55 protein-coding genes and 1 rRNA gene (1 of these 56 running past the window's edge) are annotated in these 55,595 nt (G+C 71.6%); 39 read left to right on the top strand and 17 right to left on the bottom strand.

What is annotated here, in order from left to right; translation table 11 throughout:
• The 3 genes in view from ACZ4E1_RS15660 to ACZ4E1_RS15650 are tightly spaced (at most 54 nt apart) and all read right to left on the bottom strand, a layout consistent with a single transcriptional unit that may run on beyond the window.
• On the bottom strand, positions 1–851 hold the 5' portion of the coding sequence (locus tag ACZ4E1_RS15660; RefSeq protein ID WP_467539654.1) for a hypothetical protein. The gene continues 346 nt to the left of window position 1, outside the view; 851 of the gene's 1,197 nt are visible here — the first part of the coding sequence; its start codon is at positions 849–851; its stop codon lies off the left edge, out of view.
• A 5-nt stretch (positions 852–856) separates the two neighbouring features.
• On the bottom strand, positions 857–1,111 hold the full coding sequence (locus ACZ4E1_RS15655; RefSeq protein ID WP_467539653.1) for a MoaD/ThiS family protein: 255 nt from the start codon (positions 1,109–1,111) through the stop codon (positions 857–859).
• Between the two features lie 54 nt (positions 1,112–1,165).
• Complete coding sequence (locus tag ACZ4E1_RS15650; RefSeq protein ID WP_467539652.1) at positions 1,166–1,999, bottom strand: alpha/beta hydrolase; 834 nt, start codon at positions 1,997–1,999, stop codon at positions 1,166–1,168.
• 255 nt (positions 2,000–2,254) lie between these two features.
• Here ACZ4E1_RS15650 and ACZ4E1_RS15645 point away from each other — a divergent pair, with 255 nt between their 5' ends.
• From ACZ4E1_RS15645 to ACZ4E1_RS15620, 6 genes are all read left to right on the top strand, one after another.
• The gene (locus ACZ4E1_RS15645) at positions 2,255–3,019 is read left to right on the top strand and encodes a response regulator transcription factor (RefSeq protein WP_467539651.1); all 765 of its coding nucleotides are present in this window, start codon (positions 2,255–2,257) and stop codon (positions 3,017–3,019) included.
• A 52-nt stretch (positions 3,020–3,071) separates the two neighbouring features.
• Complete coding sequence (locus ACZ4E1_RS15640; RefSeq protein WP_467539650.1) at positions 3,072–4,094, top strand: LacI family DNA-binding transcriptional regulator; 1,023 nt, start codon at positions 3,072–3,074, stop codon at positions 4,092–4,094.
• Positions 4,095–4,204: 110 nt separating this feature from the next.
• Positions 4,205–5,212 carry a S1C family serine protease gene (locus ACZ4E1_RS15635; protein WP_467539649.1) on the top strand — a complete coding sequence of 336 codons (1,008 nt, stop codon included), beginning with the start codon at positions 4,205–4,207 and terminating at the stop codon, positions 5,210–5,212.
• A 31-nt stretch (positions 5,213–5,243) separates the two neighbouring features.
• Positions 5,244–5,447: a hypothetical protein gene (locus ACZ4E1_RS15630; RefSeq protein ID WP_467539648.1), complete on the top strand. Its 204-nt coding sequence runs from the start codon at positions 5,244–5,246 to the stop codon at positions 5,445–5,447.
• A gap of 45 nt (positions 5,448–5,492) precedes the next feature.
• Entirely contained in the window at positions 5,493–6,224 is a 732-nt protein-coding gene (locus ACZ4E1_RS15625; protein WP_467539647.1) for a response regulator transcription factor, read from the top strand.
• The gene (locus ACZ4E1_RS15620; protein ID WP_467539646.1) at positions 6,221–7,642 is read left to right on the top strand and encodes a sensor histidine kinase; all 1,422 of its coding nucleotides are present in this window, start codon (positions 6,221–6,223) and stop codon (positions 7,640–7,642) included. Before ACZ4E1_RS15625 ends, ACZ4E1_RS15620 begins: the two co-directional genes overlap by 4 nt.
• 4 nt (positions 7,643–7,646) lie before the next feature.
• Here ACZ4E1_RS15620 and ACZ4E1_RS15615 read toward each other — a convergent pair whose 3' ends face one another.
• Together ACZ4E1_RS15615 and ACZ4E1_RS15610 are read right to left on the bottom strand one after the other, a co-directional pair.
• A complete protein-coding gene (locus ACZ4E1_RS15615; RefSeq protein WP_467539645.1) occupies positions 7,647–8,942 on the bottom strand; it encodes an LmeA family phospholipid-binding protein in 1,296 nt (431 codons plus the stop codon).
• A gap of 118 nt (positions 8,943–9,060) precedes the next feature.
• The gene (locus ACZ4E1_RS15610; protein WP_467539644.1) at positions 9,061–10,872 is read right to left on the bottom strand and encodes a bifunctional metallophosphatase/5'-nucleotidase; all 1,812 of its coding nucleotides are present in this window, start codon (positions 10,870–10,872) and stop codon (positions 9,061–9,063) included.
• Positions 10,873–11,025: 153 nt separating this feature from the next.
• On the opposite strand from ACZ4E1_RS15610, the gene mshD reads away from it, so the two are divergent.
• The 12 genes from mshD (at position 11,026) to pstB (ending at position 23,728) form a co-directional block, all read left to right on the top strand.
• Positions 11,026–11,961 (top strand): mycothiol synthase, encoded by a 936-nt coding sequence (mshD, locus tag ACZ4E1_RS15605; RefSeq protein ID WP_467539643.1) that lies wholly within the window; start codon positions 11,026–11,028, stop codon positions 11,959–11,961.
• A 117-nt stretch (positions 11,962–12,078) separates the two neighbouring features.
• The gene (locus tag ACZ4E1_RS15600; RefSeq protein WP_467539642.1) at positions 12,079–12,555 is read left to right on the top strand and encodes a GntR family transcriptional regulator; all 477 of its coding nucleotides are present in this window, start codon (positions 12,079–12,081) and stop codon (positions 12,553–12,555) included.
• Positions 12,552–13,454 (top strand): ABC transporter ATP-binding protein, encoded by a 903-nt coding sequence (locus tag ACZ4E1_RS15595; protein WP_467539641.1) that lies wholly within the window; start codon positions 12,552–12,554, stop codon positions 13,452–13,454. The genes ACZ4E1_RS15600 and ACZ4E1_RS15595 overlap by 4 nt, the downstream gene beginning before the upstream one ends.
• Positions 13,451–14,434, top strand: coding sequence for a hypothetical protein (locus ACZ4E1_RS15590; protein ID WP_467539640.1), 984 nt, complete (start codon positions 13,451–13,453; stop codon positions 14,432–14,434). Before ACZ4E1_RS15595 ends, ACZ4E1_RS15590 begins: the two co-directional genes overlap by 4 nt.
• Positions 14,431–15,384: an ABC transporter permease gene (locus tag ACZ4E1_RS15585; RefSeq protein WP_467539639.1), complete on the top strand. Its 954-nt coding sequence runs from the start codon at positions 14,431–14,433 to the stop codon at positions 15,382–15,384. The genes ACZ4E1_RS15590 and ACZ4E1_RS15585 overlap by 4 nt, the downstream gene beginning before the upstream one ends.
• 283 nt (positions 15,385–15,667) lie before the next feature.
• Positions 15,668–18,016: an RNA degradosome polyphosphate kinase gene (locus tag ACZ4E1_RS15580; RefSeq protein WP_467539638.1), complete on the top strand. Its 2,349-nt coding sequence runs from the start codon at positions 15,668–15,670 to the stop codon at positions 18,014–18,016.
• Positions 17,997–18,965 (top strand): CHAD domain-containing protein, encoded by a 969-nt coding sequence (locus tag ACZ4E1_RS15575; protein WP_467539637.1) that lies wholly within the window; start codon positions 17,997–17,999, stop codon positions 18,963–18,965. Before ACZ4E1_RS15580 ends, ACZ4E1_RS15575 begins: the two co-directional genes overlap by 20 nt.
• Entirely contained in the window at positions 18,962–19,393 is a 432-nt protein-coding gene (locus ACZ4E1_RS15570) for an NUDIX hydrolase (RefSeq protein WP_467539636.1), read from the top strand. Before ACZ4E1_RS15575 ends, ACZ4E1_RS15570 begins: the two co-directional genes overlap by 4 nt.
• Before the next feature lie 197 nt (positions 19,394–19,590).
• Entirely contained in the window at positions 19,591–20,718 is a 1,128-nt protein-coding gene (gene pstS, locus ACZ4E1_RS15565; protein ID WP_467539635.1) for a phosphate ABC transporter substrate-binding protein PstS, read from the top strand.
• A 112-nt stretch (positions 20,719–20,830) separates the two neighbouring features.
• Positions 20,831–21,838, top strand: coding sequence for a phosphate ABC transporter permease subunit PstC (pstC, locus tag ACZ4E1_RS15560; protein WP_467539634.1), 1,008 nt, complete (start codon positions 20,831–20,833; stop codon positions 21,836–21,838).
• A complete protein-coding gene (gene pstA / locus ACZ4E1_RS15555; protein ID WP_467539633.1) occupies positions 21,835–22,899 on the top strand; it encodes a phosphate ABC transporter permease PstA in 1,065 nt (354 codons plus the stop codon). Before pstC ends, pstA begins: the two co-directional genes overlap by 4 nt.
• 52 nt (positions 22,900–22,951) lie before the next feature.
• Positions 22,952–23,728 carry a phosphate ABC transporter ATP-binding protein PstB gene (pstB, locus tag ACZ4E1_RS15550; RefSeq protein ID WP_399130601.1) on the top strand — a complete coding sequence of 259 codons (777 nt, stop codon included), beginning with the start codon at positions 22,952–22,954 and terminating at the stop codon, positions 23,726–23,728.
• A 267-nt stretch (positions 23,729–23,995) separates the two neighbouring features.
• Here the strand turns inward: pstB and ACZ4E1_RS15545 are convergent, their stop codons facing one another.
• Both ACZ4E1_RS15545 and ACZ4E1_RS15540 read right to left on the bottom strand, forming a co-directional pair.
• Positions 23,996–24,994 carry an inorganic phosphate transporter gene (locus tag ACZ4E1_RS15545; protein WP_467539632.1) on the bottom strand — a complete coding sequence of 333 codons (999 nt, stop codon included), beginning with the start codon at positions 24,992–24,994 and terminating at the stop codon, positions 23,996–23,998.
• 9 nt (positions 24,995–25,003) lie between these two features.
• Positions 25,004–25,624 carry a DUF47 domain-containing protein gene (locus ACZ4E1_RS15540; protein ID WP_111665497.1) on the bottom strand — a complete coding sequence of 207 codons (621 nt, stop codon included), beginning with the start codon at positions 25,622–25,624 and terminating at the stop codon, positions 25,004–25,006.
• Positions 25,625–25,851: 227 nt separating this feature from the next.
• On the opposite strand from ACZ4E1_RS15540, the gene ACZ4E1_RS15535 reads away from it, so the two are divergent.
• Entirely contained in the window at positions 25,852–26,205 is a 354-nt protein-coding gene (locus ACZ4E1_RS15535; RefSeq protein WP_467539631.1) for a metal-sensitive transcriptional regulator, read from the top strand.
• 24 nt (positions 26,206–26,229) lie between these two features.
• Here ACZ4E1_RS15535 and ACZ4E1_RS15530 read toward each other — a convergent pair whose 3' ends face one another.
• Positions 26,230–26,418, bottom strand: a complete 189-nt coding sequence (locus ACZ4E1_RS15530) for a hypothetical protein (RefSeq protein ID WP_467539959.1) — start codon at positions 26,416–26,418, stop codon at positions 26,230–26,232.
• 127 nt (positions 26,419–26,545) lie between these two features.
• Entirely contained in the window at positions 26,546–27,391 is an 846-nt protein-coding gene (locus ACZ4E1_RS15525; protein ID WP_467539630.1) for an SCO4651 family lipoprotein, read from the bottom strand.
• A 118-nt stretch (positions 27,392–27,509) separates the two neighbouring features.
• Between ACZ4E1_RS15525 and ACZ4E1_RS15520 the strand changes: the two genes are divergently transcribed.
• Both ACZ4E1_RS15520 and ACZ4E1_RS15515 read left to right on the top strand, forming a co-directional pair.
• On the top strand, positions 27,510–27,677 hold the full coding sequence (locus tag ACZ4E1_RS15520) for a hypothetical protein (protein ID WP_467539629.1): 168 nt from the start codon (positions 27,510–27,512) through the stop codon (positions 27,675–27,677).
• Between the two features lie 92 nt (positions 27,678–27,769).
• A complete protein-coding gene (locus tag ACZ4E1_RS15515; protein WP_467539628.1) occupies positions 27,770–29,335 on the top strand; it encodes an FAD-binding oxidoreductase in 1,566 nt (521 codons plus the stop codon).
• Between the two features lie 15 nt (positions 29,336–29,350).
• Here ACZ4E1_RS15515 and ACZ4E1_RS15510 read toward each other — a convergent pair whose 3' ends face one another.
• Together ACZ4E1_RS15510 and ACZ4E1_RS15505 are read right to left on the bottom strand one after the other, a co-directional pair.
• Positions 29,351–30,064 carry a phosphatase PAP2 family protein gene (locus ACZ4E1_RS15510; RefSeq protein WP_467539627.1) on the bottom strand — a complete coding sequence of 238 codons (714 nt, stop codon included), beginning with the start codon at positions 30,062–30,064 and terminating at the stop codon, positions 29,351–29,353.
• Between the two features lie 229 nt (positions 30,065–30,293).
• On the bottom strand, positions 30,294–31,304 hold the full coding sequence (locus ACZ4E1_RS15505) for a C40 family peptidase (RefSeq protein ID WP_467539958.1): 1,011 nt from the start codon (positions 31,302–31,304) through the stop codon (positions 30,294–30,296).
• A 157-nt stretch (positions 31,305–31,461) separates the two neighbouring features.
• Here ACZ4E1_RS15505 and ACZ4E1_RS15500 point away from each other — a divergent pair, with 157 nt between their 5' ends.
• Entirely contained in the window at positions 31,462–34,074 is a 2,613-nt protein-coding gene (locus tag ACZ4E1_RS15500) for an MDR family MFS transporter (protein ID WP_467539626.1), read from the top strand.
• 40 nt (positions 34,075–34,114) lie between these two features.
• Here the strand turns inward: ACZ4E1_RS15500 and ACZ4E1_RS15495 are convergent, their stop codons facing one another.
• Positions 34,115–34,726 carry a DUF4822 domain-containing protein gene (locus ACZ4E1_RS15495; protein WP_467539625.1) on the bottom strand — a complete coding sequence of 204 codons (612 nt, stop codon included), beginning with the start codon at positions 34,724–34,726 and terminating at the stop codon, positions 34,115–34,117.
• Between the two features lie 106 nt (positions 34,727–34,832).
• On the bottom strand, positions 34,833–35,699 hold the full coding sequence (locus ACZ4E1_RS15490; protein ID WP_467539624.1) for an SDR family NAD(P)-dependent oxidoreductase: 867 nt from the start codon (positions 35,697–35,699) through the stop codon (positions 34,833–34,835).
• Between the two features lie 380 nt (positions 35,700–36,079).
• Here ACZ4E1_RS15490 and ACZ4E1_RS15485 point away from each other — a divergent pair, with 380 nt between their 5' ends.
• The 3 genes from ACZ4E1_RS15485 (at position 36,080) to ACZ4E1_RS15475 (ending at position 37,518) form a co-directional block, all read left to right on the top strand.
• Positions 36,080–36,304, top strand: a complete 225-nt coding sequence (locus tag ACZ4E1_RS15485; RefSeq protein WP_467539623.1) for a hypothetical protein — start codon at positions 36,080–36,082, stop codon at positions 36,302–36,304.
• Between the two features lie 38 nt (positions 36,305–36,342).
• On the top strand, positions 36,343–36,660 hold the full coding sequence (locus tag ACZ4E1_RS15480) for a hypothetical protein (RefSeq protein WP_467539622.1): 318 nt from the start codon (positions 36,343–36,345) through the stop codon (positions 36,658–36,660).
• 159 nt (positions 36,661–36,819) lie between these two features.
• On the top strand, positions 36,820–37,518 hold the full coding sequence (locus ACZ4E1_RS15475; protein ID WP_467539621.1) for a hypothetical protein: 699 nt from the start codon (positions 36,820–36,822) through the stop codon (positions 37,516–37,518).
• On the opposite strand, the gene ACZ4E1_RS15470 is transcribed toward ACZ4E1_RS15475, so the two are convergent.
• On the bottom strand, positions 37,466–38,380 hold the full coding sequence (locus ACZ4E1_RS15470; RefSeq protein ID WP_467539620.1) for a hypothetical protein: 915 nt from the start codon (positions 38,378–38,380) through the stop codon (positions 37,466–37,468). The genes ACZ4E1_RS15475 and ACZ4E1_RS15470 overlap by 53 nt on opposite strands.
• A 190-nt stretch (positions 38,381–38,570) precedes the next feature.
• Here ACZ4E1_RS15470 and ACZ4E1_RS15465 point away from each other — a divergent pair, with 190 nt between their 5' ends.
• From ACZ4E1_RS15465 to ACZ4E1_RS15430, 8 genes are all read left to right on the top strand, one after another.
• Entirely contained in the window at positions 38,571–39,143 is a 573-nt protein-coding gene (locus ACZ4E1_RS15465; protein ID WP_467539619.1) for a hypothetical protein, read from the top strand.
• Positions 39,144–39,246: 103 nt separating this feature from the next.
• Entirely contained in the window at positions 39,247–40,617 is a 1,371-nt protein-coding gene (locus ACZ4E1_RS15460) for a M1 family metallopeptidase (RefSeq protein WP_467539618.1), read from the top strand.
• Between the two features lie 245 nt (positions 40,618–40,862).
• Entirely contained in the window at positions 40,863–41,171 is a 309-nt protein-coding gene (locus ACZ4E1_RS15455) for a hypothetical protein (RefSeq protein ID WP_188337772.1), read from the top strand.
• Positions 41,172–41,397: 226 nt separating this feature from the next.
• Positions 41,398–42,213, top strand: a complete 816-nt coding sequence (locus ACZ4E1_RS15450; RefSeq protein WP_467539957.1) for a DUF8175 domain-containg protein — start codon at positions 41,398–41,400, stop codon at positions 42,211–42,213.
• Positions 42,203–43,525 (top strand): energy-coupling factor transporter transmembrane component T family protein, encoded by a 1,323-nt coding sequence (locus ACZ4E1_RS15445; protein ID WP_467539617.1) that lies wholly within the window; start codon positions 42,203–42,205, stop codon positions 43,523–43,525. Before ACZ4E1_RS15450 ends, ACZ4E1_RS15445 begins: the two co-directional genes overlap by 11 nt.
• Positions 43,522–45,081 (top strand): SCO6880 family protein, encoded by a 1,560-nt coding sequence (locus ACZ4E1_RS15440; RefSeq protein ID WP_467539616.1) that lies wholly within the window; start codon positions 43,522–43,524, stop codon positions 45,079–45,081. The genes ACZ4E1_RS15445 and ACZ4E1_RS15440 overlap by 4 nt, the downstream gene beginning before the upstream one ends.
• A 27-nt stretch (positions 45,082–45,108) precedes the next feature.
• A complete protein-coding gene (locus ACZ4E1_RS15435) occupies positions 45,109–46,524 on the top strand; it encodes an ATP-binding protein (protein ID WP_467539615.1) in 1,416 nt (471 codons plus the stop codon).
• Between the two features lie 2 nt (positions 46,525–46,526).
• Positions 46,527–48,107, top strand: a complete 1,581-nt coding sequence (locus ACZ4E1_RS15430) for a type IV secretory system conjugative DNA transfer family protein (protein WP_467539614.1) — start codon at positions 46,527–46,529, stop codon at positions 48,105–48,107.
• A gap of 47 nt (positions 48,108–48,154) precedes the next feature.
• Here the strand turns inward: ACZ4E1_RS15430 and ACZ4E1_RS15425 are convergent, their stop codons facing one another.
• Entirely contained in the window at positions 48,155–48,802 is a 648-nt protein-coding gene (locus ACZ4E1_RS15425; protein WP_467539613.1) for a TetR/AcrR family transcriptional regulator, read from the bottom strand.
• 90 nt (positions 48,803–48,892) lie between these two features.
• On the opposite strand from ACZ4E1_RS15425, the gene ACZ4E1_RS15420 reads away from it, so the two are divergent.
• Positions 48,893–50,434 (top strand): MFS transporter, encoded by a 1,542-nt coding sequence (locus tag ACZ4E1_RS15420; RefSeq protein ID WP_467539612.1) that lies wholly within the window; start codon positions 48,893–48,895, stop codon positions 50,432–50,434.
• Positions 50,435–50,463: 29 nt separating this feature from the next.
• Positions 50,464–51,060, top strand: coding sequence for an NADPH-dependent FMN reductase (locus ACZ4E1_RS15415; RefSeq protein WP_467539611.1), 597 nt, complete (start codon positions 50,464–50,466; stop codon positions 51,058–51,060).
• Between the two features lie 6 nt (positions 51,061–51,066).
• Here the strand turns inward: ACZ4E1_RS15415 and ACZ4E1_RS15410 are convergent, their stop codons facing one another.
• Positions 51,067–51,618, bottom strand: coding sequence for a GNAT family N-acetyltransferase (locus ACZ4E1_RS15410; protein ID WP_467539610.1), 552 nt, complete (start codon positions 51,616–51,618; stop codon positions 51,067–51,069).
• Between the two features lie 106 nt (positions 51,619–51,724).
• On the opposite strand from ACZ4E1_RS15410, the gene ACZ4E1_RS15405 reads away from it, so the two are divergent.
• From ACZ4E1_RS15405 to ACZ4E1_RS15390, 4 genes are read left to right on the top strand one after another with little or no spacing between them, the layout of a single operon-like run.
• Positions 51,725–52,657: an ABC transporter ATP-binding protein gene (locus ACZ4E1_RS15405; RefSeq protein ID WP_467539609.1), complete on the top strand. Its 933-nt coding sequence runs from the start codon at positions 51,725–51,727 to the stop codon at positions 52,655–52,657.
• Positions 52,654–53,424 (top strand): ABC transporter permease, encoded by a 771-nt coding sequence (locus ACZ4E1_RS15400; protein ID WP_467539608.1) that lies wholly within the window; start codon positions 52,654–52,656, stop codon positions 53,422–53,424. Before ACZ4E1_RS15405 ends, ACZ4E1_RS15400 begins: the two co-directional genes overlap by 4 nt.
• 49 nt (positions 53,425–53,473) lie before the next feature.
• Positions 53,474–54,721 (top strand): sensor histidine kinase, encoded by a 1,248-nt coding sequence (locus tag ACZ4E1_RS15395; protein WP_467539607.1) that lies wholly within the window; start codon positions 53,474–53,476, stop codon positions 54,719–54,721.
• Entirely contained in the window at positions 54,718–55,395 is a 678-nt protein-coding gene (locus ACZ4E1_RS15390; protein WP_467539606.1) for a response regulator, read from the top strand. The genes ACZ4E1_RS15395 and ACZ4E1_RS15390 overlap by 4 nt, the downstream gene beginning before the upstream one ends.
• Before the next feature lie 105 nt (positions 55,396–55,500).
• On the opposite strand, the gene rrf is transcribed toward ACZ4E1_RS15390, so the two are convergent.
• Positions 55,501–55,595 (bottom strand): 5S ribosomal RNA (gene rrf / locus ACZ4E1_RS15385); the annotation flags it as partial.

Genomic DNA, 55,595 nt, shown 5'->3' with positions numbered 1-55,595 from the left:
GCGAGGGCCGCCGAGACGACGGTCGCCATCAGGCCGTACATCCGCTCGTCCGGGTCGGCGTGCGAGCGGAGCTGGAGGACGAGGGTGAGCAGGACCCAGACGCCGAGGGTGCCGAGGATGGCGGCCGGCCCGTGCTCCCGTCCTGCCGCGAGGAGCGCGATGTCGGCGACGACGCCGCCGAGGAAGGCGAGGGCGATGCCCTGCCGGGCGGGCCACATGCCGTTCAGCCGGAACCAGCCGGCGGCCGTGACGGCCTGGAGGATCAGGAGCGGCACGAGCAGCGCGTACGGGCCGACGGCGGCGCCGCCCGCGAGCAGCAGGCCGAGCGCGGCGGTGAGTCCGGCGGGCTGCATGCCGGGCTCGATGACCGGCGAGCGGCCCTCGGCGCGGGCGCGCTGGGCGTCGGTGACGCGGGTGTTGCCGGTGACGGTGGCGCGGCCGTAGGCGGGCTCGCCGGGGGCGGACTGCGCGGGCGCGGGTTCGGCCTGCGGCTGCGGCTGGGCCTGCGCGCGGACCGGCGGCAGGACCTCCGTCATGGGGTCCGGCTGAGGCTGCGCGTACGGCTGAGGCTGAGGCTGCGGCTGCCCGTACGACTGCTGCTGCGCGTACGCCTGCTGCTGCGGCTGCTCCTGATACTGCGGCTCCTGGTACTGCGGCTGCTGGGCCTGCGCGTACTGCTGCTGCCCGGCGTCGTACTGCTGCGGCGGCAGGTACGGCTGCTGCGCGGGCTGCACCTGGGTGTCCCAGGTCTGGCCCTGCCACTGCTGGGTGGCGTCGGCGGGCTCGGGCTGCGGCGCGTACTGCTGCCCGTAGGCCTGCTGTCCGTACGGGTCGTGCTGGTTGTTGCTCATCGGGGTCACCCTCCTGCGAACGGCGGGAGCACCTCGACCGTGCCGCCCTCGGCCAGCCGTACCGTCTCATGGTCCCGGGTGCCGACGGGGTTCCCGTCGATCAGGAACGAGGAACGCTGCAGGACACGGACCAGGTCCCCGGGGTGTCGCGTGCGGGCCCCGGCGAGCGCGTCGGCCAGGGTGTCGGCGTCGTACGGTTCCTCCGCGACTCCGGCGGCCGACTTGGCCGCCGCCCAGTAGCGGATCGTGCCCTGTGCCATGGAGACGGCTCCCTTCGTGTGTCCTGCGATGTGTCCTGCGATGCGGTCGGCGTCCTATTCTGCGGCACCCCCGGCACCGGCCTTCGCCGCCCAGTCACCGATCCGGGCGAGCAGCGCGTCGCTCGCCGCGTGCTCGGCGTGCCCCATGCCGGGCTCCAGCCACAGCTCGGCGCTCCCGCCGGACGCCTCGACCAGCATCCGCGGGTGGTCGACGGGGAAGTACGGATCGCTGTCGCCGTGCACGACGAGCAGCGGCGTCGGCGCCAGCAGCGGCACGGCCTCGACCGGCGAGAGCGGCACCGGGTCCCAGTCGCGGGGGTGGATCCGGGTGCGCAGTCCGAGGCGGCTCACCATCCGGCCCGCGGGACGGGTGACCGCCCAGTGGACGCGGCGCATCGGGGCGGTGCCCCGGTAGAACCAGCGGGCCGGGGCGCTCACCGCGACCACTCCGTCGGTGTGTGCCTCCGTGCGCCCCCGGTACATCGCCGCGTGCCGCAGCACCACGGAGCCGCCCATCGAGAAGCCGACCGTCACCACGCGCGTGTGCCCGAGTGAACGCGCCCACGCCACGGCCGCCGCCAGATCGAGCACCTCGCGGTCGCCGACCGTGGACCGCCCGCCGGACCGCCCGTGCCCCCGGAAGGAGAACGTGATCACGGCCGCACGCTGGGCGAACACTGCCGCGGCGCGCCGCACGTGGGGTCGCTCCAGATCGCCGGTGAAACCGTGCGCGAGCACGATCGCGAGGTCGGTGCCGGGCGCCGGGCCGGGCGCGTAGGCGGCGTCGATCGCGACCGCGTCCTGTGTCCGCAGCATGGCGCGACGTGACGGTTCAGTGACCGGACGCACAGAAGATCCGTCTTCGTCACCTGCCGGACGCCGATTCATGTGGGCTATTCTGCTGGACAGAGGACTCGGGCAATGCAGCCCCCGAGTCCTTTTGTGCGTTCTGGAGCGTTGTATACGAACGACGCTCATCACACCGGACGCGCACGGGCCCGGGGCGCGGGCCCGACCGAGTACGCAAGTACACGCAGTACGAAGCAGTGCCGCAAACGTCCTCGCAGGGACCGAGGAGGAACCAGACGTTATGGGCGAGCGAACCGTGCACGAAGACAGGACGACCCGGGCGGGTGGAGCGCGATGAGCTCTCTGCTGCTCCTCACCAATGCCCTTCAGCCGTCGACGGAGGTGCTCCCCGCCCTCGGCCTGCTCCTGCACAACGTGCGGGTGGCTCCGGCGGAGGGCCCGGCCCTCGTCGACACCCCCGGCGCCGACGTGATCCTCATCGACGGGCGCCGTGACCTGCCACAGGTCCGCAGCCTGTGCCAGCTCCTGCGCTCCACCGGACCCGGCTGTCCGCTGGTGCTCGTGGTGACCGAGGGCGGCCTCGCCGCCGTCACCGCCGACTGGGGCATCGACGACGTCCTGCTCGACACCGCGGGTCCCGCCGAGGTGGAGGCGCGGCTGCGGCTCGCGATGGGCCGCCAGCAGATCGTCGCCGACGACTCCCCCATGGAGATCCGCAACGGCGACCTGTCGGTGGACGAGGCCACCTACAGCGCGAAGCTCAAGGGGCGGATCCTCGATCTCACCTTCAAGGAGTTCGAGCTCCTGAAGTACCTCGCGCAGCACCCGGGCCGGGTCTTCACCCGCGCCCAGCTGCTCCAGGAGGTCTGGGGCTACGACTACTTCGGCGGCACCCGCACCGTGGACGTGCACGTACGGCGGCTGCGGGCCAAGCTGGGCCCCGAGCACGAGTCGCTCATCGGCACCGTACGGAACGTGGGCTACCGCTTCGTCACCCCGGAGAAGCCCGACAAGGCCGAGAAGTCGGCCAAGAAGAGCGACCCGAAGAGCGAGCAGCCGGCGGAGCCGAAGGGCGAGCCGGTCCGGGCCGACTCCTAGGTTGGGGCTTACGCCCTGCCCAGGAGAGGTTCCATCCGCGTAGACTCCGCGCGTGGCCAAGGTGACTCGGGACGACGTTGCGCGACTGGCGGGTACTTCGACCGCCGTCGTGTCCTACGTGATCAACAACGGACCCCGGCCGGTCGCCCCGGCCACGCGCGAGCGGGTGCTCGCCGCGATCAAGGAGCTGGGGTACCGGCCCGACCGGGTCGCCCAGGCCATGGCCTCGCGGCGCACCGACCTCATAGGCATGATCGTGCCGGACTCGCGCCAGCCGTTCTTCGCGGAGATGGCGCACGCGGTGGAACAGGCCGCGTCCGAGCGCGGAAAGATGGTCCTGGTCGGCAACTCCGACTACGTGGCCGACCGTGAGGTGCACTATCTGCGGGCCTTCCTCGGCATGCGGGTCTCCGGCCTGATCCTCGTCAGCCACGGTCTCAACGATCTGGCGGCCACCGAGATCGAGGCCTGGGACGCCCGCGTCGTGCTGCTGCACGAGCGGCCCGAGGCGATCGACGACGTCGCCGTCGTCACCGACGACCTGGGCGGCGCCCAGCTCGCCACCCGCCATCTCCTGGAGCACGGCTACCCGTACGTGGCCTGCCTCGGCGGCACCGCCGAGACCCCGTCCGTGGGCGACCCCGTCTCCGACCACGTCGAGGGCTGGCGGCGCGCGATGAGCGAGGCCGGCCTGTCGACCGAGGGGCGGCTCTTCGAGGCCCCGTACAACCGCTACGACGCGTACCAGGTGGCGCTCGAACTGCTCGCCGGCCCGGACCGGCCGCCGGCGATCTTCTGCTCCACCGACGACCAGGCCATCGGCGTGCTGCGGGCCGCGCGCGAGCTGCGCATCGAGGTGCCGGGCGAGCTGGCCGTCGCCGGGTTCGACGACGTGAAGGAGGCGGGGCTCACCGATCCACCGCTGACCACGGTCGCCTCGGACCGCTCGGCGATGGCGCGGGCCGCCGTCGACCTGGTGCTCGACGACTCGCTGCGGGTCGCGGGGTCGCGGCGCGAGCGGCTGAAGCTGTTCCCGTCCCGGCTGGTCGTGCGGCAGTCCTGCGGCTGCGAGTAGCCGCGCGCTCCTGAGTCCCGACCCGTCTTTATATCGGGCAAACAGGCTTCTGCCGGGACTCTCAGGGAGCACTCAGACAGCTCTCATGTCGGCGTCGCACGCTGAGTGACATGACCGAGAGCTTCCGCCCCAGCGGCGAGTACCAGCACGAGTACCCCCAGGGCTCCTCCTACGGCGCCTACCCGCCCCCGCCGGCCCACGCGCCGGACGCGGCGGCCCCCGAAGCGCCGCGGCGGAAGCGGCTGCGCGGCCCGGTCGGGCTGCTGGCGGCCGTGGCCGTCGCCGCGGCGGCCGTCGGCGGCGGCACCGCGTACGCCTTCCAGGAGCTGACCGGCAGCGACACCGCCGCCTCCAGCTCCACCAGCACCACCGTCGTGCCGAGCAGCCAGCGGGGCACCGTCGCCGGGGTCGCGCAGGCGGTCAGCCCGTCGATCGTCGAGGTCAACGCGGAGCTCAACTCCGGCTCCTCGACCGGCTCGGGCGTCATCCTCACGGGGGACGGCGAGATCGTCACCAACAACCACGTCATCGCCGGGGCCTCCTCGGTGAAGGTGCGCACCAGCGACGGGAAGACGTACACGGCGGAGGTCGTCGGCACCGACGCCAAGAAGGACCTCGCGCTGATCAAGCTGAAGAACGCCTCCGGCCTCAAAGCCGCGACGCTCGGCGACTCCTCCGGCGTGAAGGTCGGCGACCAGGTCGTCGCGATCGGCTCCCCCGAAGGCCTGACCGGCACCGTCACCAGCGGCATCGTCTCCGCGCTCGACCGCGACGTCACCGTCTCCACCGACGAGGGACAGCAGCAGCAACAGCAGGGCGGCGGGGGCGGCAACTGGCCCTTCGAGTTCGGCGGCCGGGAGTTCAACGGCGACACCGGCTCGTCCACCACCACGTACAAGGCGATCCAGACCGACGCCTCGCTCAACCCGGGCAACTCCGGCGGCGCGCTGATCGACATGAACGGCAACATCATCGGCATCAACTCGGCGATGTACTCCAGCGCCCAGGACGCCGGTTCCTCGTCGAGCGCCGGCAGCGTCGGCCTCGGTTTCGCGATCCCCGTCAACACCCTCAAGGCAGACCTCGACACCCTGCGCGCGGGCGGCACCGACAGCTGACCGCCGCGGCCCGTCCCCGCAGGAGGACCCCATGGCTTCCCCCGTCCACCCGCACCCCGCGACCGCCCACGGCCCCGCGGACACCGGCCTCGCGCTCGCCGTCGCCGCCGCCCTGCACCGGCCGGCCGCCCGCGCCCCCGAACTCGTCCCCTCCACGACGAAGACGCGGGCGAAGACGCAAGCGAAGGCGGAGCGCCGTGCCGCACGCGAGCGGCGGGCGGCCGTGCGAGGCTGAAGGCCGTCCGTACGCCCCGTTCCCACCGACAGGAAAACGCAGCCCATGAGCCCCGCCGACGGCGACCGTGACGACCGACACCGCATCCTCATCGTGGACGACGAGCCCGCGGTGCGGGAGGCGCTCCAGCGCTCCCTCGCCTTCGAGGGCTACGCCACCGAGGTCGCCGTGGACGGCGCGGACGCCCTGGAGAAGGCCGCCGCGTACCGGCCCGACCTCGTCGTCCTCGACATCCAGATGCCGCGCATGGACGGGCTGACCGCGGCCCGCCGGCTGCGCGCCACCGGCTCCACCACCCCGATCCTGATGCTGACCGCGCGCGACACGGTCGGCGACCGCGTCACCGGGCTCGACGCGGGCGCCGACGACTACCTGGTCAAGCCGTTCGAGCTCGACGAGCTGTTCGCGCGGGTGCGGGCCCTGCTGCGGCGCAGCGGGTACGCGGCGGCCGGGGCCGGGGACGACTCCGACGTGCTGTCCTTCGGCGACCTGCGGATGGACCCGGCGACCCGCGAGGTGACCCGGGGCGCGCGGACCGTGGAGCTGACCCGCACCGAGTTCACGCTCCTGGAGATGTTCCTGGCGCACCCGCGCCAGGTCCTGACCCGCGAGCAGATCCTCAAGGCCGTGTGGGGCTTCGACTTCGAACCGTCCTCCAACTCCCTGGACGTGTACGTGATGTACCTGCGCCGCAAGACGGAGGCCGGCGGCGAGCCGCGGCTCGTGCACACCGTGCGGGGCGTGGGCTACGTGCTGCGGTCGGGCGGGGCCGAGTGAGCGGGTGGCTGCGCCGGCTGCGCGGGCTGCCCCTGCGGTCGCGGCTCGCGCTGCTCGTCGCGGGCGCGGTGGCGGCGGCGGTCGCGGCGGTCGCGGTCACCTGCTGGTTCATGACGCGGGCCCAGCTCCAGTCGCAGATGGACTCCTCGCTGAAGGGGACCAAGGTCGACGACTCCTATGTGTCGGATTTGACCGCCGCGTGTCTGGGCAATGTCACCCAGGCCCCGCGCCCGGTCGGCAACTACACGGTGCAGCTGGTGACGGCGGCGGGCCGCACCTGCACGGGCCCGAGCCAGACCCCCATCGCGGCCGAGGCCAGTGACGTCCAGGTCGCCACGGGTCAACGGGACTTCGCCCTCCACACGGCCGACAACACGAAGGGCGAGGCCCAGCGCGTCTACACGTATCGGCCCCCGCCCGGCGCCGCGGGCCTGCTCCAGGACCGGTACGCCGTCTCCATCGCCCAGCCGCTGAGCGAGATCGACCGGCCGCTCACCTCGCTGGCCTGGATCCTGCTCCTCGTCGGCGGCATCGGTGTGCTCGGCGCGGGCGCGGCCGGCCTGTGGGTCGCGCGCACCGGGCTGCGGCCCGTCGACGAGCTGACCGACACCGTCGAGCACGTGGCCCGCACCGAGGACCTGACCGTCCGCATCCCCGTCGAGGGCGACGACGAGATCGCCCGCCTGTCCGCGTCCTTCAACTCCATGACCGCCTCCCTCGCCGCGTCCCGCGAGCTCCAGCAGCAGCTCATCGCGGACGCCGGGCACGAGCTGCGCACCCCGCTGACCTCCCTGCGCACCAACATCGACCTGCTCACCCGCAGCGAGGAGACGGGCCGCGCCATCCCGCCCGACGACCGCAGGGCGCTCCTCGCCTCGCTCAAGGCGCAGATGTCCGAACTCGCCGCGCTCATCGGCGACCTCCAGGAGCTGTCCCGGGGCGGCCTGAGCGCCGACGACGCGCCGCTCAAGGTCGTCTCGCTGCACGACACCGTGCGCAGCGCCGTCGAACGGGCGCGGCTGCGCGGCCCCGAGCTCACCGTGAGCGCGGAGCTCGCGCCCTGGTACGTACGGGCGGAGCCGGCCGCGCTGGAGCGGGCGATCGTCAACCTGCTGGACAACGCCGTGAAGTTCAGCCCCGAGCGGGGCGCGGTCGAGGTCCGGCTGATGCGCGGGACGCTCACCGTGCGCGACCACGGTCCGGGCATCCCGGACGAGGAACTGCCGTACGTCTTCGACCGGTTCTGGCGCTCGCCGACGGCGCGGGCGCTGCCCGGTTCGGGGCTCGGGCTCTCGATCGTGGCGCGCACGGTGGAGGCGATCGGCGGCGAGGTGACGCTCGCGGCGGCGGACGGCGGCGGCACCATCGCCACGGTCACGCTGCCGGGGGCGCCGACGCCGCCGCCCGAACTGCCGTAGCCGGTCAGCCGCCGACGCTGAGTCCGGCGCCGGACAGTTCGACGCGGATGCCGTCCTTCTCCACGGACACGTCCCGCAGCCGTACGTACCCGTGGTCGCGGGGCAGTTCCGGCAGCCGGAACGCGAGGGAGAGGCGGTCCGCGAGGGCGGGGCGGGTGAGCCGGGACAGGCTGTCGAGCAGCGACGGATCGAGCCCGACCTTCTTCAGCAGCCAGGGGTGGTCGAGCGCGATGTCGATCAGGTTCATGCGCATCAGCTGGTGCACGAAGCGGGGCGAGCCGGTGAGCTCGGCGAGCTTGGTGTCGCTGCGCAGGGCCGCGCGCACCGCCCGGTCGGGCACGCCGATGCGGTGCATGAGCGCGGGGATGGACAGCAGCCGCTTGGCCTTGTCGGTCTCGGCGGTGACCCGGGCGACCGAGCGGCGGCTCAGGTGCAGGCCCTGGGAGGTGCCGGTGCCGGGCCGGTAGGTGGCGAGGTCGCCGATGCTCAGGCTCATGCCGTCGATGTCGGTGCTGATGCCGGTGGTGCCCAGGCGCCGGATGGTGGCGTCGGCCCTCACCTTCAGGTCGTGTCCGGCGACGGGCAGCGTGCCGCGGGCCAGGACCTTGTCGCGGCCGTGCCCGGTGAAGGTGACCTGGGAGGCGCCCAGTTCGCGGTTCATGTCGGCGAAGCTGAGCAGCACCTCGCCGTTCATGGCGTCGGCCTGCGCGCCGCTGATGCCGGTGAGGCCCTCGCCGGTGATCCGGACGTCGCGCACGGTCGCGGAGACCTCGGCGAGGGTGACGCGGTCGGCGGCGACGTCGGGGACGGTGATCTTCATCTCGTCGACGCGGCGGTCGGCGAGCTGGGTGAGGAAGGGGAAGCCCTCGATCTCGACCTCGGGGGCGGCAGTCAGCTTCATCTGCCGCTTCAGCTGCTGGGCCGCCTCGTGCTCGGCGTAGAGCAGGGCCCAGCGGTCGGCGAGCGTGAGGAAGGCGGCCAGGACGAGGACGGCGATGACGCCCTTCGCCGCGAGGGACAGGCCCGCGAAGCGGTTGCGGCGGCGGCTGCCGCGCCGGTGGTTGGGCGGCGACCATTCCGCCTCGTCGGGGTCGTCGGGCTCCTCGCGCAGGAACGCGTCGAGCGGGTTGCCGGCGAGGGCGGCGAGCTCGTCGTACGGATTCGCGTACGCGCGCGTGTCCGGGTCCGGGTCCGGGTCCGAGGGAACCGATTCGGTGATCGGTCCATCAAAGGGGGTGCGGCCGTCAGGTATGTGGCCGTCAGATATGTGGTCGTCAGCTATGCGGTGGGGGGTACGCATCGGGTGATTCCACCACACACCCCCACCCTTCGCGCAAACAATCTTCACGACGCGCGAGTGGCCCACGGCGAAGAGCCGCGGGCCACTCGGACGTGCCTGAAGAAGCGCTGAGCCGTGCCTACTTGAGGAGCGTGACGCGGTCCGCCTTCGGCGGGTCGATCGGCTTCTGCGCGGAGGAGTTCGCGGTCAGGTAGTCGCCGAACGCCTTGAGGTCGTCGTCACCGACGAACGGGTTCTTGCCCTGGCCGAGCGCCTTGAAGCCGTCGCCGCCGCCCGCCAGGAACGCGTTCATCGCGACGCGGTAGGTGGCCGCGGGGTCGATGGCCGCGCCGTTCAGCTTGACGGTGTCGACGAGGAGACGGGCCGCGCCGGTCTTCTTCATGTCGATCGTGTACGTGAGCCCGGAGGACGGCTGAAGCACCCTCGGCGAGGCCTCGTTCGAGCCGCTGACCTGCTGCTGCAACGCCTCGATCACCTGGGCGCCGGTGAGGTCGACGAGGTTGACCGTGTTGCCGAACGGCTGCACGGCGAAGGCCTCGCGGTACGTCACGACACCGTCGCCCTCGCTGCCGCTCGCCTTGTGGACGAGGTCGGAGCGGACGCCGCCGGCGTTCATCAGAGCCAGCGAGGTCTTCGGGTCCACGGACTTGCCGTAGGCGAGCTGCGCGTCGGCGATCAGGTCACCGAGCGGCTCCTCCGGCGTCTTCGCGCCCCGGCCCAGGATGTCGGCGGAGATGTGGCCGACGGGTCGGTTCGCGACCGGCGCGGCCAGCTTGTCCCAGCGGCCGATCAGCTCGCTCATGTCGGCGGCCTTGGGCTGGGTGCGGGCCACGACGTGGTTCGCGGACTTCACCGAGGTCCGCACGATGTCCTGGGTGCGGCGGTCGTAGGTCAGCGTGGTGTCCGTGTAGACCTTGCCGAACGAGGACGCGGAGGTGACCATGCGCGGCTTGCCGGACGGGTCCGGGATCGTGCACACGTAGGCCTGGTGGGTGTGGCCGGTGACGAGCGCGTCGACCTTCGGGGTGATGCCCTTGGCGATGTCGACGATCGGGCCGGAGATGCCGTCGCCGGCGCCCGGGGAGTCGCAGTTGTAGTTGTAGTCGCCCGAGGCCGGGGCGCCGCCCTCGTGGATGAGCGCGACGATGGACTTCACGCCCTGCTTGTCCAGGATCTTCGCGTACTTGTTGACGGTCTCGATCTCGTCGTGGAACTTGAGGCCCTTGACGCCGTCGGCGGTCACGATGTCCGGCGTGCCCTCCAGGGTGACGCCGATGAAGCCGACCTTCACGCCCTTGTTCTTCCACACCCAGTAGGGCTTGAGGATGGGCTTGCCGGTCTTCTCGTCCGTCACGTTGGCGGCGAGGTACGGGTAGTCGGCGCCCTCGAAGGTGCGGCCGTCCTCGTAGCAGCCGGCGTCGGGGTGGCAGCCGCCGTTCTGCAGCCGGGCCAGCTCCTTGGCGCCCTCGTCGAACTCGTGGTTGCCGACGCTGGTGACGTCGAGGTCCAGCTTGTTCATGGCCTCGACGGTGGGCTCGTCGTGGAACAGGCCGGAAAGCAGCGGGCTGCCGCCGACGAGGTCACCGGCGGCGGCGGTCACGCTGTAGGGGTGGCCCTGGCGCGCGGTGCGCAGCGACGAGGCGAGGTACTCGACGCCGCCCGCGTCGATCGCCTTCGACGTCCCGTCGGCCTGCTTCTCGGTGACCTGCCCGGCGCCGCCGGCCGGGGGCTCCAGGTTGCCGTGGAAGTCGTTGAACGAGAGCAGCTGGACGTCCTGGTAGCGGCCCTGGCCCTGCCGGTCCTGGCCCTGGTCCTGCTGCGTGGCCCCCGCGGGCAGCGCGGCGATCAGCGCGCCGGCGGTGGCGAGGGTAGCGGTCGCGGCGAGCGCCGCTCTGACCCGGCGCCCCGGCCGGTTCCTTTTCACGGGCATATGTCCCCCCTGCGGGTGCGGTGTTCGTGGCATCGCGGCGCGACGACGGTGACCCGGGGAAGCCTAGAGTCAACGCGCGTAGCGCAACAGGGGGTTGCAGGTTACGAGGCGGTTGCCCTTCTCCGGGGCGGGGCGGCCCGTACCCTCGTAGCCATGACCACGGACTCCGTAAACGCCAGCGATCCGGCCGTTCCGGGCCGATCGATCGACACCCTGTCAGCCCTGTCCGCCGGGCAGGCCGGCGAGGTTCTCGCCCTGCTCGCCGAGGCCGCCAGGACCGACGGCCAGCAGGCCGTGTCGGAGCAGGGGCGGCTGCAGTTGCGGGGCGGCGAGCGGGAGGGCGTGCGGCATCTTCTGCTGACCGTCGGCGGGGAGCTCGCGGGCTACGCGCAGCTGGAGGACACCGACCCGATCGAGGCACCGGCCGCCGAGCTGGTCGTGCACCCCGCGCACCGCGGGCACGGGCACGGGCGGGCGCTGGGCGCGGCGCTGCTCGCCGCGTCCGGGAAGCGGCTGCGGGTGTGGGCGCACGGCGGGCACAGCGCGGCGCGGCACCTCGCGCAGGTGCTCGGCCTGACCCTGTTCCGTGAACTGCGGCAGATGCGGCGTTCGTTGAGCGACCTGGCGCTGCCCGACCCGGTGCTGCCGGAGGGCGTGCGGATCCGTACGTTCGTGCCGGGGCAGGACGACGCGGCGTGGCTCGCGGTGAACGCGGCGGCGTTCGCGCACCACCCGGAGCAGGGTTCGCTGACCCAGCGCGACCTGGACGACCGCAAGGCGGAGCCGTGGTTCGACCCGGCGGGCTTCTTCCTGGCGTTCCAGGGGGACGAGCTGGTCGGCTTCCACTGGACGAAGGTGCACGCCGCGGAGCGGATCGGCGAGGTGTACGTGGTCGGCGTGGCGCCGGGGAACCAGGGCGGCGGGCTCGGCAAGGCGCTCACGACGACGGGGCTGCGGCATCTCGCGGCGGCCGGTCTGCCGACGGCGATGCTCTATGTCGACGCGGACAACAAGGCGGCGGTGAGCGTGTACGAGCGGCTCGGCTTCAGCACGTACGAGACGGATCTGATGTACCGCACAGAGTCGTGACCTGCGGTTTCACCCGGCAGTAAGACCCCGAGGGGCCGGCGTCGCTTGACGCCGGCCCCTCTCTTGCATCACCCTTTCACTACTTGATTAGTGAAAGTAGGGAAAGGGGGGCACGACGTGGCAGGAGACACGGGGCCCGTCATCGAGTTCCGCATCGACCGCTCCAGCGGCGTCGCCACCTACCTGCAGATCGTCCACCAGACCGAGCAGGCCCTCCGGCTGGGCCTGCTGGAGCCCGGGGACAAGCTGCCCACCGCCCGCGAGGTCGTCGAGGCGACGGCCATCAACCCGAACACGGTGCTGAAGGCGTACCGCGAGCTGGAGCGCTCCGGACTCGTCGAAGCCCGCCGCGGCCTGGGCACCTTCGTCCGCAGATCACTGGGCTCGTCCCCCGCCGACTCGCCGCTGCGAGCCGAGCTGGAGGACTGGACGAGACGCGCGAAGGAGGCAGGGCTCGACCGCGAGGACGTGGCCGCCCTGTTCGGCAGCGCACTGGACGCGCACTTCCGCACCGCAGGCTCCACAAGCACCGCAGGGACCGCAAGCACCGCAGGGACCGCAAGCACCACGAGCAGCACCGAGGGGACAGCATGACCACGGCCATCGAGGCGACCGGCGTCGTCAAGCGCTACGGGCGGCGAGGCATCGCCGCTCTCGACCACTGCGCGTTCCGGCTCCCGGCCGCCCGCGTCAGCGCCCTGGTGGGGCCCAACGGCGCCGGAAAGTCCACCCTGCTGGCCATCGCCGCCGGACTCCTGCGCCCCACCTCCGGCCGGGTCACCGTGCTCGGCGGCGCCCCCGGCGAACACCGCGCCAAGGTCGCGTACCTGTCCCAGGACAAGCCGCTGTACCCGCAGCTGACCGTCGCCGACACCCTGCGCCTGGGCGCCGAGCTCAACCCCGGCCGCTGGGACGCCTCGTACGCGGCGGGCATCGTCGCGCAGGGCGACCTCGACCCGAAGGCCCGCATCCGCTCGCTCTCCGGCGGCCAGCGCACCCGCGTCGCCCTCGCCCTGGCCCTCGGCAAGCGGCCCGAACTGATGCTGCTCGACGAGCCGATGGCCGACCTCGACCCGCTCGCCCGGCACGAACTCATGGGCACCCTGATGGCCGACGCCGCCGAGCACGGCACCACCGTCCTCATGTCCTCGCACATCGTCGCCGAGCTCGCCGACGCCTGCGACCACCTGCTCCTCCTGGGCGGCGGCCGCATCCGGCTCGGCGGCGGCATCGACGACCTGATCGGCGCCCACAGCCTCGTCACCGGCCGCGGCGACCTCACCGGCCACACCGTCGTCGAGTCCCGCGCCTCCGGCCGCGGCATCACCGCCCTGATCCGCCGCGACGGCGCGCTCGGCGCCGGCTGGGCCGTCCAGGAACCCTCCCTGGAGGAACTGCTCCTCGCCCATCTGCGCTCCCCCGACGCCCCGGCCCTGCTCACCCCGAGCACCGGCCCGGCCCCCGCGCCGCTGACCCCGGAGGTGTCCGCATGAGCGCCCCCGCCCCCGCTCCCGCTTCCGAGAAGGACACCGCCCGCGTCCGGCGCACCCTGCCCGGCCCCGACGGTCTCGTCTGGACGACCCTGCGCCTGCACCGCACCGCCCTGTGGGCCTGGACCGGGTACGTCGTGATCAGCCTCGGCCTGCTGCTGTGGCTGTGGGGCCCGGGCTCGTCCGAGGTCCTGCGCGCCTTCGACTCCCTCGGCTACGAGGGCGCCTTCGAGGCCAACCGCAGCGACCTCGGCTGGGGCTTCTACCTCACCTTCGACTCCCTCTTCTACGATCCGCTGTCCTGGGCCCGCATCGCCGCGGTCGCCGTCGCCGTCTTCGCGGCCGGACCGCTGATCGCCCGCGAACTGGAGTCGGGCACCGTCCAGTTGGCCTGGACCCAGTCCGTCTCCCCGGCCCGCTGGCTCGCCGCGAAGCTCGCCGTGCCCGCGCTGTTCGTCACCGTCGGCACCACCCTGATCGTCGTCCTGTACCGCCTGGTCTGGGACGACCGCAACCACCTGCTCGTCGCCGGCATCGGCCCGCGCGACCTCGCCTTCTCCATCGGCCCCGCGACCGTCGCGAACGCCCTGTTCGGCCTCGCGTTCGGCGTCCTCGCCGCGCTCGTGCTGCGCCGCACCCTGCCCGCGCTCGCCGTCGCCGGCATCGGCACGTACCTGGTCGGCGCGTTCCGCGGCAACTCCTGGCCCTTCCAGGGCCGCCACCAGACGCCCGAACTGCCCGTGCACAGCCGGGCCGTCACCTCCACCGGCGCCGAGATCCGCGACCCCGGCTGCACCACGCAGACCTGTCTGGACCGGCACGACATCACCGGCTTCACCCGCCACTACCTGCCCTCGCCGGACTACTGGCCCCGCCAGCTCGCCGAGACGGGCATCCTGCTCGCCCTGACCGCCCTCGTCGTCGCCGCCGCCTTCCTCGTGCTGCGCCGCTACCAGCCCCGCCGCAAGGAGGCCTCCGCATGAGCGCCCTGACCTTCTCGCCCCGCACCGGCCTGACCTGGACGGTCCTCAAGCTGCACCAGGTCGCGCTGTGGCTCTGGGTCGCCTACGTGGCGCTGTGCGCGGGCGTCCAGCTGTGGCTCATCGGCCCCGGCACCTCGGGGCTCGGCATCGTCGGGCGCTGCGTCGCCGGAGTGGCCAACTCCTGCGTCGCCAAGGGCCCGACCGCGGGCGCCTACAGCTCCGCGACCCTCGTCGTCGACGTGTCGATGGCCGCCGTACCGCTCGCCGTCGCGCTGTACATCGGCGGTCTCGTCCTCGGCCGCGAACTGGAGCGCGGAACCGCCCAGTTGACCTGGGCGCAGTCCGTCACCCCGGTCCGCTGGCTCACCGCGAAGCTGGCGCTCCCGGCGCTGCTCCTCACCCTCGGCACCGGCCTCCTGATCGCCCTGCGCCAGGTCGTCGTCGCGCGGGCCCCCGGCCTCACCGACAACCAGTGGTACGCCGCCGGCTCCTTCGACACGCTCGGCACGGTCGCCGTCGCCCTGCCCCTGCTGGGGCTGGCCTGCGGGGCGCTCGGTGCGCTGCTGTACCGCCGGGCCCTGCCCGCCGCCGCGACCTCCGGAGTCCTGCTCCTCGTCCTCTCCGCCCTCCTCGGACAGCTCCGCCCGCACCTGTGGAGCACCCGCACGGTCACCGGCTCCGTCGAGCAGGGCTACCGCTTCTTCGCCGGCCAGCTCACCGGTGAGGGCGCGATCACGGGTTCCGGGGCGCGGGTCGACGACCCGATGTGCGTCGACGACCGCGCCTGCCTCACCGAGCACAACATCACGGGCTTCTACCGCGAGGGCCATCCCCCGGCCCACTTCTGGCCCATGCAGCTGATGGAGACGGGCGTGATCCTGGCCCTCGTCTCGGCCCTCACGTACGCGGCGTTCCGGCTCCTCCGCCGCCGGGTCCCGTCTGCCCGGTAACGGTCTCGTCGCCGGGTGCGGCCCGGTGGGGGCTGGTCGCGCCCACGCGGCGGAGCCGCATATCGACACAGCCCCGCGCCCCTAATGAGGCTTCGCCTCATCGGGGAATGCGACGCGAAGCGTCTGCATTTCAGGGGCGCGGGGAACTGCGCGAGACGGAGCCACCGGGCCGCACCCGGCATCGATGACGGTCGAAGTTACGGCGCGTGCAGGCCAGCCCCAGATAGCCCGCACGTCATGTCGCCGTAACCAACGATTCAGACGACCTTGCGACCCTCACGAAATGCAGCCCCCCGCCCCCGTTCCCGACCGCCCGACGGATTCCAGCGCGCCTCCGCGCCCCCTCGCGCGGAAGAATGGGCGCATGAGCCAGCCGAACGCCGCCCAGGACCAGTCGTCCCCCAAGGCCCAGCCCTCCGTAGGCTCCCTCGCCGCCCACCGCCCGCATCCCGTCGCGGCCGGTGACTTCGACGCGAAGCTCGCCGGGATCGTCGCCGACATCGACGCCGATCCGGACGACTACGAGGAGGACTACAGCAGCCGCGCGGACGGGGACGAGCTCCCGCAGGGACGTTTCCTGGACCGCGAACGCAGCTGGCTGGCGTTCAACGAACGGGTCCTGGAGCTCGCCGAGGACCCGAACACCCCGCTCCTGGAGCGCGCCAACTTCCTGGCCATCTTCGCCTCGAACCTCGACGAGTTCTTCATGGTGCGGGTCGCGGGACTCAAGCGCCGTATCGCGACCGGCGTCGCCACCCGCTCCGCCTCGGGCCTGCAGCCCCGCGAGGTCCTGGAGCTGATCTGGAACCGCTCGCGCGAGCTCATGGCCCGGCACGCCGCCTGCTACCAGGAGGAGGTCGCCCCGGCGCTGGCCGACGAGGGCGTCCACATCGTCCGCTGGCACGAGCTGACGGAGAAGGAGCAGGCCCGGCTCTACACGCTGTACATGCAGCAGATCTTCCCGGTGCTGACCCCGCTGGCCGTCGACCCCGCGCACCCCTTCCCGTACATCTCGGGTCTCTCCCTGAACCTCGCGGTCGTCGTCAGCAACCCGGTCTCCGGCCACCGCCACTTCGCCCGCGTCAAGGTCCCGCCGCTGCTGTCCCGCTTCCTGGAGGCCTCGCCGCAGCGCTACGTGCCGATCGAGGACGTGATCTCGGCGCCCCGGCACCTGGGCGAGCTGTTCCCCGGCATGACGATCGAGGAGCACCACATGTTCCGCGTGACGCGGAACGAGGACCTGGAGGTCGAGGAGGACGACACCGAGAACCTCCTGAAGGCGCTGGAGAAGGAGCTCATGCGGCGCCGCTTCGGCCCGCCGGTGCGCCTGGAGGTCGAGGAGACCATCGACTCCGAGGTCCTCAGCCTCCTCGTACGGGAGCTGAAGATCAGCGAGTCGGAGGTGTACCCGCTGCCGGGGCCGCTCGACCTGACCGGCCTGTTCGCGATAGCGGGCCTGGACCGGCCCGAGCTGAAGTACCCGAAGTTCGTCGCGGGCACGCACCGTGACCTCGCCGAGGTCGAGTCGGCGTCGGCGCCCGACATCTTCGCGGCGCTGCGCAGCCACGACGTGCTCCTGCACCACCCCTACGACTCGTTCTCCACGTCCGTGCAGGCGTTCCTGGAGCAGGCCGCGCAGGACCCGGACGTCCTCGCGATCAAGCAGACGCTGTACCGGACCTCGGGCGACTCGCCGATCGTCGACGCGCTGATAGAGGCGGCGGAGGCGGGCAAGCAGGTCCTCGTCCTCGTCGAGATCAAGGCGCGTTTCGACGAGCAGGCCAACATCAAGTGGGCCCGCAAGCTGGAGGAGGCCGGCTGCCACGTCGTCTACGGCCTCGTCGGCCTGAAGACGCACTGCAAGCTGTCGCTCGTCGTGCGCCAGGAGGGCGACACCCTCGTCCGCTACAGCCACGTCGGCACCGGCAACTACCACCCGAAGACCGCCCGGCTGTACGAGGACCTCGGCCTGCTCACCGCGAACCAGGACGTGGGCGCCGACCTGTCCGACCTGTTCAACCGGCTGTCCGGCTACTCGCGCCGGGCCACCTACCGCCGTCTCCTGGTCGCCCCGCGCTCGCTGCGCACCGGCCTGGTCACGCGGATCGAGCAGGAGGTCCAACACCACCGCGCGGGCCGCCCGGCGTACGTCCGGATCAAGGTCAACTCGATGGTCGACGAGGCCGTCATCGACGCCCTCTACCGGGCCTCGCAGGCGGGCGTGCCCGTCGACGTGTGGGTGCGCGGCATCTGCGCGGTGCGCCCCGGCGTCGCGGGCCTGTCCGAGAACATCCGGGTCCGCTCGGTCCTCGGCCGCTTCCTGGAGCACTCGCGGGTCTTCGCGTTCGGCAACGGCGGCGACCCCGAGGTCTGGTTCGGCAGCGCCGACATGATGCACCGCAATCTCGACCGCCGGATCGAGGCCCTGGTCCGCGTCGACGACCCGGCGCACCGCGCGGCCCTGAGCCGGCTGCTCGAAACGGGGATGTCCGACACCACCGCCTCCTGGCACCTCGGCCCGGACGGCGAGTGGACCCGGCACGCGACGGACGCGGACGGGCGACCCCTGCGCAACGTACAGGAGATGCTCATAGACGCCCGGAGGCGCCGGCGTGGCACAGCAACACCTTGAGTCCAGCGAGGCGTACGACACGGACGCCGTGCTCGGGTCCCACCTGCGGGGCCGGGCGACCGACTTCCTGCGCGCCCTGCGGCAGCACCGGGAGAGCGGCGCGGCCGGCGACACGGCGGACGCGGCCCGCGCCCTGCGCCGCGCCGCCCGCCGGATCAGCGGCACCCTGCACACCTTCCGGCCGCTGCTCGACGCCGAGTGGTCGGACGCCCTGCGGCCCGAACTGGCATGGCTGTCCGGCACGCTGGCCCACGAGCACGCGTACGCGGACCGGCTCGCCCGGCTCGCGGAGGCCCTGCACCGGCTGACCACCGGCACGGTCGCGCCGCCCGCCCAGCGCGCCGAGCCCGGGGCACCGGCGGCGCCGCCCGGCCGGGAGACCCTCGCGCTCGGCGCGGCGAAGGCGGCGGCGCTGCTCGACCGGCAGCTGACCCTGGCCAGGACGCGGGCGCACAGCACGGCCCTGCAGGCGCTCGGCAGCTCCCGCTTCCACGCGGTGGCGGACAGTGTCGCGGTGCTGGCCAGCGAGGTGCCGCTGTCCGGCGCGGACGCCCCCCTCGACCGGTTCGCGGCCGAGGCGCAGGCCCGGCTCACGGAGGCGGTCGCGGGGCTCGGCGGCCGGCCCCCGTACAGCCAGTACGACGCGGGCTCGGACACGCCCTGGCACCACGTCCGGCTGCTCCTGCGCCTGCACCGCTACGCCCTGGAGGTCGTCCCGGGCCCGCCGGCCGACGCCGTACGCCTGTCGTCGGCGGCGCACGCCCTGAACGCGCACCGGGACGCCGCCGAGGCGGCCGCCGCCGCGTCCCAGGCGGCCCGCACCCCGCGCATCGCCCCGCCGACCGCGTACGCCCTGGGCGTGCTGCACGCGGACCAGCGGCACCAGGTGGAGGCGGCGCGGGAGGCGTTCCTGGACGCGTGGCGCCGGGAGCCGGTGAGCACGCCGTGACCGTGTACGGGGACGACGGCGCGGTCCTGGCCGCGGGCTGTGTCCTGTGGCGCCGCTCCCCGGGCGCCTCGGGCGTGCAGATCTGCCTCGTCCACCGGCCCAAGTACGACGACTGGTCGCACCCGAAGGGCAAGCTCAAGCGGGGGGAGACCACCCTGGCCTGCGCGCTGCGCGAGGTGCGGGAGGAGACCGGTTTCGCCTGTGTGCCCGGCGCCGTGCTGCCCGAGGTCCGCTATCTCGCCCAGGGTGTCGCGAAGCGGGTCAGCTACTGGGCGGCCGAGGCCGGCGAGGGCGCTTTCGAGCCGAGCCGCGAGGTGGACCGGCTGGTGTGGCTGGCGCCCGCCAAAGCCCGCGACAGGCTCACCCAGCCCCGCGACCGCAGGCTCGTCGACGCCCTGCTGAACTCGCTCGACGTAATCACTCCGTGACCTCACCGCACCGCCCGCTGAGGTTCACCCGCCGTTCACTCTCGCCCTTCGGCCGCTTCACCTGATCTGCCTAATTTCGGCCTTGTGCGGTGAGCCCCGGACCTCCGGGAACACCCCACCGCTCGACTGAAATCCGCAGACTTTCGCACGCCGCCAGACGACACGCGGCCGGCGGCTCCTGGAAGGAACATCCGAAGGTGAAGCTTCAGCGCAAGAACCGGCTCCGCGCCCTCTCCCTCGGCGCTCTCGCCGTCACTGGCGCCCTGGCCCTCACGGCGTGCGGCTCGGACGACACGGGCACCAACGGCGGCAGCAGCGGCGGCCCCTCCGCCAAGGCCGGCAACATCAAGTGTGACGACGCCAAGGGCCAGCTCCTCGGCTCCGGCTCCTCGGCCCAGGCCAACGCGATCGACGCCTGGCGCAAGGCCTACTCGCAGGCCTGCTCCGGCGTGCAGATCAACTACAAGCCCGACGGATCGGGCGCCGGCATCGAGGCCTTCAACCAGGGCCAGGTCGCCTTCGCCGGTTCCGACTCCCCGCTCAAGCCGGAAGAGGTCGCCGCCTCCAAGAAGGTGTGCAAGACCGGCCAGGGCATCGACCTGCCGATGGTCGGCGGCCCGATCGCCGTCGCGTACAACCTGGACGGCGTCGACAACCTCGTCCTGGACGCCCCGACCCTCGCCAAGATCTTCGACTCGAAGATCACCAAGTGGGACGACGCGGCGATCAAGAAGCTGAACCCCGACGCGAAGCTGCCGTCGACGAAGATCCAGGCCTTCCACCGCTCCGAGGAGTCCGGCACCACGGACAACTTCACCAAGTACCTCGGCGCCACGGCCAAGGCCGACTGGAAGTACGAGCACGGCAAGGCGTGGATGGCCAAGGACGGCCAGTCCGCCCAGGGCTCCTCCGGTGTCGCGCAGCAGGTCAAGCAGACCGCCGGCGCCATCGGCTACATGGAGCTCTCCTACGCCAAGGGCATGAACACGGTCGACATCGCCACCGGTGCCGCCTCCCCGGTCAAGGCCACGACGGACAACGCCTCGAAGGCCATCGCCGACGCCAAGATCGTGGGCACCGGCAAGGACCTCTCCCTGGAGCTGAACTACGGCACCAAGGCCGAGGGCGCCTACCCGATCGTCCTGGTCACGTACGAGATCGCCTGCGACAAGGGCAACAAGGCCGACACCCTGGCCGCCACCAAGTCGTTCCTCACCTACATGGCGAGCGACGAGGGCCAGGCCTCCCTGGCCGACCTGGGCTACGCCCCGATCCCGGCCGAGATCAACGCGAAGGTCCGCGAGACCGTCGCCGGCCTGAGCTGACCCAGAGTGCGGGCCGCCCGGAATCCGGGCGGCCCGCACCGTCCGGTGCACCGCCGCCAGAAGTCCCCGCCCCGACCCGGGTGACAAGGACTTCGCAGACCGGAGAATCCCCATGGACATATCTACGCAATCCCCCGCGCCACCAGCGCCCACAGACCGCCCGACGCCCGCCCAGCACAAGCGCGCGGCCCGCGGCGCCACCCGCCCCGGCGACCGGATCTTCCTCGGTCTCTCGCGCGGCTCCGGCATCCTGCTGCTGGTGATCATGGCCGCGATCGCGGTCTTCCTGACCTACCGCGCCTCGCTGGTCCTCTCGAAGAACGAGGGCAACTTCCTCACCACCTTCGAGTGGAACGCGACCGCCACCCCGCCAGTCTTCGGCATCGCCGTCCTCGCCTTCGGCACCATCGTCACCTCGGTCATCGCCATGGTGATCGCGGTCCCGGTCTCCGTCGGCATCGCGCTGTTCATCACGCACTACGCGCCGAAGAAGCTGGGCGGCCCCATCGCCTACGTCGTCGACCTGCTCGCCGCCGTGCCGTCCATCGTGTACGGCCTGTGGGGCGCCCTGTTCCTCGTGCCGCACATGCAGGGACTGTTCGGCTGGCTCGACCAGTACTTCGGCTGGACCGGGATCTTCGAGTGGCAGGGCGGCGCCCCGCGCACCCTGCTCACCGTCGGCATCCTGCTCGCGATCATGATCCTGCCGATCATCACCAACGTCTCCCGCGAGGTCTTCCGGCAGGCCCCCCTGATGCACCAGGAGGCGGCCCTCGCCCTCGGCGCGACCCGCTGGGAGGTCATCCGCATGTCGGTGATCCCCTTCGGCCGCTCCGGCGTGATCTCCGCGTCGATGCTCGGCCTCGGCCGCGCGCTCGGCGAGACGATGGCCGTCGCCACGGTCCTCTCCCCCGACTTCCTGATCCACACCAGCCTGCTCGACCCGGGCGGCGGCACGTTCGCGCAGAACATCGCCGCGAAGTTCTCCGAGGCCAACGACCAGGGCCGCGACGCCCTGATCGCCTCGGGTCTGGTCCTCTTCGTCATCACGCTGCTGGTCAACGGCGCCGCCCGGCTGATCATCGCCCGCCGCAAGGAGTACTCGGGGGCCAACGCATGAGCCACGCGACCGTACCTGTGAAGCGCCCCGACTCCCTGAGCGCCGCGCGCCTGCCCCGCTGGTCCCCCTGGGCCATCGCGGTCGGCTCGGTCGCCGCGGGCTGCGCGATCGGCCTCGGCGCCGGCCTCGACAGCCGCATCCAGTGGGGCCTGCTCGCCGCGCTCCTGTTCGTCCTCGTCACCTACGCGCTGGCCGCGAAGGTCGAGGGCACCCGCCAGGCCAAGGACCGCGTCGCGACCAGCGTCGTCTGGGTCGCGTTCGTCCTCGCCGTGATCCCGCTCGCCTCCCTCGTCTACGAGACGGTCAAGCGCGGCATCAAGGTCCTCGACCCGTACTTCCTGAGCCACTCCATGGGCTACGTCACCAGCATGGAGACCGGCGGCGGCATCTACCACGCCATCCTCGGCACGCTGGAGCAGGTCGGCATCGCCACCGTGATCTCGGTGCCGATCGGCCTCCTGACGGCGATCTACCTGGTCGAGTACGGCCGCGGGAAGCTCGCCAAGGCGGTCACCTTCTTCGTCGACGTCATGACGGGTGTCCCGTCGATCGTCGCGGGCCTGTTCATCCTGTCCTTCTGGATCCTGATCCTCGGCTTCGGCTTCTCCGGCTTCGCCGGCTCGATGGCCCTGTCGATCCTGATGATCCCGGTCGTGGTCCGCTCCACCGAGGAGATGCTCAAGCTCGTCCCGAACGAGCTGCGCGAGGCCTCCCTCGCCCTCGGCGTCCCGAAGTGGCGCACCATCCTGAAGGTCGTCCTGCCGACCTCGATCGGCGGCATCACCACCGGCGTGATGCTCGCGGTCGCCCGTATCGCGGGAGAGACGGCCCCCGTGCTGCTCCTCGTGTTCGGCAACCCGCTGATCAACGGCAACCCCTTCGAAGGCCCGCAGGCCTCGCTGCCGCTCTACATCTACGAGCAGTACGCGAAGAGCGGCGGCAACGAGGCCGCGTACGACCGCGCCTGGGCCGCCGCCCTGGTCCTCATCGCCTTCATCATGATCCTCAACCTCGTGGCCCGCGGCATCGCCCGCTGGAAGGCCCCGAAGACGGGCCGCTGACGCGGCTATCTCGAAGCATCAGCGACTCGAACCCGGAAGTAGTGAACCAGTCATGGCCAAGCGAATCGACGTAAGCGGACTCACCGCCTACTACGGATCCCACAAGGCGATCGAAGACATCTCGATGACCGTCGAGCCCCGCTCGGTGACGGCCTTCATCGGCCCCTCCGGCTGCGGCAAGTCGACGTTCCTGCGCACCCTCAACCGCATGCACGAGGTCACCCCCGGCGGCCGCGTCGAGGGCAAGGTGCTGCTCGACGACGAGGACCTGTACGGGTCCGCCGTCGACCCGGTGGCCGTGCGGCGCACCGTCGGCATGGTCTTCCAGCGCCCCAACCCCTTCCCCACCATGTCGATCTTCGACAACGTGGCGGCGGGTCTGCGTCTGAACGGCAAGTACAAGAAGTCCGAGCTCAACGAGATAGTCGAGCGGTCCCTCAAGGGCGCCAACCTCTGGAACGAGGTCAAGGACCGCCTGAACAAGCCGGGCTCCGGCCTCTCCGGCGGTCAGCAGCAGCGTCTGTGCATCGCCCGCGCGATCGCGGTCGAGCCGGACGTCCTGCTCATGGACGAGCCCTGCTCCGCCCTGGACCCGATCTCCACCCTCGCCATCGAGGACCTGATCGGTGAGCTGAAAGAGCGCTTCACGATCGTCATCGTGACGCACAACATGCAGCAGGCGGCCCGCGTCTCGGACCGCACCGCCTTCTTCAACCTCGCGGCGGTCGGCCAGCCCGGCAAGCTCGTCGAGATCGACGAGACGGAGCGCATCTTCTCCAACCCGTCCGTCCAGGCCACGGAGGACTACATCTCGGGCCGCTTCGGCTAGGCCCGACTCCCCCCGACCCCTCGTGGTGCTGCATGGCGGTGCCACCACGAGGCAAAAGAGCCCGCCCCGCAAGGGGCGGGCTCTTTCCATTCAAGCGCCGGGGAGATGCGCCCCGTAAGGGGCGCGGGACTGTATCGATGTGCGGCTCCGCCGCGTGGGCGCGAGCAACCACGGAAAAGCCGCGGACGCGTCTGCTCGGCACATGAGCAGACGCGTCCGCGGCTTGTCGTGGGCTTGTCGCGCAGTTCCCCGCGCCCCTGGCGGCACCTAGCCGAAGGCCAGCCAGATGATGCCGTAGGAGCCGGCGGCGACCAGCGCCGCGGCCGGCATCGTGATGAACCAGCCCAGGATGATGTTCTTGGCGACGCCCCAGCGGACAGCGTTGACGCGCTTGGTGGCGCCCACACCCATGATCGCCGAGGTGATGACGTGCGTCGTCGAGATCGGCGCGTGGAACAGGAACGCCGAGCCGAACATGATCGAGGCGCCGGTCGTCTCCGCGGCGAAGCCCTGCGGCGGGTCCAGCTCGATGATCTTGCGTCCCAGGGTCCGCATGATCCGCCAGCCACCGGCGTACGTACCGGCGGACAGCATGACGGCACACACGATCTTGACCCAGACGGGGATCGGGTCGTCGAAGGACTCGTGGCCGCCGATGACGAGGGCCATCACGACGATGCCCATCGTCTTCTGGGCGTCCTGGAGGCCGTGTCCGAGCGCCATGCCCGCCGCCGAGACGGTCTGCGCGATACGGAAGCCGCGCTTGGCCTTGTGCGGGTTGGAGCGCCGGAACAGCCACATGATGAGGGTCATCACCAGGTAGCCGACGACGAGACCGATCACCGGCGAGGTGAACATCGGGATGACGATCTTCTCCCACACCCCGGTCCAGTAGACGGTGGTGCCACCCGCGAGGGCGGCACCCACCATTCCGCCGAACAGGGCGTGCGAGGAGGAGGACGGCAGGCCGAAGTACCAGGTGACCAGGTTCCAGATGATCGCGCCGACGAGGGCGGCGAACAGGATGCCCATGCCCTTGTCGCCGACGGGCGTCGCGATGATGCCCTCACTGACCGTCTTGGCGACACCGCTGCCGAGGAAGGCACCGGCGAGGTTCATCACCGCGGCCATGGCCAGTGCCGCGCGGGGCGTGAGCGCACGCGTGGAGACGGACGTGGCGATCGCGTTCGCCGAGTCGTGGAAGCCGTTCGTGTATGTGAATCCGAGCGCGACGCCAATGGTCACGATCAGGGAGAAGGTGTCCATGAGCCGGCCTCAGGACTCCTTCACGGCGATGGTCTCCACCGTGTTGGCCACGTGCTCGAAGGCGTCGGCCGCCTCTTCCAGCACATCGACGATCTGCTTGAGCTTCAGCACCTCGATGGCGTCGTACTTGCCGTTGAAGAGCGTCGCGAGCAGCTTGCGGTGGATCTGGTCGGCCTGGTTCTCGAGGCGGTTGACCTCGATCCAGTACTCGGTGAGGTTGTCCATCGTGCGCAGGTTCGGCATGGCCTCGGCGGTCAGCTCGGCCGCCCGGGCCAGAACCTCGATCTGCTGCTCGACGCCCTTGGGGAGTTCCTCGACCTGATAGAGGACGACCAGGTCGACGGCCTCCTCCATGAAGTCCATGATGTCGTCGAGGGACGAGGCGAGGTTGTAGATGTCCTCGCGGTCGAACGGCGTGATGAACGAGGAGTTGAGCTGGTGGAAGATCGCGTGGGTGGCGTCGTCACCGGCGTGTTCGGCTGCCCGCATCCGCTCCGCGATCTCGGCCCGGGCGGAGGAATCCGCCCCGAGCAGTTCCATCAGGAGCTTCGAGCCCGTGACGATGTTGTCCGCGGACGCGGCGAACATGTCGTAGAAGCTCGTCTCCCTGGGGGTCAGACGAAAGCGCACAAGGGGTCCTCGGGGTGCTCTGGATTCGGTCAGGCTGATGCTAGGCGCATCATCCGGCCACGGCTAACCGGCGTTACCCCAGTGTCGCCCATCAGGCACAGTGATCGGCACGGGGCCCGGCCAAGCCGCCACAGGCCCGGAAAATCCGGTACCGTATACCCACCAGGGGTATACGGATCACAGCATGACACGGGAGGTCGGACACGGTGACGACGGAGACCACGGACATGACGAACACGTCACACACCGAGCAGCCGGTCGAGCCCGCGGGCGAGATCGTGACCGACCACGACCGCGGCATCCACGGGTACCACCACCAGAAGGCCGAGCACCTCAAGCGCCTGCGCCGCATCGAGGGCCAGATCCGTGGCCTGCAGCGGATGGTCGACGAGGACGTCTACTGCATCGACATACTCACCCAGGTCTCGGCCTCCACGAAGGCCCTGCAGTCGTTCGCGCTGCAGCTTCTGGAGGAGCACCTGCGCCACTGCGTCGCCGACGCGGCGGTCAAGGGCGGCGACGAGATCGACTCGAAGGTCGAGGAGGCCACGAAGGCGATCGCCCGGCTGCTGCGCACCTGAGACCGCCCCGGTCCCGGGGGACGATCAGCAGCCGCGCCGATCGGGTTCGTCGCGGGACCGCGCCTCGGCGACCCGCAGCACCTCGTCGATCCGGTCCGCGCTGAGCCGCTCCTCCACGGCGGACGCCGCGATGATCAGCTCACCGCACAGCTCGATCTCGGCGAGGGCGACGTGGTCCTGCACCGCCGTACCGGCCGGGAGCGCCACGATCATCACCTCTTCCCTGTCGCCGATCACCGTCCGGCCGTCGCCGGACAGCTCCCAGGGTAGGGACCGGGCGATCCCCCGGGCATGGCACGGAAGAACCATTTCCGCCACCCCGCCGGGCCAGGACGGTCCCCTACTGCTCCGCGACCTGGCCCGAGAAGATGTCCCCCCGCGCCGGCAGCCGCACGCTCGCCTTCGTACCGAAGTCGTGGAGCAGCGTCGTCGAGGACACCACCGCGTTCTTGCGGCCGTGATCGCCGTGCCGGTCGCCGTCGAAGGTGAACCGGTGCCTGACCTTGCGGATCAGCCCGCCCTCGTCCAGGTAGACCTCGAAGGTCACCGGCTCCTTGCTGAACCCTTTCGCCGCGGCGGCGAGCGTCGCCCTCGTCCCCGCGGACGCGGCCGCGGCGGCCGCCGCGAGATCGACCCGCCCCCGGTAGTGCCGGGTGGGCACGCCCGCGACGTCGATGTCGCCCACGTACGTCACGTCCCGCGCCCCGCGCAGCAGCTCGGCGGCGGCCAGCGGATCGGTGGCGCCTCCCGTGACCAGGTTCCCGTCGTCCAGCGAGGCGGTGTCGACGCGCACCCACTTGTCGGCGGGCACGCCCGCGCCCCGGTTCTTCATGTAGAGGGCGCCGGGGGCGAGGAGTTCGGTGATCGGCCGGTGCTCCTCGGCGCCGGCCGCGTCCTGCGGCAGCCGCACCTTGAGCCGGCCCTTGCCCGCCCGGTAGTCGTAGACGCCGGCGCCGCGGATGGTGACCCGGGTCCCGCCGCTGGCCATCTCCATCGAGGTCGTCGCCTCGGAGCTGCCCTCGCGCACCAGCCGGTCGGCGGCGCGGTGCACCGCCTGGGTCGGATCCGCGTTCCGGTCCCCCGCCTCGGCTCCGCCGCCGCAGCCGGCGACCCCCGTCACGATCCCGGCCACGGCCACGGCCGCCGCCGCGCTCCTCACCCGGCGCCCGTGCTGCTGCACCACCATCGCTTGCCTACCCCCAAGCCTGTCCGTGCGTGTGCGGGCCGCTGTCGACCGGTTAACGACGGGTAGGGACGGCCGTCACGCGAACGGGGGGTTTACGTGCGCCCGCTACCGTGGCCGTGTGGCGCACGAGGAGACACAAGAGAAGAACGGACACACGGCGACGGTCGTGGAGCAGGGTCGTTTCTGCCTGGCCCGCTGCACCTGCGGCTGGCGCGGCCCGGCGCGCAGGGCCCGCAGCAGGGCCCGTACGGACGCGGAAGAGCACAGCGCGGAGCACAGCGGGTAACGCGCCGCGGGACATCCCGGGGAACACCGGGGAACCCTGACGGAACCCGCCGCCGCCGCTGCTCGTCTCCTGTGGGGAACAAGGGGGTCGGTATGGAACGGCGCGGCTTCATCGCGGCATCGGCGGCAGCACTCGCGACGGGGGTCACCGCCGCCTGCACCTCGGGCGGCGGCGGCACGGTCTCCCGCAGCGCCACCGCCCCCATCCGCTCCCGCACCGCGAGCGCCGACACGTCCACGAGGGCCGCCGCGGACCTCGCGGGCCTGGCCCGGGACCTCGACGGCGGGCTGATACGGCCGGGGCAGTCGGCGTGGGCGGCGGCCCGGCAGCTCTACAACACCCGCTACGACTCCCTGAAGCCGACGGCGGTCGCCTACGTCGCGGGCGCCGACGACATCCGTACGGTCCTGGCGTACGCCCGCTCCCGCAAGGTGCCGCTCGCGATACGCAACGGCGGGCACTCGTACGCCGGTTGGTCCTCCGGCGACGGGCGGATCGTGCTCGACGTGTCGCGGCTGAGCTCGGTGCGCCCCTCGGGAAACAGCGCGGTGATCGGCGCAGGCGCCAAACTCATCGACGTGTACCGGGCGTTGGCCGCGAAGGGCGTCACGATCCCGGCGGGCTCCTGCCCCACGGTCGGCATATCCGGCCTGACCCTCGGCGGCGGCCACGGCGTCGTCTCCCGCGCGTACGGACTGACCTGCGACAGTCTCACCGGCGCGACCCTGATCACGGCCGACGGCAAGCAGCTGACCGCCGACGCGACGACGAACAAGGACCTGTTCTGGGCCCTGCGCGGCGCGGGCAACGGCCAGTTCGGTGTCGTCACCGAGCTCCGCTACAAAACGCATCCCGCGCCGCAGGCCGTCTCGGCGTACATGACCTGGCCGTGGGCCAAGGCCGCCACGGTGCTCAAGGCCTGGCAGCGCTGGGGCCCGGACCAGCCGGACGAGATCTGGTCCTCGCTGCACATCGCGGGCGCGGCCGGGGGCGGCCCGACGATCTCGATCGCGGCGTTCTCCCTCGGCTCGTACACGGAGCTGCAGAACGCGGTCGACCGGCTCGCCGACGGCCCCGGCGGTCCCGGCCCCGCGACCTCCGTCTCGCTCAAGCGCCGCTCGTACGAGGAGTCGATGGAGGTCTACGCGGGCTGTTCCTCGTTCGGCTCGGACGAGCTGTGCCATCTGCCGGGTACGACGCCGGGCCGCTCGCCGCGGGGCGCGCTCCAGCGGGAGACGTACGCGGCGCACTCGGACTTCTTCGACCGCTCCCTGTCGGACGCGGGGGTGCGGACGCTGCTGCGGCAGCTGGAGCGGGTCGCGGAGGGCGCGGGCTCGGTGGCGCTCACGGCGCTGGGCGGCGCGGTGAACCGGGTGGATCCGACGGCGACGGCGTTCGTGCACCGCCGCTCGCGGATGCTCGCGCAGTACATCGTGTCGTGGCGCCCGGGCACCTCCGGAACGGCGGCGCGGGGCTGGCTGAAAAAGACCCATGACGTGATGCGCCCGTACGCGTCGGGGGCGGCCTATCAGAACTACACGGACCCGACGCTGACGAACTGGAAGCAGGCGTACTACGGGCCGGCCGTGGCCCGGCTGTCGACGGTCAAGCGCCGGTACGACCCGACGGGCTTCTTCTCTTTCCCACAGTCGCTGTAGCTGTAGCTGGGTGGGCTACGCCGCCAGGTCCCGTTCCGTCGCGGGGTCCCGGGACTCGGGGAACTCGACCGCGCCGGGCTCCGGTGCCGCGGGCCTCGGCGCCCACACGAGCCGGCCGATGCGGCGGGTCCGCCCGATCGCCCGCGCGAGCGGGGTCAGCACGGCGGAGGCGAGCGGGGAGAGCAGCAGGGCGACGGCGGTGCCGAGCGCGAATCCGCCGATGACGTCGGTCGGGTAGTGGACGCCCATGAAGACCCGGCAGAAGCCTTCGAGGACGGCGAGTCCGATGCCGACCAGGCCGAGCCTGCGGTTCGCGACGAAGAGGGCGACGCCCATGGCCATCGCGAGGGTGGCGTGGTCGCTGACGAACGAGAAGTCGTTCTTCCCGTTGATGAGGACGGTCAGTCCCTCGTGGTCCTTGAAGGGGCGGGGCCGCTCGACGAAGCCGCGGATCGGCACGTTCACGAGGACGGCGACGGCGGCGGCGAGCGGGGCCCAGACCACGGCGGCCACGGACGAGGCGGCGTCGTCGAGGGCGCCGCGCCTGCGCGCGCCCCACCAGGACCACAGCACGACGAGGACGAGGCCGAGCAGGATGCCGTACTCGCCGACGAACTCCATGAGCTTGTCGGCCCAGCCGGGCGTCGAGTCGGTCAGTCCGTTGATGTCGTAGAGCAGCGTGACGTCAGGGTTCGACCCGGAACTCTCGATCGCCTCGAGTCCAGCCATAGCTCTGCGGCCCCTTCGTCTTCAGCCACCCCCGTGGTCGTTGTCTTCGGTCGAGCAGTTGTGATGCGGTCCCGCCCATTGTGCGGCGGTTCTGCAAGAGGAACGCACGCCCCCGCTCCTTACGTTCCAACTCCACCGAATGATCACGCAGACGTTATCGAAGAGAGACAGAAAACCGCAGCTCAGGGCCAGGACTTTACGGAGAGTTCCGGTCGTGTCCGGCGGGAACTCACACCTCGGGCGAAGCGGTCGGCAGCGCCTGCGCGCCGTCCTCGGTGACGCGGGTCGCACCGAAGTAGTCCGGGGTGTCGACCGGGTCGAAGCGGATCACGGCACCCGGCCGCGGCGCGTCGATCATGTAGCCGCCGCCGACGTAGATGCCGACGTGCCGGATCGCCCGGCTGTTGCCGAGGTCGTCGGAGAAGAACACCAGGTCGCCCGGGAGCAGTTCGTCGCGCTTGGGGTGCGGCCCCGCGTTGTACTGGTCGTTGGCGACGCGCGGCAGCCGCACACCCACGGTCTCGTACGCGGCCTTCGTCAGCCCGGAGCAGTCGAAGCGCCCGCCCTGGTCGGCCGTGCCGTTGCCGCCCCACAGATAGGGGGTGCCGAGCTTCTTCTGCGCGTAGGAGATGGCGGCGGCGGCCTGCCGGGACGGGTCCACCCGGCCGACCGGCCGCGCGAAGCTCTTCTCCAGCGTCGTGATGGTCTTCACGTAGTTCTGCGTCTCGCGGTAGGGCGGCACGCCCTTGTACTTGATCACCGCGTACGCGCCCGCGTTGTAGGAGGCGAGCATGTTCTTCGTCGCGTCGCCCGGCACGTCCTTCACGTAGGAGGCGAGCTTGCAGTCGTACGAGGCCGCCGAGGGGATCGCGTCGTTCGGGTCCCAGATGTCCTTGTCGCCGTCGCCGTCGCCGTCGACGCCGTGCGCGGCCCAGGTGCCGAGGATGAACTGCGCGATCCCGTACGCCTTCGCGGGGCTCTTCGCGTTCGGGTTGAAGCCGCTCTCCTGGTAGAGCTGCGCGGCGAGGAGCGCCGGGTTGATCGCGGGGCAGAGGTTGCCCCACTTCTGCACGAGTGGCTGGTAGGCGGTCGGTACGGAGCCCTTGGCGAGGCCGACGGCGCCCTTCCCCACCCCGTTCACGAGGCTGCCCGCGGCCATGTACGTGCCGACCACGAGCAGGGTCACGAACGCGGTGCCTCCGGCGGCGGCCGATCCCGCGACGATCCACGCCTTACGCACCGTCAACCGCCCTTCACCCCACGGGAGTCACCAGCCGCCCAGTCTAAGCGGGAGGCGGCCCCGGAACCGGGACACATTCCGGCATATTCAGGCCGGTCCGCGTCCCGGCTCGGTCAATCGCCTGCCGGGGGCCCGGCGGCACCCCTACAGTTCCGGCGTGGACCAGCTGATCACCTCCGATCCGACGCACATGGGCCCCTACCGGTTGATCGGCCGGCTCGGCGAGGGCGGCATGGGACTGGTCTATCTGGGCCGCTCCGAGGCCGGCCGGACCGTCGCCGTGAAGGTCGTCCAGGCCGAGTTCGCCGCGAACCCCGAGTTCCGGCGCCGCTTCGCCCGCGAGGTGGCCGCCGCCCGGCGCGTCGGCGGGGCGTGGACGGCGGACGTGCTCGACGCCGACACGGACGCGGCGCTGCCGTGGGTGGCGACGCAGTACATCCCCGGCCCGGACCTGACGACGGTCGTCGGCAAGGACTTCGGCCCGCTGCCCGAGGACTCCGTACGCGTCCTCGCGCACCGGCTCGCGAGCGCGCTGCAGGCCGTGCACGACGCGGGCCTGATCCACCGTGACCTGAAACCGTCCAACGTCCTGGTGACGGTAGACGGCCCGCGCGTCATCGACTTCGGCATCGCCCGCGCCCTGGACACCCTCACCGGCGACAGCCTGCACACCCGCACCGGCATGCTGATCGGCTCGCCCGGCTTCATGTCGCCCGAGCAGGTGCGCGGCCTCGAACTCACCCCGGCCAGCGACGTGTTCTGCCTCGGCGCGGTCCTGGTGCACGCGGCGACGGGCCGGCTGCTGTTCGGCGCGGGCGAGTCCGGACTGAACGCGCACCTCTTCCGCGTCGCCGAGGAGGAGCCGGATCTGACGGGCGTGCCCGCGTCCCTGGTGGAGCTCGTCCGCGCGTGCCTGTCGAAGGATCCGGCCGCGCGGCCCTCCCTGCGGGAGATCGCGGACGCGACCGTTCCGGCGAGCGACGGCGAATGGCTGCCGGGTCCGGTCCTCGCCCAGCTGGGCCGGCACGCGGCCCAGCTCCTCGACTACGCGCCGGCGACGCCTCAGGCACCGGTGCCGACGCGGGTGGATCCGGCGCCGAGCGTCCCGGGGCAGTTCGGCGCCCCGCCCACGTCCGTACCCGCTTCTGTTCCCGCTTCTGTTCCCTCGACTCCGCCGCCGCCCGCGTACGCGCCGACGGTGCCGGTGGCGGACCCCGCGGTCCCGCACCCGCGGCGCTGGTGGGGGCTCGCCGTCCTGGCACTGGTCCAGCTGCTCGTGCTGGGCGGCCAGGTCGCGACGTCCGTGCTGTCGACCGCGACGAGCGACCTCGGGCTCTCGTCCGGCACACAGGAGTGGCTGTTCCTCGGCAGCGACCTGGCCTTCACCGGCCTCCTGCTGCTCGGCGGTCACCTGGCCGACCTGACGGGCCGCAGGCGCGTGCTCGTCATCGGCCTGACCGGCTTCGCGCTCGCCTCGGCCGTCTCCGGGACCGCCACCGACGGCTCGATGCTGCTCGTGGCCCGCCTCGTGCAGGGCGCCTGCGCCGGCCTCCTCACTCCGGCCGCGCTCGCCCTCGTCTCCGTCAACTTCCCCGAGCCGAAGGCGCGCGGGCGGGCCTTCGGCGTCTACGCCACGGTCGCCGGCGGCGGCACGCTCCTCGGCCACCTGTACAGCGCGGCCTTGACCGAGTACGCGTCCTGGCGCCTGTTCTTCTACGGCGGCGCCCTCCTCGCCGTGCTCGCCCTGTTCGGCACGGCCAAGCTCGTCCACGACCGGCCGCGCCGTACCGTCCCCCGCTTCGACCTGCCGGGTGTGCTGCTCGGCTGCGGCGCGGTGACGGCCCTCGAGTACGGGCTCTGGAACGCGCTGGGCACCGAGGGCGAGGACCCGGTGCTGCTTCCCCTCCTCGGCGGCGGCGTGCTGCTCCTCGGCTTCGTCTGGCAGCAGGCGAAGGCGGCGGATCCGCTGATCGCGGCGTACGTCCTCACGGACCGGGGCCGCCTCACCGCCCTGGCCGGCCTCCTTCTCGCCGGCCTCGCCACGTCGTTCCTGCCCGGCCTGATGATGTGGCGCAGCCTGGCCCTCTCCCCCTCCTCATCGGGGTACGACCCCATGGCGATCGCGCTGGCCATGCTGCCGGTGCCGCTGGCCGCGCTGATCGGCGCCACGCAGATCTCCGCCCGCCTCCTGCACCGCGTCGCCCCGCGGGTCCTCGCCGCGACAGGCCTCACGATCGCCGCGGCCGGCCTCGTGATCCTCAGCCTGCTGGACGCGATGAACTCCCACCCCGGCCGCACCGCGCTCCCGGCCACGCTCGTGATGGGTCTCGGCCTGGGCCTGGCCCTCGTACCGCTCTACGCGGTCGCCACCGACGGGGTCGAGGCGGCCGACGCGGGCGGGGGCGCGGCGGCGGCCGTCACCCTGGCCACGCTCGGCGCCTCGCTCGGCTGGACCGTGTTCTCCACGGTCCGCGCCTCCACGATCGCCTCCCACCTGGAGGACTCGCTCTCCTCCGACCCGGCGTTGCTCTCCCAGGTGAGGAAGGGCGTGATCCCGACGGTGTCCTCGCTGCCCGAGGCCGTCCGGCCGGCCGTGACGTCGGCGATCCAGGCGGGGCTGGCACAGCCCCTCTACTGGCTGGCCGCCCTCACCTTCCTGGGGGCGCTGCTCACCGGAGCCCTGCTCCGCCCGGCGCGCCCCCGATCGGTCCCGGCGGCGCCACCCGTGGCCGCGGCCCCGGTGTCGTACCCTCCGCACCCGTACGCCTAGGACGGCCCCGGACAGGGGGACGCGCTTCAGCGGATCGCGATCAGCGGGCGTTGCCGTTGTTGAAGTGGTACTCGCCGTTGCCGGCCTGGTTGCCGTTCGCGCCGGGGCCGCGGCCGTCGGTGCCGGGCTCGACGTGGTTGGTCTTGGTGTGCACGATGTCGTAGTACACGCTGGGGTCGCCGGCGTTCGGGAAGACGCGGTAGGTGAACACGTTCTTGTCGAGCTGGACGATCGGAACGGTGCGCTGGAAGAGCACGTTGCCGTTCGCGTCCTTCGCGTTGATCCAGCGCTCGGAGCCGTCGGGGGTGACGGTCCAGTCACCGTGCATCTTCGGGCTGTCGTCGAGGTTGTACATGGTGTACGTGCCGTCGGCGTCGAAGTAGGCCCAGCCCACGAAGTTCGAGACGGCCGGGTTGTCGAGGGCGACGCGGTTGCCGTCCTGGTCGACGGCGCCGGTGGTCTTCCACGGGGTCGAGGCGAGCACGTCGGACGGGGACGCGTCCTTCAGCTTCGTGGAGGCGGAGGCGGAGGCGGAAGCCGGTGCGGCGGGCGCGTCGACGGCCATGGCCGAGACGGGCACGAGGGCGGACACGGCGATCGCGATCGCGGACGCGGTGAGAGCGGAACGACGGGAGATGCGAGTGATCTTCATGTCCTCAACGCTATGGCCAGTACCAGGGCCGGCATGTCATCCGATCGGCTATAGATGGATGCCCTGGACAGCCGACCCACGGGTCGACCGGACGGCGCCCCGGCCCTCACTCACCCGACGACTCGCTGAACCGACTGCGCGCGGGAGCCGGCGCGCGCCGCCCCGCCAACTGCTCGGCGCGATCACGCATCGCACCGAGTACGGATGCGGGCTGGGTGACGATGTAGAACTCGCCGTCGGCGGCCTGCCGGAAGATCGTCTCGGCGGCCTCGTCCGCGCTGATGGCCCGCTCGTGCACGCGGAACATCGCCTCCCGCTCGGCCTCGGCGACGCCTCGGTCCCCGCCCTCGACCCCGAGGGCGTCATCGAAGATCCGGGAGGCGACGGCCCCCGGCAGCACGGCACTCACCCGCACATGGCTGCCCCCGGCCAGGGCCACTTCCTGATGCAGACACTCCGTCAGAGCCAGCACGGCGTGCTTGCTCATGATGTACGGCGTCTGCAACGGCCACGCCCGGACGGCCCCGATGGACGCGAGATTGAGCACCCAAGCCGGCTCACTCTGCGCGAGCAGCTTCGGCATGAACGCCCGCACCCCATGAAAAACGCCGTTCACATTGACGGAGACGACCCGCTCCCACCCCTTCACCGGAACGTCCCACAGGTACCCGAACTGCTGCACCCCGGCGTTGTTGACGAGCACCCGCACGGGCCCGAACTCCTCGACGACCCGATCGGCAAGCCCCTGCACGGCCTCGGCATCGGACACATCCACGACGACGGCCGACGCCCGCCCTCCCTCCCGGATGATCCCGGCGCAGTTCTCCTCCACCGCCTCCGCGTCGACATCGGCGAGCACGACCCGCATCCCGAGCGACAGCGCGGCATGCCGAGCCAGCCCGGCCCCGATCCCGGCACCGGCGCCGGTGATGACGGCGGTACCCCCTGAGAACACCTCGACCGACGCGGACATCGACCCACCCACCCCTCTACCGACCCGCCCCTCCGGCTTCCGCTCCCTCCCTACCTCCCGAGGCTGCTCAAAAGCTCCCCGCACATCTCACTCAACGGGAGTGCGGAGGGGGCGGGGTCCCAGAATGCTCAACCATGAGCAGCAACACGATCGAATCCCGGACCCGCGGGAGGGGAGTGGAACCGATGCGGTGGACATCGCTCCTGCACAACCCCGAAGGCATCACCGCCGTCTACCGAGGCACCCCACCGGATCTCCGTAGCGTCCGCCTGCACGAAGCGACGCTCAAGACGGAGGGCCCGACGCTGGAGCTACGCCTCGACCTGCCCGCATACCCTGCCAGGCCCCCCAAGAAATAGGCGGACCAACAATTCAATACCGTGCAGGTATGTCTCTCGTTCAGCGGTCTCCACTCCCTCACGTTGACCGGGTTCGCGACCGACATCACGGCTGACATCTCCCTCACGGAAGGGGAATCCGGAATCACCGTGAACGTCACCTCTCCCGCCTTCCAGCTCCAGGCACATGCCGCTACGGCCCTCATCTCACGCATGACCGCGTACGCCGACGAGCACGGCGGCGCCCCGCGGACCACCACCTCCTGATGAAGCCCGAAACGGCTATCGGCCGCCTCGATCACGCATTGGACCGACTCGCCTGGCCGGCTGAGCGCCAGGTCGAGCATCTCCGTCGCTGGGGCGTCGGGCCGGATGAGCTGGCCCTGGAGTTCGACGACGCCTACCGCCTGGTTCCTGCCCTGGTCTCGCGGGGCGCGCTGCCCGACGAGGTAGGCACGCGACTCCAGGAGGTCGACTCGCTCCTGGCCGAGATGAGCGACGGCACGGACGCCGAGTGGACGGATGAAGCAATGACAGGGTCACCGATGTGGGACCGACTGCGCCGCACCGCTCAAGAGGCCCTGGAAGCCCTGCGTACGAACCGGATGACGAGTCGACCGTGACAACCTGATCCACATCTACCGGCGACGCCTCTCCAGGACCGCCCCCGGATCGCAGCTCCGATTGCAGACGGAGGATCTGATGGATTTTCTCGAGTCATACCCGGAGAAGAATATGGAGCAGGCGAGTTCGACCATCTCCTCCCGGCGCCCCGCTGACTCATGACGACCCACAGCCAGCACCTGACCGCCGCCCTCGCGCCCTACCGCCTCGTCTGGCTGGCCCTCTGGGCCGAGGCCACGCCCCGGCAAGAGGCTGAACTCACCGAGCACTTTCGCGCGGCGCTCGAACCTCACGGCACGGTGATCGTGCACGCCCGAGGACCGTTCCACCGCACTCCGGAGATGCTGCACTTCGACATCGACATCACGCCGAACGGTTCGGCGCCCGACTGCCTGCGTGACCTCGGCTTCACCGGGCGCAACGAATGGCAGCGGCCGGTCCACGGCGGCGTCTTCCTGCACCCCGCCGTGTACGGCGCCCAGGCCGGCGAGAGGGAAGCCGCCGCCGCGCCCCGCTTCGAGACAGGTGACGTCGTACGGGTCGGCGACTCCGCCGATGCCCGCGAACTCGGCCTGGTAGGCGCGGACGTGATCGTCGGGCACCCGGACTACGACGGCCACACCGCCCCCGCCCAGAGGGCCTGGTACTACAGCCTGCACGTCGAGGGGAAGGACGAGACGGAGTTCCTCGACGAGGCGGACCTGCGCCCGGCCGGGCGGCACGTGCAGCTCTACGGTGACGGTGAACGGATCGCCGTCAGCCAGGAAGGGGCTCTGGTCCCCTCGCCCGGCACGACAAGCCGTCCTACTCCGCCCGCTCGTACGTCCGCACCGTCTTCGGGTGATTACCGATCTTGACCAGGCGCAACGGCCCGTCGGCCGAGTCCACCGCGAACGAATACTCCGTCTCGTCCTCCGGCGGGCAGTACGCCGTCTTGGTGCCCTCTTCGAGCTTGAAGTTGTTGAGCGTCAGGTCGTGCTGGTCCAGGCCCGTCAGCATCGCGCTGCCCTTGCAGCGCGGGCCGGTGAGGGAGGCGATGGTCAGGCGGGCGCTTCGGTTTCCGACGGCCTGGTCGATGGTGAGTTGCTGGGTGCCGTCCTGGGAGCGCCAACGGCCCACGAACCACTGGTGGATGGGGCGGTAGGTCTCCGTGGGTGAAGCGAAGCCCGACAGCTTCTTCCAGGTCAACGTCGTCGTGCCGATCCAGCTGCGGTCCACGAAATCGACCCGCGTGCCGGCGTCGCGGACGCGGGGCTTCGGATCGAAGCCCTGGTCCGACACCACGCTCGTGGCCCAGGTGGACAGCTCATCCGTGCCGACCGCCGCGAGCACGTCCTGCGGCTCCTCGCCGTCCCGGCAGTACGGGCCGAAGCCCGCCACCACCCACACCGTGCCCCGGTACGCCTTCGCCTCGATGCCCTGGCACGGGTCCTGGGTGGTCGCGTAGACCGTCTTCGGCGCGGACCAGGCCTCCGCGGCCGCGCCGCGGTGCTTCGCCTCCAGGCCCCGGCCCTTCGCGTAGGTCAGGGACAGTTCACGGCCGTCGGACAGGCGCAGCACCGTGTGGTCGTCGTCGGAGTCGATCGTCTTCGAGTCCGGCTTCTGCGACGCCGAACGCGCGGTTTCCTTCGCCTTCGCCCGCTCTCCGCCGCAGCCCGCCACCGTCACGCCGAGCAACAGCACCGCCGCCGCCCACACCACTGCCCGCCGCACACTCATCCCCGTCGTCCACCCGATCGAGCTCGAACATCACGCCGCCCCCGCGTCTCTCGAGGACACCGGCGAGGATGCGCGACCCCGGACCGGCGGTTGCGCGGGTTCCGGGCTGTTACGTACGTGATCGGAAGGAGACCTCGGCGAGGCGTCACATCGCCTTCCGCCGAGCACGGCCCCTTGCCATCATCCGTCCATGGCCGATCACACCCCGCACACGCACGCGCCCACGTACGAGGCACGCTACGGCTGGAACCGCAGGACCATCGCACTCGTGACCCTCGCAGTCCTGTTCTGCGCCGCCCTGTTCCTCCCGGGCATGTCGCTGTACCTGCGCGTTCTGGGCTGGCCGCTGTTCGGCGGGGCCGCGCTTCTCATGGCGTGGGGGGCGCTGAGCCGCGAGGTCGCGTTCCGGGTGGACGAGACGGGCGTGCTGCTCGGCGGGGCCGCCCTGAGACACCGGTCGGGCTCCGCCCACGTCCCCTGGTCCGACATCACGGGCATCGTTCTGTGGCGCCAGCACGTCGGGCCCGGCACCTCCATGCCCTACGTCGGGGTCGTCCGGCGCGAGGGCAGTCCGGCACTGCCGGGCGACGGCCCCAGGTCCCGTGCCCTCATGGCCCACCTGGCCCGAGCGCACATCGTCCCGGTCCCTGCCGATGTCGTCGTGTCCTCGCGGCCGGTCAGCGGCTGGCGCCTGGACCAGCGGCAACTGACCGCCACCCTCGCCCATTTCGCCCCCGGCCTCCCCATCTGGGATCAAAGATGACCGACTGAAACCCCGTACGTCCCCGGCCAGTAGCGGAACCGCCCCGGTCACTTTGCCGCACAACGGGGCCCGTCAGGCACCCCCTGTGGCACGATCTCCGGCCATGTCGCCGTCAACTTCTCTGCGCAGATTGCTCGTTGGTCTCGGCCTGGTCATCTCCGTCGCCGCGACCGGGACCAGCGGGGCCGGCGCGGAAACGGGCAGGAGTACGGGCACACGTACCGCCGCCACCCCCGACCGCCCCCGCTACGACGTCTCCCTGCGCTCCGACGCCACCGGCGACCGCTGGACGGGGCGCCAGCGCGTGTCGTTCCGGAACGCCTCATCGAAGCCCCTGCGCGAGGTCTACGTACGGCTGTGGGGCAACGGCCCCGACGGCTGCGCGGCCCCCGCCGTCAAGGTCACCAAGGTGCGGGGCGGTACCCCGGCCCCGCTCACCGTCGACTGCACCGCCCTGCGCGTCGAACTGCCCGCACCGCTCCAGCAGGGCCGACGCGCCACCGTCTCCTTCGACGTCACCCTCACCGTCCCCGACCGCACCGAGCGCTTCGGCCGCGAGGGTGCCTTCCGGTTCCTCGGCAACGCCCTCCCCGTCCTCGCCGTGCACGACGCGACGGGCTGGCACCTCGACCCGTACGCGAGCAGCCTGGAGAGCTTCTACACGCTGGCCGGCGACTTCCGGGTCACGCTCGACCACCCGACCGCCCTGAAGGTCCCCGCGACCGGCCGCACCACCACCCGCCCCGGCGCCCCCGGCCGCGCCCTCACCCGTAGCGTCGCGCGGAAGGTACGGGACTTCGCGTGGGCGGCCGGACCGTTCCGCACCGCGAACGAGACCACTCCGGGCGGGGTCCGCGTCCGGTCCTACTGGTCGCCGGACACCCCCGCCGAGGGCGTCCGCATCAACCGGCGCGACGGCGCCACCGCCGTCGACGCGCTCGGCGCCTCCCTCGGCCGCTACCCGTACGGCGAGCTCGACCTCGTCATGACGCCCGGGTTCCCCGGCGGCATGGAGTACCCGGGGCTCGTCCTGCTCGGCACCACCGAGGAGGGCGGCGCCGCCGTCCACGAGATCGCCCACCAGTGGTGGTACGGGATCGTCGGCAACGACGAGTACCGCTCGCCCTGGCTCGACGAGAGCTTCGCCCAGTACTCCAGCTTCCGCCTCGCCGGAATCCTCGAGGAACAGTGCTCGTACGGGACCACCTGGCCCGACGCCGAGGCCGCCCTCACCAACTCCATGGCCTACTTCTCGACCCACCCCGGTTCGTTCCGCGTCCTCTACACCCTCGGCCCCTGCGCCCTGTGGGACCTGGAGAAGACCATCGGCACCGCCACCATGGACGGCCTGCTGCGGAACTACGCCCGCGACCACTGGTACGGGGTCTCGACCACCGCCGACTTCAAGCGGGCCGCACAGGCCGTGACCAGCAAGGATCTCGGCCCCTTCTGGGAGGCCCACCGCATCAGGTGACCCCCGTACGCCGCTCCGATGTTCATTGCTCCAGGTAAAGCGGCGTGATACACAGAGTGACCATACGTTCCTGCGCGGTCCCGGAATCTCCGTCTCCATGGTTCCGGGACCGCGCGTGCGTAGGAACTCGGCCAAGGAATGGCGCCAAGTGTGCGGGCACCGGCTCCGTTCTGAGGAAGAATGGGCCTGACCTCTGCGCTGCGGCGGGGGCGACAGAACTACCCACTTGGGGCGGTGAGTTACACATGCTGCTGGCAGCCGAAAAAGGCGACATCACGACCATCATCGGCGGGATCGCCCCCGACTGGGGCCCGTTCGGGACCCTCGGCAACGAGGCGCGCGTGATGATCGAGGTCGTGATGGCCGTGGCCATCCTGCTGTGCCTCGGCATCGCGATCTGGGGCGCGGCCAAACAACGGATCGGGGCGACGGCCCTGCGCGACACCTTCAGCGCCGAGCAGGGCAAGGGGTTGATCATCGCGGGCCTCACCGGGGTCTTCATCATCGGGTCCCTCGGCACGCTCTTCACCATCGTGTACGGGATGGCCGTCTAGCGCGATGCGCTTAGCCCGGTTCACGCATCGTCAGTTTCGGCCCGGTTCCCGCCGGTTACTTCTCCTGTCCCCGTCCCCATCCGTCCTGTCGTACCCACCGGCTGAGGTTGCGTCCCCTGATGTCCAGTCACCACACCGCGCCCGCGCGCGAACCGGCACGGCTACCGTCGTATGCGTACGCGTATGCGGTCGCGTACGTGCGAGAGGGTGAGGGGGCGTGGGCCGAGTGAGTGCCGACGGACGGCGGGACGACGACGATCTGTACGGCGGGACGGGGCAGACCCGCACGCGGCTCCCCGAGGGTTCCGGGGACGTCTACGGCGGGGCGCGCAGACCGGGCCGCTCGTCGTCCCGTTCCCTCGTGACGGTGGTCGGGGTCGTGGTGCTGCTCATCGCGGCGATCGCGTTCGCCAACCGTGGGGACGGCGGGTCCTCGGACGAGGGTGACGGCTCGTCCGGGCCCCGCGCGGGTGCGGCCCCGACGGCCGCGAGCGGGACGAAGCCCGTGGATTCCGGGTTCGCGCACGACCGGCAGGGTGTTCAGTCGGCGGCTGCGAATTACGCGGTTCAGCTCGTTTCGGCGGACATCCTCAAGCCTGGTGAGCGTGGCGCCATCCTCGATCGGCTCTTCGTCGCCGACAAGGTCCCCGCGCTGCGGTCCCAGTTCGACAAGGCGTACTCGAAGGACTTCCTGCGCAACGTCGGCCTGGACGAGAACGGCAACCCGGCCCCCGGCCAGACGTACGTGTCCCGCACCGTCCCGGTCGGCACCAAGACCCCGTCCTACGCTGCCGACGCGGCCACCGTCGCGGTCTGGTGCACCGGCGCCTTCGGCACCGCTGGTGAGGGATCGAAGACGCCGGTGACGAACGACTGGTTCACCATGACCCTCAAGCTGCGCTGGGTGGGCGGCGACTGGAAGGTCGAGAGCTTCTCCCAGAAGGACGGCCCGTCCCCCGTGAACGGCGACAACAAGGTCTCGACGGCCGACGAGATCTCCAAGGCCGTCGAGGAGTACGGAGGCTTCACCTATGCCCGGTAGCCGCCTCGTTCTCAAGCTCGGCGGCGCCTTCGCCGCCGTACAGACCTCACTCGTCCTCCTGTCGTCGCGTGCCGTCGCCGCGCCCGAGGACAAGTGCGACCTCATCGTCGGCCCCGCCAAGAAGTACTGCGAACGGGACGACAAGGGCGGCGGCGGAGGCGGCGGCGGAGGAGCCATCACCCCCGACGTCACCAGCCCCCTCGACCCCCTCTCCAGCCTCGCCAAGGGCTGCGCCGACGCCGCCTCCTGGACCGTCGACAAGCTCAGCGAATCCGTGCAGAAGACCGCCGAGGTCGACTTCACGAACCAGGAGTTCCTGAAGCAGTACGCCGTGGTGTTCGCCGCGTCGACGGTGCTCACCCTCCTGCTCTGGCTGCTCGCCGTCGCCAAGCGGGCCGTCCGCGGCGTCCCCCTGAGCACCGCCCTGTCGGAAGCCATCGGCTTCCTGTGGCTGACGGTGCTCGCCTCGGCGTTCACCCCGCTGATCCTCTACACCGTCGTATCGGCGGCCGACGGGGTCACGGACGTGCTCGCGAAAGCGACGGGCAATCAGACGGACGCGTTCTTCGGGACCTTCTCCGAGGCCCTGAAGAAGGGTGACGACATCGGCGGCGGCCCGATCATGCTGATCGTCGTCTCGCTCGTGTCGATCCTCGCGGCCGGCGTGCTCTACCTGGAGCTCTATCTCCGCGCCGTGCTCCTCTACGTGGGCGCGCTGCTCGGCGTCGTCGTCTACTCGGGGCTCGTCGACAAGAACCTGTGGGGCCACGTCCGCCGCTGGGTCGGGATCATGGTCGCAATCATCCTGGTGAAGCCGGTCATCGTGATCGTGCTCGGCCTGGCCGGCGCGCTGTCGACCAGCAAGGACGGCCCCGACTCGCTCGCCGCCGTCGTCTCCGGACTGGCCATCGTGCTGCTCGCCATCTTCGCGAGCGGCATGATCTACCGCTTCGTCCCGGGCTTCGGCGACGAGATGGCGAACGTACGCAACAACCGCATCATGCGCGGCGCCGAGGGCAAGGCCGCCGCGGTCATGTCCTCGCCCGCCGCGCTCGTCTCGCAGGGCATCAAGACCCACAGCACCCGTCAGGACAGCGGCGGTTCCGGAGGCGGCGGCGCAGGCCAGGCCCGCCCCTCCAACCCCGTGTCCGGCGGGGTGGCCGCGCACAGCAGTCGCCCGGCCGCCGGGGGCGGCGGCGGAACTGTCCCCTCCGCCGCACCACCGCCCCGTACGAGCCCCACGAACACCCCGCACGCAGGCCGTAGCGGGACCGGCAACACCAGCAAACCCCGAGGAGGTGCAGGGCGTTGACGACCCAGTCCCATGTGTCCCCTCCGGTCACGCCCCGCCGTACGTATCTGATCGGGCGCGCCCGCCCCAACGCGATCGTCGGGCGCAACCGCGAGTCCGGCGAGCTCTTCCTGATCATCGCCGGGGCGTTCCTCGGCATGATGTGCGGCCTGCTCGTCCCCGTCCTGTCGCTGCGCATCGTGCTCCTCATGGGGTTCCCGCTGCTGGCGCTGGCCGCCGTGTACGTCCCGTACAAGGGCCGCACGTTCTACAAGTGGTTCGAGATCAACCGCAGCTACAAGCGGCACCTCAAGCGCGGCACCGCCTACCGCTCGCGCACCATGGAGGCCGGAACCCGGCTCGACGGGCGTGAGGTCGAGATCGGGCCGCCGCCCGGCATCGGCCGGCTGACCTGGCTCGCCGCGCCGTTCGGGCCGGACGAGATCGCGGTGCTGCTGCACGCCGACCGGCGCACGGTGACCGCCGCGATCGAGATCGAGGGCCCCGGCGTCGGCCTGCGCGACTCCGAGGACCAGGAGGCGCTCGTCGACCGGTTCGGCACCCTGCTCAAGCACGTGGCGAACGGCGACGGCTTCGTGACCCGCCTCCAGATGCTGGCCCGTACGCTCCCCGCCGACCCGGACGCGCACGCCAAGGACGTCGTCCTGCGCGGCGACACCGGCGCCCCCGGCTGGCTGCAGGGCTCGTACGACCAGCTCCAGTCCATGGTGTCGACGAGCAGCGAGCAGCACCGCGCCTACCTCGTCGCCTGCATGCACTACACCCGCGACCTGGCCGCGGAGGCCAACGCGATGGCGCGGGCGACCCGTCCCCACGGCGGCAGGAAGATCGACCGGGACGCGGGCCTCGCCGTCGTCATGGCGCGCGAGCTGACCGACATCTGCTCGCGCCTCCAGGAGGCCGACATCCGGGTCCGCCAGCCGCTCGGCCAGAGCCGGCTGTCCTCCCTCATCCACTCGATGTACGACCCGGACCACCCCATCGACCACATCCAGGCGATGACGAAGCGGAACGCCTGGCCGGCCGAGCTCGACGCCATGGAGCCGACGTACCTCCAGGCCAAGACCCGCGAGTCGTCGACCCGCGCCCCCTGGTGCCACGCCACGGCCTGGGTCAAGGAGTGGCCGATGACGCCGGTGGGCGTCAACTTCCTGGCGCCGCTGCTCGTGCACACCCCGGACGTCATCCGGACCGTGGCCGTGACCATGGATCTGGAGCCCACCGAGATCGCCATCGAGCGGATGCTCACCGAGAAGACGAACGACGAGGCGGAGGCGTCCCGCGCCGCCAAGATGAACCGCACGGTCGACCCGCGCGACATCGCCGCGCACGGCCGCCTCGACCAGCGCGGCGAGGACCTGGCCAGCGGCGCCGCCGGCGTGAACCTGGTCGGCTACATCACCGTCTCCTCCCGCAACCCGGACGCGCTGGCCCGCGACAAGCGGACCATCCGGGCCTCGGCCGGCAAGTCCTATCTGAAGCTGGAGTGGTGCGACCGTGAGCACCACCGGGCGTTCGTGAACACATTGCCCTTCGCGACCGGCATCCGAAGGTAGGTCACACGTCACCCATGGAGGCTCCCGATGCGTGACCCCCTGTCCCTCCTCACGGACGCGTTCACCTCGTTCCTCTTCGGAAAGGTGGAGACGACCCGGGCGCCCGTGCGCACCTCCACGGGCCAGGCCCAGGCCGTCTACCTGCCGACCGCCGCGCCCGGCCTCGGCGACTCCGGCGTGATCATCGGGCGCGAGGTGTACTCCGGCAAGGGGTACATCTACGACCCGTTCCAGCTGTACGGGCAGCAGCTCCCGGCGCCGCACTGGCTGGTCCTCGGCGAGTCCGGCAACGGCAAGTCGGCGCTGGAGAAGACGTACGTCCTGCGTCAGCTCCGCTTCAAGGACCGGCAGGTCGTCGTGCTCGACGCGCAGGGCGAGGACGGTGTCGGCGAGTGGAACCTCATCGCCCAGGAGCTGGGCATGACTCCCATCCGGCTCGACCCGACGGCCGCCCTCGACATGGGCATCCGGCTCAACCCGCTCGACCCCGCGATCACGACGACGGGCCAGCTCGCGCTGCTCCGCACGATCATCGAGGTCGCGATGGGCCACGGCCTCGACGAGCGCTCCGGCTTCGCGCTCAAGGTCGCGCACGCCTACGTCACCGACCACATCACCGACCGGCAGCCGATCCTCACGGACATCGTCGAGCAGCTCCGCCACCCCGAGCCGGAGTCGGCCGAGGCGATGAACGTGGCCATAGACGACGTACGGGCCTGGGGTCTGGACGTCGCCCTGGTTCTGGACCGGCTCGTCGACGGTGACCTGCGCGGCATGTTCGACGGCCCGACGACGGTCGGCATCGACCTCGACGCGCCGCTGATCGTCTTCGACCTGTCCCACATCGACCGCAACTCCATCGCCATGCCGATCCTGATGGCGATCGTCGGCGTGTGGCTGGAGCACACCTGGATCCGCCCGGACCGCAAGAAGCGCATCTTCCTCGTCGAAGAGGCGTGGCACATCATCAACAGCCCGTTCGTGGCCCAGCTGTTCCAGCGCCTGCTGAAGTTCGGCCGCCGTCTCGGCCTGTCCTTCGTCGCGGTCGTCCACCACCTGTCCGACGTCGTCGACGGCGCCGCCGCGAAGGAGGCCGCCGCGATCCTCAAGATGGCCTCGACACGCACGATCTACGCCCAGAAGGCCGACGAGGCCCGCGCCACCGGCCGGGTCCTCGGCCTGCCCCGCTGGGCCGTCGAGATCATCCCGACGCTCACGCCCGGCATCGCCGTGTGGGACGTCAACGGCAACGTGCAGGTGGTCAAACACCTCGTCACCGAGACGGAACGCCCCCTCGTCTTCACCGACCGCGCCATGACCGAGTCGTCGAACGAACTCCTCGGCGACGATGCGATGCGCGCGGCGGAACTGGAGGCGGAGGAGCGGGCCGCGGCCTTCGTCGAGCAGCGCCTCGGCGACGCGTCCGAGTCCACGGTGGCGTGACGATGCGGGAGAGCTACGAGCGCCGCGAGGAGCAGCGGCGCGGGGGCGGCGTCCCGGACGGCCTCCTGATCGGTGTCCTGGCGTTCGTGCTCGGCATGACCGTCCTGGTGTGGTCGGCGACGGGGCTCGCGGGCCTGTTGGCGAAGGGCGCCTGGCCGGACGGGGTGACCTTCGGCCACACCCCGCCGGCCCTCCGCGCCCTGATCACGGCCCCCCACGACATCCCCGCGGCCTGGCCGTCCACCCCGAAGTCCCAGCTCTCCGGCTACGGCCTCGTCTGGGGCCTCCTCATCAGCCAGGTCCTGATCCTGGTGGTCCTGACCATCTTCGTAGCGGGCACGTTCACGAGGTGGCGGGCAGTACGAAAGAGCCGCCGAGCAGAGGCGCCCCGTAAGGGGCGCGGGGCTGTTCCGATCAGCGACTCCGTCGCGGGGCGCGATGAGAAGCCCCGTAAGGGGCGCGGGGAACTGCGCGATCAACCCCCACCGGCGGTGGACGAAGACGAAACCGCGACATGGCAGACGCTGAAGGGGCGCGGGGCTGTTCCGATCAGCGACTCCGTCGCGGGGCGCGACCAGCCCCCACCGGCCGAACCGGTGAACGAGACCCCCACCGAGCACACGCCACCCTCGACCACAGTCCCACCCCCCAGAACAACCGGCCCCCTCCTGCTGGGCCCGGCAACAACCCGCCGCACCGAAGCGGTTCAGGCCATCCAAGACGCACCCGGCGCAGCCCTCATCGTCACCTCGTCCCCCGAAATCTGGCAGGAGACCAAGGACGCCCGAGCCAAACTCGGCCCCGTCCTCGTCTACGACCCCTCCCACCTGTGCGACACCCCGGCCCGCCTCCACTGGAACCCGGCATCCCGCTGCGAGGACAAGGACACGGCGGCGGCCCGCGCGGCAGCGCTCCTCGCCCCCGTCCGGCCCACCGCGAAGCTCGACTCCACGCTGGCGGAAACCGCCGAGACCCTGCTGCGCAGCTACCTCCACGCGGCCGCCGCCGAAGGCAAACCGTTCCGCCATGTGCACCGCTGGGCCCAGGGCACCCAGGTCCAGGACGCGGTCCGCATCCTGCGGACGAACCCGAAGGCGGCCTCGGGCGCGGCCGGCGAGCTGGAGGCCGCGCTCACCTCGCACCCCGAACGCCGCGACATGGCACAGGAACTGACGGCCCGCGCCCTGTCCGCCCTGTTCTCCGTGCATGTCCGCGAGGCCTGCACGCCGAACCGGGCCGACTCCCTCGTCCTGGATTCCTTCGTGGACGAAGGGGGCACGCTCTATGTGGTGGGTGAACCCATCGAGAACCCCAGGCAACACCCCGGTGCGATGCCGCTCCTGACGGCACTCGCCTCCAGCGTGGTCGAGCACGGCCGCCGCATGGCCGCAAGGTCACCCGCCGGCCGGCTCGACCCACCAATGACCCTCGTCCTGGACGACGTCGCCGCGGTCGCCCCGCTTCCGCAGCTCCCCGAGCTGCTGTCCTCGGGCACGGACCGGGGCCTGGTCACCCTGGCGCTGCTGCGCTCGCGCGAGCAGGCCCGCACCCGCTGGCCGGACGCCGAACTGCCGGTCGGCTGAAGGCGTTCGCAGGGGACCGGAGGGGGCCGGAAGGGGAGCCGGAGTCCTCAGACCCCGTAGAGCTTCAGGAAGGTGCGGACAGCGCTGGCCACGCGGGCGTCCAGCTCCTCGGCGGACATCGGGACGACGCCGAAGAACGTGTCCGTGGTGACGCCGCCGACGACGAGCAGCATCAAGTGGCGGGCGGCCTCCGTCGATTCGCCGGGGGCGATGCGCAGCAGGCCCTGCGCGCCGAGTGCCGCAAGTCGCTCGCGCACGGCCTCCGTGACGGCGCGCGGGCCGATGCGCTGCCACTCCTCGATGACATCGGCGGGCAGCCGGTTGCCCTCCGCGATGATCTGGCGGACCAGGCGCATGTGCGCGTCGTGGTCGGTACGGCGGCCCATCCACTCGCGGGCGAACGCGAGGAGGTCCTCCTCGACGTCGGTCACCTTGGTCAAGTGCCGTTCGATCACCGCGACATGGGCGGCCGTGACGGCGGCGGCGCTGTCGAGGAGCGCCTCGCGGAACAGGTTCGCCTTGCCGCCGAAGTGGTTGTAGAGGGTGCGGGTGGAGACGCCGGCCTCGGCGGCGATCTCGTCGATGCCGGCCCGCGTGTATCCCTCGCGCCCGAAGACCGTGCGCGCGCCGCGCAGCAGCGCCTGCCGCTTCTCCAGCGTGCCGCCGCCGCCCTTGTGCCGTACCTGTTCCGTCATGCCCGGCCTCCGTTCCCGTACAGCCTAGGCCCGCCGACCTAGGTACAACGATGGTTGCACTTCTTACAACCACGGTTGTACTTTACCGGCATGGCAACCGAACCCCAGGCTTCGGCGGCCCGCGAAGTCGGCGGCAACCGCCCCACGTTCACCCTGATCGTCGTGCTCCTCGGCATGCTCACCCTGCCGATGGCCATGTCCGGCACCACCGTGGCCCTGCCCCGCATCGGCGCCGACCTCGACGCCTCCGGCACCGCCCTGCAATGGGTCGTCGTCGGCTACTTCCTCGCCGCCTCCTCCTGCATGCTGGTCGCCGGTTCGCTCGGCGACCTCCACGGCCGCCGCCGCGTCCTCACCCTCGGCGCCGCCGTCTACACGGCCGGCACCCTCGCCTCCGCGCTCGCCCCGCACGTCCTCCTCCTCGACGCGGCCCGCATCGTGTCCGGCATCGGCGCCGCCGGCGTCATGGCCTCCGGCGGCTCCCTGCTCGCCGCCACCTTCACCGGCCCCGCCCGCACCCGAGTCTTCGCCTCCCTCGGCACCACCGCCGGCCTCGGCCTCGCCTTCGGCCCCACCTTCTCCGGCTGGCTCGTCGACGCCGTCGGCTGGCGCGCCGGCTTCCTGTCCTACGCCGCCGTGGGCGCCGTCATCCTCATCGGCACCCGCCTGATGAGCGAGTCCCGGGCCGACGTCCGCCCCCGGGTCGACAAGGCGGGCGCCGCCACCTTCATCGCCGGACTCGCCCTCGCCCTCTTCGCCGTCACCCAGGGCTCCAAGTCCGGCTGGACCTCCCCGCAGGCCCTGCTCCCCGGCGCCCTCGCGCTCGCCCTGCTCCTCGCCTTCGTCCGCACCGAGCGGCACGTCCTCGGCTCCGGCCGCCGCCCGATCCTCGACATCCGGCTCGCCCACAACCCCGCCTTCGCCGGCTGGGCCGTCGGCGCCTTCGGACTCGGCGCGGGCACCACCGGCGCCCTCACCTTCCTGCCGACCTACCTCCAGGGCGCGAGCGGAGCATCGGCCCGCGCCGCCGGACTGACCCTGCTCCTGATGACCGTCCCGGTCCTCGCCCTGCCCCCGCTCGGCGCCCGCCTCGTCAACCGCGGCGTCCCCGCCCGGCACCTGCTGGTCCTGTCCCTGCTGCTCATCGCCGCGGGCAACGCCTGGCTCACCACGCTCCACCCGGGCATCTCCGTCGCCGGGCTCGCCGGCCCTCTGCTCACCATCGGCGCGGGCCAGGGCCTGTCCATCGGCATCGTCGACGCCCAGGCCTTGTCCATGGTCCCCGCGTCCGAGGTCGGCATGGCCTCCGGCTTCCTCAACACCGTCCGCGGCGGCACCGGCGCCGTCATGCTCACCGTCTTCGGCGCCCTGCTCCTGTCCGCCCTGGAATCCCGCATCGGCTCACCCGACACGGCGGCCCGCGTCACGGCGGGAGCGGGCGGCCACGCCCTCGCCTTCACAGCGGCCTGGCACGTGGCCCTGTGGACGATCACAGCCCTGATGACAGCGCTGGCCGCCCTGACCTCCGTACTTCTGTCCCGTTCCCCGGCTGCGGGCAGGCCTTCCGCACAGCGGTGGGCCCAGCCCTCAGCACCGCGCACCGATCAAGCGCCCTCCACGACAACCCCGTAACCGACCACCCGCAAGAAGGAGCCCGCACCATGAACACGACCCCGAACACCACCCCCCTGCGCACCGCCGTCATCATCGGCTCCACCCGAGACGGCCGCCTGAGCCCCACCGTCGCCGACTGGTTCATCACCCAGGCCCGCACCCATGCCCCCGACACCCACTTCGACGTCATCGACGTGGCCGACCTCGACCTCCCCGACCACCACCCGAGCTGGGGCCACCAGCGCACCCCGGACCAGGCCGACCTGGCCGGCCGCATCGCCGACGCGGACGCCTACGTCGTCATCACCCCCGAGTACAACCACAGCTTCCCCGCCCACCTGAAGCACTTCATCGACCTGCACCACACCGAATGGCAGGCCAAGCCCGTCGGCTTCGTCTCCTACGGCGGCGTCGCCGGCGGCCTGCGCGCGGTCGAGCAACTCCGCCTGGTCTTCGCCGAACTGCACTGCACCACCGTCCGCGACGGCGTCAGCTTCCACCGCGCGACCGCCGACCACTTCACCCCCGGCGGCCCCGCCGACGACCCGCAGGGCGCCGCCGGAGCCGCCAAGGCCCTGCTCGGCCAGCTCGACTGGTGGGCCCACGCCCTGCGCACCGCCCGCGCCGAACGCCCCTACGGCTGAGGCCCGCTACGCCCCCGGCTCCCCGAGCACCATCTCGAAGTCCGACTTGGAGGGATCCCCCGTGTTCGGGACGGCCCCTCCGGTCGGCACGAAACCGAACTTCCGGTAGAAGCCTGCGGCCCGCGGATTGTCCTCGTGGACGTGCAACCGCACCCGCTCCAGCCCCTCAAGCCCCCGCGACCACGCCACGGCCGCCTCGAACAGCGCCTCCGTCACCCCGATCCCCCGCGCCTCCGGCCGCACGTACACCCCGACGAGCTGCACCTGACGCTGCGCCACCGGCCGCCCGAAGAAGTCGTCGACACCCGCCTCCTCGACCAGCGCCACCACCGTGCCCACCCACCGGCCGTCCGGCCCGACCGCCACGAACTGCCGCGCCCCCTCGCCCTGCGAAGCGTTCCGCGCCCGGTCCTGCCAGTACCCGTCCGGCCGCTCCACCGCCTGCTCGTACGTCTCCAGGAACGCCACCGGCGCCATCTCGTCCCGCAGCGCCGCCAGCCGCAACTCACGCACCGCCGGCCACTCGTCGTCCCGCACAGCCCTGATCTCATAGTCCATGGGACGGCACCCTACGGGCCCGTAGTACCCCGGTACTACGGCATTTCCGCAGCTCCGTGCCCCGGTCCGACGCGCCGCCCGCACCCCGCACGGCACCGTGGGGGCCATGACGATCCGAGCGCACGGCCTCACCAAACGCTACGGCGACAAGACCGTCGTCGACGACCTGTCCTTCACCGTCGAACCCGGCACCATCACCGGCTTCCTCGGCCCCAACGGCGCCGGCAAGTCCACGACGATGCGCATGCTCCTCGGCCTCGACACCCCGACCGCCGGCCGCGCCACCATCGGCGGTCGCGCCTACGTCACCCACCCCGCCCCGCTCACCGAGGCCGGCGCGCTCCTGGAGGCCAAGGCCGTCCACCCCGGACGCACCGCCTTCCACCACCTCATGGCCCTCGCCCACACCCACGGCATCCCGCGCTCCCGCGTCGAGCACGTCCTCGACCTCACCGGCCTCACCGACGTCGCCCGCAAGCGCGTCAAGGGCTTCTCCCTCGGCATGGGCCAGCGCCTCGGCATCGCCGCCGCCCTGATCGGCGACCCCGCCACCGTCATCCTCGACGAACCCGTCAACGGCCTCGACCCCGAGGGCGTCCTGTGGATCCGCACCCTCCTCAAGTCCCTCGCCGCACAGGGCCGCACCGTCCTCGTCTCCTCCCACCTCATGTCCGAGACCGCCCAGACCGCCGACCGCCTCGTCGTCATCGGCCGCGGCCGCCTCCTCGCCGACACCACCGTCGCCGGCCTCGTCCGCACCTCCGGCGCCGCCTACGTCCACGTCGTCACCCCCGACGCCGACCGGCTCCGCGGCCTGCTGCCCGGCGCCGACGACATCACCACCGAGGCCCCCGACACCCTCCACGTACGCGGCCTCACCGCCCGGGACATCGGCCACGTCGCCGCCGCCCACGCCGTCCCGCTCCACGAACTCACCCCGCGCACCGCGTCCCTGGAACAGGCCTTCATGGACCTCACCCACGACACCGTCGAGTACCAGGCCACCACCCCCACCGCCCTCACCGGTGCCGCCGCATGAGCGCCACGCCCTACACCGTCACCCCGCGCCGCGTCCTCACCTCCGAGTGGCACAAGCTGCGCACCCTGCGCTCCACCTGGCTCACCCTCACCCTCGCCGCCACCGTCGTCCTCACCGTCGGCATCGTCATGGGCTCCACCTACGACGGCGACGACGCGAACATCGACACCATCGTCTTCACCCTCTTCGGCACCCAGCTCTCCCAGCTCTGCCTCGTCGTCCTCGGCATCCTCGTCACCGCGGGCGAGTACGCGACCGGCCTGGTCCGCGCCACCATGACCGCCGTCCCCCGACGCCTGCCCGTCCTGTGGGCGAAGGCCGCCGTCTTCGGCGCCACCGCGTTCGCCGTCTCCCTCACCGTCAACACCGTCACGTTCCTCGTCGCCCAGATCTGGCTCGGCGACACCGACAAGGCCCTCTCCCTCACCGACCCCGGCGTCCTCGGCGCCCTCGCGGGCAACGCCGCCGGCATCACCCTGCTCAGCGTCATCGCCCTCGCCCTCGGCGCCCTGTGCCGCTCGATCCCGGCCGCGATCGGCGCCTTCTTCGGCCTCGTCGTGATCCTCCCCGAGGTCCTCGGCACGATCGGCAACGACGTGGTGGACAGCGCCGTACGGTACTTCCCCGCCAAGTCCGCCGAAGCGCTCGGCTCCATCGACACCCTGGCCGCCCACAACACCCCGCTCACCGCCCTGCTCACGCTCACCCTGTGGGCCGCCACCGCGCTCACCGGGGCCGCGCTCCTTCTCAAGCGCCGCGACGTGTGACCAGACTGGGCCGCCGCACCCAGCCGACCAGGCCGACCAGGAAGTAGCCGTGACGACGCCCCAGCCCCGCACCTCCCGCTTCCTGCACCGCACCGCCCAGCGGGTGCGCGCCCACGACCGGCGCCACCCTCTGGTGTGGGACCTGCTCCTGACCGGCTTCTTCGTCGCCGCCGCCCTCATCGACTACGCGGGCGACGGCTGGAAGAACATCGCCCACAACACCGACGTGCCGGGCCCGCTCGTCCTCTTCCTCAGCCTCGCCCTGTCCGTCCCGCTCCTGTGGCGCCGCACCCACCCGATGACCGCCCTGGCCGTCATGGTCGCGGCCGGCGTCGTCAACAGCGCCACCGGCGCCGTCCTCCAGGCCGCCCTGCTCCAGCTCTTCGTAGTCTTCAACCTCGCCCTGCGCGCCCGCGCCCGCACCCTGCTCCTCGGCTGCGCCCTCACGATGATCCCGGTCGTGGTCGGCGTCCTCCGCTTCCCCAAGGGCAGTTGGGACATGCAGGTCGTCCCGCAGCTGTGGTCGCTCGCCCTCGTCGCCGCCCTCGGCATCGCCGTCCGCAGCCGCCAGGACTACACGGCGTCCCTCGTCGAACGCGCCCGCCAACTGGAGACCGAACGGGACCAGCAGGCCCGCCTGGCCGCCGCCACCGAACGCGCCCGCATCGCCCGCGAGATGCACGACATCATCGGCCACAACCTGTCCGTCATCACCGGCCTCGCCGACGGCGGCTCCTACGCCGCCGCCCGCCACCCGGAACGCGCGGGCCAGGCCCTCACCGCCATCGCCACCACCAGCCGCCAGGCACTCACCGACCTGCGCCGCCTCCTCGACATACTGAACACGGACGACGAACTCCCGCCTGCCGCACCCGAACTAACCCCGCAACCGACCCTCGCGGACCTGGACGAGCTCGTCACCGGCGTCCGCACCGCAGGCCTCCCCGTCGACCTCACCCAAGAAGGCACCCCGGCCGTCCCCCTCACCACGGCCGCCGAACTCGCCCTCTACCGCATCGCCCAGGAAGCCCTCACCAACACCCTCAAGCACGGCGGCCCCCACGCCACCGCCACCGTCACCCTCACGCACACCCCCTCCGGCACGACCCTCACCGTCACCGACACCGGCAAGGGCGGGCCCCTCTCCCCCGGACACAGTGGACGCGGCCTCACCGGAATGCGCGAGCGAACCGCCTTGTACGCAGGCACACTTGACGCGGGCCCGCTGCCCGAAGGCGGCTGGCGGGTCCAGGCCCGGCTCCCCGTCCCGCCCGCCCCGAAGGAACCCGCCACGTGACCTCGGTCCTCATCGTCGACGACCAGCCCATGCAGCGCTTCGGCTTCCGCATGCTCCTGGAGAGCCAGGACGACCTGCGCATCGCGGGCGAGGCCGGAAACGGCACCGAAGCCGTCCGGCACACGGCCGAACTCCGCCCCGACGTCGTCCTCATGGACATCCGCATGCCCGGCATGGACGGCATCGAGGCGACCCGCCGCATCATCGCCGAGCACCGGACCACCGAGCACCCCGGCCCGCGCGTCCTCATCCTCACGACGTTCGACCTGGACGAGTACGCCTACGCGGGCCTCCGCGCCGGCGCCTCCGGCTTCCTGGTGAAGGACGCCCTCCCCGAGGAGCTCCTCGCCGGCATCCGCGCGGTGGCCGCGGGCGACGCGATCGTCGCCCCGAGCCTGACCCGCCGCCTCCTCGACGCCTACGTCCAGCATCTCCCCGCGTCCCCCGGCACCTCGCCCGCCGAGGACCCGCGCATCGCCGGCCTCACGGACCGCGAACGCGAGATCCTCACGGTCATCGCCCAGGGCTGGACCAACACGGAGATCGCACAGCGCCTGCACCTCGCCGAGTCCACGGTGAAGACCCACGTCTCCCGCATCCTCGCGAAAACGGGCGCGAGGGACCGCGTACAGGCGGTGATCGTGGCCTACGAGACGGAACTGGTGAAGCCGTAGAAGAAGCCGCAAAAGAAGCCGGGAAGAGGCCGCCGAAAAACCCCTGTAAACGCAGAAAACCCCGGACCGTATCCCGGTCCGGGGTTTCCCTTTTATCCAAAATTTGTTCGGCGGCGTCCTACTCTCCCACAGGGTCCCCCCTGCAGTACCATCGGCGCTGTGAGGCTTAGCTTCCGGGTTCGGAATGTAACCGGGCGTTT

It is taken from the genome of Streptomyces sp. NPDC025806 (assembly GCF_055558275.1).
The sequence above is the reverse complement of the archived record's forward strand: the minus strand, read 5'-3'. Positions and strand labels throughout refer to the sequence as shown.

What these genes read in the sequence shown, in the direction of transcription:
- ACZ4E1_RS15460 (WP_467539618.1), top strand. Translation starts at nt 39,247, where the DNA reads ATGTCGCCGTCAACTTCTCTGCGCAGATTGCTCGTTGGTCTCGGCCTG.
- ACZ4E1_RS15650 (WP_467539652.1), bottom strand. Translation starts at nt 1,999, where the DNA reads ATGAATCGGCGTCCGGCAGGTGACGAAGACGGATCTTCTGTGCGTCCG.
- ACZ4E1_RS15430 (WP_467539614.1), top strand. Translation starts at nt 46,527, where the DNA reads ATGCGGGAGAGCTACGAGCGCCGCGAGGAGCAGCGGCGCGGGGGCGGC.
- ACZ4E1_RS15455 (WP_188337772.1), top strand. Translation starts at nt 40,863, where the DNA reads ATGCTGCTGGCAGCCGAAAAAGGCGACATCACGACCATCATCGGCGGG.
- ACZ4E1_RS15595 (WP_467539641.1), top strand. Translation starts at nt 12,552, where the DNA reads ATGACCACGGCCATCGAGGCGACCGGCGTCGTCAAGCGCTACGGGCGG.
- ACZ4E1_RS15630 (WP_467539648.1), top strand. Translation starts at nt 5,244, where the DNA reads ATGGCTTCCCCCGTCCACCCGCACCCCGCGACCGCCCACGGCCCCGCG.
- ACZ4E1_RS15530 (WP_467539959.1), bottom strand. Translation starts at nt 26,418, where the DNA reads ATGATCGTGGCGCTCCCGGCCGGTACGGCGGTGCAGGACCACGTCGCC.
- ACZ4E1_RS15490 (WP_467539624.1), bottom strand. Translation starts at nt 35,699, where the DNA reads ATGTCCGCGTCGGTCGAGGTGTTCTCAGGGGGTACCGCCGTCATCACC.
- ACZ4E1_RS15410 (WP_467539610.1), bottom strand. Translation starts at nt 51,618, where the DNA reads ATGGACTATGAGATCAGGGCTGTGCGGGACGACGAGTGGCCGGCGGTG.
- ACZ4E1_RS15535 (WP_467539631.1), top strand. Translation starts at nt 25,852, where the DNA reads ATGACGAACACGTCACACACCGAGCAGCCGGTCGAGCCCGCGGGCGAG.
- ACZ4E1_RS15585 (WP_467539639.1), top strand. Translation starts at nt 14,431, where the DNA reads ATGAGCGCCCTGACCTTCTCGCCCCGCACCGGCCTGACCTGGACGGTC.
- ACZ4E1_RS15545 (WP_467539632.1), bottom strand. Translation starts at nt 24,994, where the DNA reads ATGGACACCTTCTCCCTGATCGTGACCATTGGCGTCGCGCTCGGATTC.
- ACZ4E1_RS15510 (WP_467539627.1), bottom strand. Translation starts at nt 30,064, where the DNA reads ATGGCTGGACTCGAGGCGATCGAGAGTTCCGGGTCGAACCCTGACGTC.
- ACZ4E1_RS15420 (WP_467539612.1), top strand. Translation starts at nt 48,893, where the DNA reads ATGGCAACCGAACCCCAGGCTTCGGCGGCCCGCGAAGTCGGCGGCAAC.
- ACZ4E1_RS15625 (WP_467539647.1), top strand. Translation starts at nt 5,493, where the DNA reads ATGAGCCCCGCCGACGGCGACCGTGACGACCGACACCGCATCCTCATC.
- ACZ4E1_RS15610 (WP_467539644.1), bottom strand. Translation starts at nt 10,872, where the DNA reads ATGCCCGTGAAAAGGAACCGGCCGGGGCGCCGGGTCAGAGCGGCGCTC.
- ACZ4E1_RS15475 (WP_467539621.1), top strand. Translation starts at nt 36,820, where the DNA reads ATGACGACCCACAGCCAGCACCTGACCGCCGCCCTCGCGCCCTACCGC.
- ACZ4E1_RS15655 (WP_467539653.1), bottom strand. Translation starts at nt 1,111, where the DNA reads ATGGCACAGGGCACGATCCGCTACTGGGCGGCGGCCAAGTCGGCCGCC.
- ACZ4E1_RS15515 (WP_467539628.1), top strand. Translation starts at nt 27,770, where the DNA reads ATGGAACGGCGCGGCTTCATCGCGGCATCGGCGGCAGCACTCGCGACG.
- pstB (WP_399130601.1), top strand. Translation starts at nt 22,952, where the DNA reads ATGGCCAAGCGAATCGACGTAAGCGGACTCACCGCCTACTACGGATCC.
- ACZ4E1_RS15470 (WP_467539620.1), bottom strand. Translation starts at nt 38,380, where the DNA reads ATGAGTGTGCGGCGGGCAGTGGTGTGGGCGGCGGCGGTGCTGTTGCTC.
- ACZ4E1_RS15580 (WP_467539638.1), top strand. Translation starts at nt 15,668, where the DNA reads ATGCAGCCCCCCGCCCCCGTTCCCGACCGCCCGACGGATTCCAGCGCG.
- ACZ4E1_RS15465 (WP_467539619.1), top strand. Translation starts at nt 38,571, where the DNA reads ATGGCCGATCACACCCCGCACACGCACGCGCCCACGTACGAGGCACGC.
- ACZ4E1_RS15495 (WP_467539625.1), bottom strand. Translation starts at nt 34,726, where the DNA reads ATGAAGATCACTCGCATCTCCCGTCGTTCCGCTCTCACCGCGTCCGCG.
- ACZ4E1_RS15525 (WP_467539630.1), bottom strand. Translation starts at nt 27,391, where the DNA reads ATGGTGGTGCAGCAGCACGGGCGCCGGGTGAGGAGCGCGGCGGCGGCC.
- mshD (WP_467539643.1), top strand. Translation starts at nt 11,026, where the DNA reads ATGACCACGGACTCCGTAAACGCCAGCGATCCGGCCGTTCCGGGCCGA.
- ACZ4E1_RS15615 (WP_467539645.1), bottom strand. Translation starts at nt 8,942, where the DNA reads ATGCGTACCCCCCACCGCATAGCTGACGACCACATATCTGACGGCCAC.
- pstA (WP_467539633.1), top strand. Translation starts at nt 21,835, where the DNA reads ATGAGCCACGCGACCGTACCTGTGAAGCGCCCCGACTCCCTGAGCGCC.
- ACZ4E1_RS15415 (WP_467539611.1), top strand. Translation starts at nt 50,464, where the DNA reads ATGAACACGACCCCGAACACCACCCCCCTGCGCACCGCCGTCATCATC.
- ACZ4E1_RS15435 (WP_467539615.1), top strand. Translation starts at nt 45,109, where the DNA reads ATGCGTGACCCCCTGTCCCTCCTCACGGACGCGTTCACCTCGTTCCTC.
- ACZ4E1_RS15635 (WP_467539649.1), top strand. Translation starts at nt 4,205, where the DNA reads ATGACCGAGAGCTTCCGCCCCAGCGGCGAGTACCAGCACGAGTACCCC.
- pstC (WP_467539634.1), top strand. Translation starts at nt 20,831, where the DNA reads ATGGACATATCTACGCAATCCCCCGCGCCACCAGCGCCCACAGACCGC.
- ACZ4E1_RS15405 (WP_467539609.1), top strand. Translation starts at nt 51,725, where the DNA reads ATGACGATCCGAGCGCACGGCCTCACCAAACGCTACGGCGACAAGACC.
- ACZ4E1_RS15645 (WP_467539651.1), top strand. Translation starts at nt 2,255, where the DNA reads ATGAGCTCTCTGCTGCTCCTCACCAATGCCCTTCAGCCGTCGACGGAG.
- ACZ4E1_RS15425 (WP_467539613.1), bottom strand. Translation starts at nt 48,802, where the DNA reads ATGACGGAACAGGTACGGCACAAGGGCGGCGGCGGCACGCTGGAGAAG.
- ACZ4E1_RS15590 (WP_467539640.1), top strand. Translation starts at nt 13,451, where the DNA reads ATGAGCGCCCCCGCCCCCGCTCCCGCTTCCGAGAAGGACACCGCCCGC.
- ACZ4E1_RS15400 (WP_467539608.1), top strand. Translation starts at nt 52,654, where the DNA reads ATGAGCGCCACGCCCTACACCGTCACCCCGCGCCGCGTCCTCACCTCC.
- ACZ4E1_RS15445 (WP_467539617.1), top strand. Translation starts at nt 42,203, where the DNA reads ATGCCCGGTAGCCGCCTCGTTCTCAAGCTCGGCGGCGCCTTCGCCGCC.